Origin of the sequence: Pseudomonas sp. AU12215 (assembly GCF_001675465.2) — a bacterium.
Taxonomy (GTDB): domain Bacteria; phylum Pseudomonadota; class Gammaproteobacteria; order Pseudomonadales; family Pseudomonadaceae; genus Pseudomonas; species Pseudomonas nitroreducens.
This window is the reverse complement of sequence record NZ_MACM02000137.1, coordinates 167,352-223,502: the sequence shown is the minus strand read 5'-3', so window position 1 is coordinate 223,502 and position 56,151 is coordinate 167,352. Positions and strand designations below refer to the sequence as shown.

53 protein-coding genes (2 of these 53 running past the window's edge) are annotated in these 56,151 nt (G+C 64.9%); 28 read left to right on the top strand and 25 right to left on the bottom strand.

All coding sequences use genetic code 11. The features are described from left to right. Together A9513_RS18815 and A9513_RS18810 are read right to left on the bottom strand one after the other, a co-directional pair. Window positions 1-813 carry the 5' portion of an asparaginase gene (locus A9513_RS18815; protein ID WP_065085251.1) on the bottom strand. It extends 183 nt beyond the left edge of the window, so the window shows 813 of its 996 coding nt (coding positions 1-813); the start codon lies at window positions 811-813; its stop codon lies beyond the left edge, outside the window. Window positions 814-898: 85 nt separating this feature from the next. Next, window positions 899-2,341 carry a sodium:alanine symporter family protein gene (locus A9513_RS18810; protein ID WP_024767264.1) on the bottom strand — a complete coding sequence of 481 codons (1,443 nt, stop codon included), beginning with the start codon at window positions 2,339-2,341 and terminating at the stop codon, window positions 899-901. Between the two features lie 168 nt (window positions 2,342-2,509). Here A9513_RS18810 and A9513_RS18805 point away from each other — a divergent pair, with 168 nt between their 5' ends. Next, window positions 2,510-3,328 (top strand): helix-turn-helix transcriptional regulator, encoded by an 819-nt coding sequence (locus A9513_RS18805; RefSeq protein WP_024767265.1) that lies wholly within the window; start codon window positions 2,510-2,512, stop codon window positions 3,326-3,328. Between the two features lie 116 nt (window positions 3,329-3,444). Here the strand turns inward: A9513_RS18805 and A9513_RS18800 are convergent, their stop codons facing one another. Next, a complete protein-coding gene (locus A9513_RS18800) occupies window positions 3,445-4,329 on the bottom strand; it encodes a DMT family transporter (protein ID WP_024767266.1) in 885 nt (294 codons plus the stop codon). 520 nt (window positions 4,330-4,849) lie between these two features. On the opposite strand from A9513_RS18800, the gene A9513_RS18795 reads away from it, so the two are divergent. Further along, window positions 4,850-6,100, top strand: a complete 1,251-nt coding sequence (locus A9513_RS18795) for an OprD family porin (protein WP_065085250.1) — start codon at window positions 4,850-4,852, stop codon at window positions 6,098-6,100. A 105-nt stretch (window positions 6,101-6,205) separates the two neighbouring features. Here A9513_RS18795 and A9513_RS18790 read toward each other — a convergent pair whose 3' ends face one another. Beyond that, a complete protein-coding gene (locus tag A9513_RS18790; RefSeq protein WP_024767267.1) occupies window positions 6,206-7,435 on the bottom strand; it encodes a PilT/PilU family type 4a pilus ATPase in 1,230 nt (409 codons plus the stop codon). 186 nt (window positions 7,436-7,621) lie between these two features. Between A9513_RS18790 and A9513_RS18785 the strand changes: the two genes are divergently transcribed. From A9513_RS18785 to A9513_RS18765, 5 genes are all read left to right on the top strand, one after another. Continuing rightward, window positions 7,622-7,900 carry a peptidylprolyl isomerase gene (locus A9513_RS18785; protein WP_024767268.1) on the top strand — a complete coding sequence of 93 codons (279 nt, stop codon included), beginning with the start codon at window positions 7,622-7,624 and terminating at the stop codon, window positions 7,898-7,900. Between the two features lie 12 nt (window positions 7,901-7,912). Next, window positions 7,913-8,275 carry an MmcQ/YjbR family DNA-binding protein gene (locus A9513_RS18780; RefSeq protein ID WP_065085249.1) on the top strand — a complete coding sequence of 121 codons (363 nt, stop codon included), beginning with the start codon at window positions 7,913-7,915 and terminating at the stop codon, window positions 8,273-8,275. Further along, window positions 8,275-8,829 (top strand): putative glycolipid-binding domain-containing protein, encoded by a 555-nt coding sequence (locus tag A9513_RS18775; RefSeq protein WP_065085248.1) that lies wholly within the window; start codon window positions 8,275-8,277, stop codon window positions 8,827-8,829. Before A9513_RS18780 ends, A9513_RS18775 begins: the two co-directional genes overlap by 1 nt. Before the next feature lie 136 nt (window positions 8,830-8,965). Then, window positions 8,966-10,147: an MFS transporter gene (locus A9513_RS18770; RefSeq protein ID WP_065085309.1), complete on the top strand. Its 1,182-nt coding sequence runs from the start codon at window positions 8,966-8,968 to the stop codon at window positions 10,145-10,147. Window positions 10,148-10,430: 283 nt separating this feature from the next. After that, complete coding sequence (locus A9513_RS18765) at window positions 10,431-11,708, top strand: OprD family porin (RefSeq protein ID WP_065085247.1); 1,278 nt, start codon at window positions 10,431-10,433, stop codon at window positions 11,706-11,708. Between the two features lie 72 nt (window positions 11,709-11,780). Here A9513_RS18765 and A9513_RS18760 read toward each other — a convergent pair whose 3' ends face one another. After that, window positions 11,781-12,062 (bottom strand): hypothetical protein, encoded by a 282-nt coding sequence (locus A9513_RS18760; RefSeq protein WP_065085246.1) that lies wholly within the window; start codon window positions 12,060-12,062, stop codon window positions 11,781-11,783. A gap of 158 nt (window positions 12,063-12,220) precedes the next feature. Beyond that, window positions 12,221-13,171 (bottom strand): phospholipase D family protein, encoded by a 951-nt coding sequence (locus A9513_RS18755; protein WP_024764474.1) that lies wholly within the window; start codon window positions 13,169-13,171, stop codon window positions 12,221-12,223. A 246-nt stretch (window positions 13,172-13,417) separates the two neighbouring features. Between A9513_RS18755 and A9513_RS18750 the strand changes: the two genes are divergently transcribed. Further along, entirely contained in the window at window positions 13,418-15,007 is a 1,590-nt protein-coding gene (locus A9513_RS18750) for an ABC-F family ATPase (RefSeq protein WP_038803663.1), read from the top strand. Window positions 15,008-15,086: 79 nt separating this feature from the next. On the opposite strand, the gene A9513_RS18745 is transcribed toward A9513_RS18750, so the two are convergent. Both A9513_RS18745 and A9513_RS18740 read right to left on the bottom strand, forming a co-directional pair. Beyond that, window positions 15,087-16,112, bottom strand: coding sequence for an alpha/beta fold hydrolase (locus A9513_RS18745; RefSeq protein ID WP_065085245.1), 1,026 nt, complete (start codon window positions 16,110-16,112; stop codon window positions 15,087-15,089). 185 nt (window positions 16,113-16,297) lie between these two features. Next, entirely contained in the window at window positions 16,298-16,906 is a 609-nt protein-coding gene (locus A9513_RS18740; RefSeq protein ID WP_038803664.1) for an FMN-dependent NADH-azoreductase, read from the bottom strand. A 131-nt stretch (window positions 16,907-17,037) separates the two neighbouring features. On the opposite strand from A9513_RS18740, the gene A9513_RS18735 reads away from it, so the two are divergent. Then, entirely contained in the window at window positions 17,038-17,943 is a 906-nt protein-coding gene (locus A9513_RS18735) for a LysR substrate-binding domain-containing protein (protein WP_024764472.1), read from the top strand. Window positions 17,944-17,952: 9 nt separating this feature from the next. Here the strand turns inward: A9513_RS18735 and A9513_RS18730 are convergent, their stop codons facing one another. Next, a complete protein-coding gene (locus tag A9513_RS18730; protein ID WP_083196167.1) occupies window positions 17,953-18,669 on the bottom strand; it encodes a DUF1294 domain-containing protein in 717 nt (238 codons plus the stop codon). 11 nt (window positions 18,670-18,680) lie between these two features. After that, window positions 18,681-19,511: an undecaprenyl-diphosphate phosphatase gene (locus tag A9513_RS18725; RefSeq protein ID WP_024764470.1), complete on the bottom strand. Its 831-nt coding sequence runs from the start codon at window positions 19,509-19,511 to the stop codon at window positions 18,681-18,683. Between the two features lie 625 nt (window positions 19,512-20,136). Between A9513_RS18725 and A9513_RS18720 the strand changes: the two genes are divergently transcribed. The 6 genes from A9513_RS18720 to A9513_RS18695 all read left to right on the top strand — a co-directional run bounded on the left by A9513_RS18720 (window position 20,137) and on the right by A9513_RS18695 (window position 25,232). Beyond that, a complete protein-coding gene (locus tag A9513_RS18720; protein WP_024764469.1) occupies window positions 20,137-20,625 on the top strand; it encodes a hypothetical protein in 489 nt (162 codons plus the stop codon). A gap of 1 nt (window position 20,626) precedes the next feature. After that, window positions 20,627-21,214 (top strand): hypothetical protein, encoded by a 588-nt coding sequence (locus A9513_RS18715; RefSeq protein WP_037007072.1) that lies wholly within the window; start codon window positions 20,627-20,629, stop codon window positions 21,212-21,214. Between the two features lie 50 nt (window positions 21,215-21,264). After that, on the top strand, window positions 21,265-22,308 hold the full coding sequence (locus tag A9513_RS18710) for a hypothetical protein (protein WP_024764467.1): 1,044 nt from the start codon (window positions 21,265-21,267) through the stop codon (window positions 22,306-22,308). 59 nt (window positions 22,309-22,367) lie between these two features. Then, window positions 22,368-23,048, top strand: coding sequence for a C39 family peptidase (locus tag A9513_RS18705; RefSeq protein WP_065085244.1), 681 nt, complete (start codon window positions 22,368-22,370; stop codon window positions 23,046-23,048). A 35-nt stretch (window positions 23,049-23,083) separates the two neighbouring features. Further along, window positions 23,084-23,842: a hypothetical protein gene (locus tag A9513_RS18700; RefSeq protein WP_065085243.1), complete on the top strand. Its 759-nt coding sequence runs from the start codon at window positions 23,084-23,086 to the stop codon at window positions 23,840-23,842. A gap of 91 nt (window positions 23,843-23,933) precedes the next feature. Continuing rightward, window positions 23,934-25,232, top strand: a complete 1,299-nt coding sequence (locus tag A9513_RS18695) for a transporter (RefSeq protein WP_024764465.1) — start codon at window positions 23,934-23,936, stop codon at window positions 25,230-25,232. Window positions 25,233-25,288: 56 nt separating this feature from the next. On the opposite strand, the gene A9513_RS18690 is transcribed toward A9513_RS18695, so the two are convergent. Continuing rightward, on the bottom strand, window positions 25,289-26,623 hold the full coding sequence (locus A9513_RS18690) for a sigma-54 dependent transcriptional regulator (RefSeq protein WP_024764464.1): 1,335 nt from the start codon (window positions 26,621-26,623) through the stop codon (window positions 25,289-25,291). A 131-nt stretch (window positions 26,624-26,754) separates the two neighbouring features. Continuing rightward, a complete protein-coding gene (locus tag A9513_RS18685; protein WP_024764463.1) occupies window positions 26,755-28,245 on the bottom strand; it encodes a RimK family protein in 1,491 nt (496 codons plus the stop codon). Between the two features lie 139 nt (window positions 28,246-28,384). Between A9513_RS18685 and A9513_RS18680 the strand changes: the two genes are divergently transcribed. Then, window positions 28,385-29,479 (top strand): GNAT family N-acetyltransferase/peptidase C39 family protein, encoded by a 1,095-nt coding sequence (locus A9513_RS18680; protein WP_065085242.1) that lies wholly within the window; start codon window positions 28,385-28,387, stop codon window positions 29,477-29,479. Between the two features lie 2 nt (window positions 29,480-29,481). On the opposite strand, the gene A9513_RS18675 is transcribed toward A9513_RS18680, so the two are convergent. From A9513_RS18675 to A9513_RS36150, 3 genes are read right to left on the bottom strand one after another with little or no spacing between them, the layout of a single operon-like run. Continuing rightward, a complete protein-coding gene (locus A9513_RS18675; protein ID WP_024764461.1) occupies window positions 29,482-30,138 on the bottom strand; it encodes a response regulator transcription factor in 657 nt (218 codons plus the stop codon). Beyond that, window positions 30,135-31,403, bottom strand: coding sequence for a sensor histidine kinase (locus tag A9513_RS18670; protein ID WP_065085241.1), 1,269 nt, complete (start codon window positions 31,401-31,403; stop codon window positions 30,135-30,137). The genes A9513_RS18675 and A9513_RS18670 overlap by 4 nt, the downstream gene beginning before the upstream one ends. Beyond that, window positions 31,404-31,562, bottom strand: a complete 159-nt coding sequence (locus A9513_RS36150; protein ID WP_164488258.1) for a hypothetical protein — start codon at window positions 31,560-31,562, stop codon at window positions 31,404-31,406. It lies immediately after the preceding gene. Between the two features lie 168 nt (window positions 31,563-31,730). On the opposite strand from A9513_RS36150, the gene A9513_RS18665 reads away from it, so the two are divergent. The 7 genes from A9513_RS18665 (at window position 31,731) to A9513_RS18635 (ending at window position 37,762) form a co-directional block, all read left to right on the top strand. Next, the gene (locus A9513_RS18665) at window positions 31,731-32,933 is read left to right on the top strand and encodes an ABC transporter substrate-binding protein (RefSeq protein WP_065085240.1); all 1,203 of its coding nucleotides are present in this window, start codon (window positions 31,731-31,733) and stop codon (window positions 32,931-32,933) included. Between the two features lie 27 nt (window positions 32,934-32,960). Further along, on the top strand, window positions 32,961-33,929 hold the full coding sequence (locus A9513_RS18660; protein WP_024764458.1) for a YVTN family beta-propeller repeat protein: 969 nt from the start codon (window positions 32,961-32,963) through the stop codon (window positions 33,927-33,929). Then, complete coding sequence (locus A9513_RS18655) at window positions 33,926-34,657, top strand: ABC transporter ATP-binding protein (RefSeq protein WP_024764457.1); 732 nt, start codon at window positions 33,926-33,928, stop codon at window positions 34,655-34,657. The genes A9513_RS18660 and A9513_RS18655 overlap by 4 nt, the downstream gene beginning before the upstream one ends. Further along, on the top strand, window positions 34,654-35,472 hold the full coding sequence (locus tag A9513_RS18650) for an ABC transporter permease (RefSeq protein WP_024764456.1): 819 nt from the start codon (window positions 34,654-34,656) through the stop codon (window positions 35,470-35,472). Before A9513_RS18655 ends, A9513_RS18650 begins: the two co-directional genes overlap by 4 nt. Before the next feature lie 106 nt (window positions 35,473-35,578). Beyond that, the gene (locus tag A9513_RS18645; protein ID WP_083196166.1) at window positions 35,579-36,148 is read left to right on the top strand and encodes a PQQ-dependent catabolism-associated CXXCW motif protein; all 570 of its coding nucleotides are present in this window, start codon (window positions 35,579-35,581) and stop codon (window positions 36,146-36,148) included. A gap of 42 nt (window positions 36,149-36,190) precedes the next feature. Further along, window positions 36,191-36,856 carry a response regulator AgmR gene (gene agmR, locus A9513_RS18640; protein ID WP_024764454.1) on the top strand — a complete coding sequence of 222 codons (666 nt, stop codon included), beginning with the start codon at window positions 36,191-36,193 and terminating at the stop codon, window positions 36,854-36,856. A 45-nt stretch (window positions 36,857-36,901) separates the two neighbouring features. After that, a complete protein-coding gene (locus A9513_RS18635) occupies window positions 36,902-37,762 on the top strand; it encodes a DMT family transporter (RefSeq protein WP_024764453.1) in 861 nt (286 codons plus the stop codon). Window positions 37,763-38,021: 259 nt separating this feature from the next. On the opposite strand, the gene nahK is transcribed toward A9513_RS18635, so the two are convergent. The 5 genes from nahK to pqqF form a co-directional block, all read right to left on the bottom strand. Further along, window positions 38,022-40,649, bottom strand: a complete 2,628-nt coding sequence (gene nahK, locus A9513_RS18630; RefSeq protein WP_081754004.1) for a hybrid sensor histidine kinase/response regulator NahK/ErcS' — start codon at window positions 40,647-40,649, stop codon at window positions 38,022-38,024. Continuing rightward, window positions 40,579-41,736 carry a nitric oxide-sensing protein NosP gene (gene nosP / locus A9513_RS18625; RefSeq protein ID WP_065085239.1) on the bottom strand — a complete coding sequence of 386 codons (1,158 nt, stop codon included), beginning with the start codon at window positions 41,734-41,736 and terminating at the stop codon, window positions 40,579-40,581. Before nosP ends, nahK begins: the two co-directional genes overlap by 71 nt. A 452-nt stretch (window positions 41,737-42,188) precedes the next feature. Beyond that, window positions 42,189-42,581 carry a hypothetical protein gene (locus A9513_RS18620; protein ID WP_024764450.1) on the bottom strand — a complete coding sequence of 131 codons (393 nt, stop codon included), beginning with the start codon at window positions 42,579-42,581 and terminating at the stop codon, window positions 42,189-42,191. 83 nt (window positions 42,582-42,664) lie between these two features. Continuing rightward, window positions 42,665-43,867 carry a porin gene (locus A9513_RS18615; RefSeq protein ID WP_024764449.1) on the bottom strand — a complete coding sequence of 401 codons (1,203 nt, stop codon included), beginning with the start codon at window positions 43,865-43,867 and terminating at the stop codon, window positions 42,665-42,667. A gap of 304 nt (window positions 43,868-44,171) precedes the next feature. Further along, window positions 44,172-46,463: a pyrroloquinoline quinone biosynthesis protein PqqF gene (gene pqqF / locus A9513_RS18610; RefSeq protein WP_083196169.1), complete on the bottom strand. Its 2,292-nt coding sequence runs from the start codon at window positions 46,461-46,463 to the stop codon at window positions 44,172-44,174. Between the two features lie 150 nt (window positions 46,464-46,613). Here pqqF and A9513_RS18605 point away from each other — a divergent pair, with 150 nt between their 5' ends. Further along, window positions 46,614-47,141: a cysteine hydrolase family protein gene (locus tag A9513_RS18605; RefSeq protein WP_065085238.1), complete on the top strand. Its 528-nt coding sequence runs from the start codon at window positions 46,614-46,616 to the stop codon at window positions 47,139-47,141. Between the two features lie 19 nt (window positions 47,142-47,160). Further along, window positions 47,161-48,081 carry a LysR family transcriptional regulator gene (locus tag A9513_RS18600; protein ID WP_024764447.1) on the top strand — a complete coding sequence of 307 codons (921 nt, stop codon included), beginning with the start codon at window positions 47,161-47,163 and terminating at the stop codon, window positions 48,079-48,081. Between the two features lie 63 nt (window positions 48,082-48,144). Here A9513_RS18600 and A9513_RS18595 read toward each other — a convergent pair whose 3' ends face one another. The 4 genes from A9513_RS18595 to A9513_RS18580 all read right to left on the bottom strand — a co-directional run bounded on the left by A9513_RS18595 (window position 48,145) and on the right by A9513_RS18580 (window position 52,498). Beyond that, the gene (locus A9513_RS18595) at window positions 48,145-49,584 is read right to left on the bottom strand and encodes a short-chain fatty acid transporter (RefSeq protein WP_054907001.1); all 1,440 of its coding nucleotides are present in this window, start codon (window positions 49,582-49,584) and stop codon (window positions 48,145-48,147) included. A 255-nt stretch (window positions 49,585-49,839) separates the two neighbouring features. Continuing rightward, complete coding sequence (locus A9513_RS18590) at window positions 49,840-51,021, bottom strand: acetyl-CoA C-acetyltransferase (RefSeq protein WP_065085237.1); 1,182 nt, start codon at window positions 51,019-51,021, stop codon at window positions 49,840-49,842. Between the two features lie 95 nt (window positions 51,022-51,116). Next, a complete protein-coding gene (locus A9513_RS18585) occupies window positions 51,117-51,773 on the bottom strand; it encodes a CoA transferase subunit B (RefSeq protein WP_065085236.1) in 657 nt (218 codons plus the stop codon). A gap of 26 nt (window positions 51,774-51,799) precedes the next feature. Then, on the bottom strand, window positions 51,800-52,498 hold the full coding sequence (locus tag A9513_RS18580; RefSeq protein ID WP_065085235.1) for a CoA transferase subunit A: 699 nt from the start codon (window positions 52,496-52,498) through the stop codon (window positions 51,800-51,802). A gap of 122 nt (window positions 52,499-52,620) precedes the next feature. On the opposite strand from A9513_RS18580, the gene A9513_RS18575 reads away from it, so the two are divergent. Next, window positions 52,621-53,523 carry a LysR family transcriptional regulator gene (locus tag A9513_RS18575; RefSeq protein WP_024764443.1) on the top strand — a complete coding sequence of 301 codons (903 nt, stop codon included), beginning with the start codon at window positions 52,621-52,623 and terminating at the stop codon, window positions 53,521-53,523. A gap of 139 nt (window positions 53,524-53,662) precedes the next feature. Here A9513_RS18575 and A9513_RS18570 read toward each other — a convergent pair whose 3' ends face one another. Next, window positions 53,663-54,394 carry an IclR family transcriptional regulator gene (locus A9513_RS18570; protein WP_065085305.1) on the bottom strand — a complete coding sequence of 244 codons (732 nt, stop codon included), beginning with the start codon at window positions 54,392-54,394 and terminating at the stop codon, window positions 53,663-53,665. 99 nt (window positions 54,395-54,493) lie between these two features. Here A9513_RS18570 and hmgA point away from each other — a divergent pair, with 99 nt between their 5' ends. Then, window positions 54,494-55,786 (top strand): homogentisate 1,2-dioxygenase, encoded by a 1,293-nt coding sequence (hmgA, locus tag A9513_RS18565; protein ID WP_065085234.1) that lies wholly within the window; start codon window positions 54,494-54,496, stop codon window positions 55,784-55,786. A 1-nt stretch (window position 55,787) separates the two neighbouring features. Next, window positions 55,788-56,151, top strand: partial view of a fumarylacetoacetase gene (gene fahA / locus A9513_RS18560; RefSeq protein ID WP_065085233.1) — the 5' end (the start) only. 941 nt of this gene lie beyond the right edge of the window; only the first 364 of its 1,305 coding nucleotides appear in the window; it begins with the start codon at window positions 55,788-55,790; its stop codon lies beyond the right edge, outside the window.

Genomic DNA, 56,151 nt, shown 5'->3' with positions numbered 1-56,151 from the left:
CACGTGCCCCTGCGGGCATTGGCTGATCGCAGCCAACACCACGCCGCGAGTATGAGCCTCGCGCAATACCGCCAGCAGCTCCTCGTTATCCGACGGACCGGTGCCGCTCCCGTAGCACTCCAGCAGCAACGCCTGTACCCCACTGCCGAGCAGCGCACGCAGGTGCTCGGCACGCAGGCCGGGGAACAGCGGCAGCACGGCGAGGTTCACCGGTTGGCGCGGCTGGCGGTAGCTCAGTTCGGCAGGAAGCGATTCCGCGCGTTCACCTTTGCGCTCACGCGGCAACACGGCAAAGGCATCGAACGCCTCGCTGCGCAGCTTGGTGACGCGGGCGCCGTGCATCATCTCGCCATTGAAAAACAACCAGACACCCGGCTCGACACCGGCATCCAGTGCATTCAGCGCGCCCAGCAGGTTCGCCGGCGCATCGCTGCCCGGCGCGCCCATCGGCTGCATGGAGCCGGTGAACACCACGGGCACGTCCAGCCCCAGGAGCAGGAAGAACAGCGCCGCAGCGCTGTAAGCCAGGGTGTCGGTGCCGTGCAGGACCAGCACGCCGTCATGGTCGCACTGCTCCACCGCACCGACGATGGCGTCGCGCATGGCCAGCCAGTTGGCCTGGGTCATGTTGGCACTGTCGAGCAGCGGTTGCAGTTCGCTGAAGGACCAGTCGAGGTGAATCTCGCCGTGGCCTTGCAGTTGTTCGCGCATGCGCGCTTCGAAACCGCCAGCCGGCGCCAGGCCTTCGGCAGTCTGCAGCATGCCGATGGTGCCGCCGGTATAGAGGACGAAGAGGTTCTTCACGCGACGCATGCCAGTGCTCTTGTAGGAAAGTCACAGGATAAACCGCAAGGCCGGGAGAAGTCCCGGCCTTGCGTATCAGACCAAAGTCAGCGGATCAGCCCTGGGCGGGCAGGCTGCCGTGGGCCGGAGCGGTCGAATTGATCTTGTGCGCGTCGCGCCAGGCGTCGTGGTCGATGTCCAGGTCGGCGAACTTGCTGGCGTCGAACACCGGGCGCTCGATACCGGAGCGGCGCTGCTCGTCGTAGTCGCGCATCACGCGCAGGCCGGTCTTGATCAGCATCGCCAGGGCCACCAGGTTGACGAAGGCCAGGCAGGTCATGGTGATGTCGGCGAAGGCGAACACGGTGCCCAGGTTCTGCATCGAGCCCCAGAGGATCAGGCCCAGCACCAGTACGCGGAAGGCGATCAGCGCGGTGCGGCTGCGGCCGACGATGAACTGCAGGGCGTTCTCGCCGAGGTAATAGTTGTAGGTGATGCAGGTGAACACGAACAACGACAGCGCGACGCTGACGAAGATCCGGCCCCAGTCACCGACCACGGCGGCCAGCGAGTTCTGGGTCAGGGTGATGCCGTCGCCTTCGAAGCCCGGGGTGTAGAAGCCCGAGAGCAGGATCAGCAGCGCGGTGCAGGTGCAGATGACGAAGGTGTCGAGGAACACGCTGAACGCCTGGACCACGCCCTGGGACGCCGGATGGCGCACGGCGGCGACTGCGGCCACGTTCGGCGCACTGCCCAGGCCCGCTTCGTTGGCGAACACGCCACGCTTCACGCCCATCACGATGGCGCTGCCCAGCAGGCCGGCAAAGGCCGGTTCCAGGCCGAAGGCGCTCTTCACGATGGTGGTCAGCATGCCCGGCACCAACTCGATCTGGGTGACGATCACGTACAGGGTCACGGCGATGTAGGCCAGGGTCTTGACCGGCACCAGCAGGTCGGAGACCGCGGCGATGCGCTGGATGCCACCGAAGAACACGATGGCCAGCAGCACGGCCAGGGCGATGCCCGAGTACAGGACCGGGATGTCGAAGGCATTCTGCAGCGAATGGGTCACGGTGAAGGCTTGCAGGCCGTTGAAGGCGAAACCGTAGGTCACCAGCAGCAGGACCGCGAAGGTCATGGCCATCCAGCGTAGCTTCAAGCCGTGCTGGATGTAGTAGGCCGGGCCGCCGCGGTACAGGCCGTTGCCGTCGCTACGCTTGTAGACCTGGGCCAGGGTGCACTCGAAGAAGCTGCTGGACATGCCCACCAGCGCGGTGACCCACATCCAGAACACAGCGCCGGGGCCACCGAGGGTCACGGCGATGCCGACACCCGCGATATTGCCGGCACCCACGCGGCCGGCGAGGCTCAGCATCAGTGCCTGGAACGAGCTCAGCTGGCCGGATTGGCCACGGATCGACTCCTTGAACACGCCGAACATGTGGCCGAAGTGGCGGAACTGGACGAAACGGGAGCGGATGGTGAAGTACGCGCCGAGTCCTACGATGAGGACGATGAGGACTTTCCCGGAGAGGAAATCGTTGATCGCGTCGAGCATGTGCTGGGGCCTCGATTGTTATTGTGGGAGCACGGACCTGGGGCTGGTCCGCTCACTGGGGGCGCATGGTTGCGCCCGAAGCCTTCCGAAACAATTTCGCGGCTTGCTACGAATTGATGCTACCTGACGCTATAATTGCGCCAGTCGCATCACCTGGACCTGGCACGAATGTCCGAAAACCTCGGCCCCAATCTCAAGCTGCTCTGCGCGCACTACCGCTCTATCTCGGAGGTTTGCCGCAAGCTTTCGATCAACCGCGCACAGTTCAATAAGTATCTCGGCGGGCAGAGCCAGCCCACCGCGTACAACCTCAAGCGGATTGGCGACTTCTTCGGCGTCGAGGACTACGAGCTGCAATTGCCGCCCGAGCAATTCGCCCGGCTGATCGGTGCGCGCGGCACCTCGCAGGCCAACGTGCAACGCGACGATCCATTGCTGGAAATGCTCCGCCCGCTGCGCGACCACGCAGGCAACCTGTCGCGTTACTGCGGCTACTACTTCGAGTATTCCAACTGCATGTCGGTCCCCGGCTCGATCCTGCTCTCGCTGGTGCATCTGTACGAAGAGGACGGCAATTTCCTCTTCGAGCGCCAGGAGCGCCAGGAGCGTTCCAGCAGCACCGACGTGCAGGCCGAGGACTGGGTGCGTTGCCGCTACCTGGGCGCAGCGTTCCAGTTGCAGGACCGGGTGTTCCTGATGGACTACGAGTCGCTCACGGTCAACGAGATGAGCCAGACCATCCTCATCCCCAGCTTCAAGAGCCGCATCACGCGCCTGAACGGCCTGAAGACCGGCGTCTCCAGCGGCGACCGGCGTACCCCGGCCTGCACTCGAGTGGTCTGGGAGTACCTGGGGCCGGAGATCAACCGCATCAGCGCCTATCGCCAGGTGAAGCTGTACCAGCCGGACGACCCGCGCATCGACGACGACGTGCGCCAGCGCCTGCAGGTCGGGCCGATCCGCCACGGGCTGTTCGAGATCGAGTAAGCCTGCTCGGCGCTATTGCTTTCTGTAGGAGCGAGCTTGCTCGCGAACGGATTCACCGGTTGCTCCGACGCTGGGCTGTTCGCGAGCAAGCTCGCTCCAACAGCAACGGTGTCGCCCTACCCCTTGCGACTCTGCAGCCAGGCCGCCGCCAGCCCGCTGCCGCAGATCACCGCGATCCCCAGCAGCGCCGACGGCTCCGGCGTATGGCCGAAGATCACGAACCCCAGCAGCCCGGCGAAGACGATCTGGCAATAGCTGAACGGTGCCAGCAGAGCCGGCGCGGCATGCTTGAAAGCCTGGGTCAGGAACAGGTGCGCGGTCATCCCGCAGGTGCCCAGGGCCAGCATCATCAGCCCATGGACCAGTCCCGGCCATTGCCAGAAGAACGGCACCAGCGCGCTGACGATCAGGGTGTTGCACAACCCGGCGAAGAAATTGCTGGTGGTCGGACTGTCCACCTGGCTGAGCTTGCGAGTCAGCAACTGGTAGAAGCTGAAACACAGCGCCGAACCGAAGGGCAGCAGGACTGCCGGGGTAAACAGGTCACCGCCGGGGTGGACGATGACCAGCACGCCGGCGAATCCCACCAGCACTGCGGCCCACTGGCCGAAACTGACCCGCTCGCCCAGCAGCGGTACCGACAATGCCGTCACCAGCAGCGGCGCGAGGAAGTTCACCGAGGTCGCCTCGGCCAGCGGGATGTACTGCAGCCCCGTGGTGAACAGGAAGCTGGTACCCAGCAGGCACAGCGCCCGTAGCGTCTGCAGGAACGGATGGCGGGTCCGCAGCACTGCGAGGCCGGCGCGCGGCAGGAAGATGCCCGCCATCAGCAGCGTGTGCACCACATAGCGCGCCCACACCACCATGACGATGGGATAGATGCTCGCCAGGTACTTGGACAGCGCGTCGTGGCTGGAGAACAGGAAGGTCGCCAGGACGATGAGCAGGATGCCCTTGAAGGGCTGGTGGACGCCGGACAACGGCGATTGGCTGGTACTCATCGACTCACGGATTCACTAGGCAGATGCGGCCGGCACGGGGGCCAACATGGAGAGCAGGACAGCCTAGCAGGAGGCTCTGCAGAAAGAATCCGCCGCGCCGCTACCCGAGCACCCCGCGGGTCCGCTGAAAGGCCGGGCGATACGAGTCCTGCTCGGCGTTGTGCCAGGCATCCTACGCGCAATGCCGGCGGAAGAATGTTCCATTTGGTTAATTCATGTTCGAACAGCGAACGCTTACGCCTCTGGCGAATTGCGGCCCGCCGGCGCGGAGCACCACTATGGACCCAGCCGCCGCCTCGATGCGGCGCCAACAACTATAAGAAAGGTCCGTTCACATGCTCATGCTCACCCTGGCACGCCTGCGCGCGTGCATCGCTCGTACCGCCCCTCCGCACATTCCTGTCGCGCCTGGCTGATCCGCGTCCTGACCGCCTTAGTCCTCCATCCGCCGCCCTCCGAAAGGGCCGCGCGGAGGTCTCCGCTCGCCTCAACAATGACAAGAATGCCGAGGGAATACCCCATGCTCCGCCACCTGCCGCATCTCACCATCAGCGTCTGCCTGTTACCCACCCTGCCCGTCCTGGCCAGTGCCGACGAAGGCGGCTTTCTCGATGACGCCAAGGCCAGCCTGCTGCTGCGCAACTTCTACATGAACCGCAATTACGTCGGCGAAGCCCGCCAGGACAAGGCGGAGGAATGGACCCAGAGCTTCATCCTCGACGCCCGCTCCGGCTACACCCAGGGCACCGTCGGGCTCGGCCTGGACGTACTCGGGCTGTACAGCCTGAAGCTCGATGGCGGCAAGGGCACGGCCGGCACCCAGTTGCTACCGACCCACGACGACGGTCGCCCAGCCGACGATTTCGGCCGCCTGGCGGTGGCCGGCAAGGCCAAGGTGTCGAACACCGAATTCAAGGCCGGTGAATGGATGGTGGTGTTGCCGATCCTGCGCTCGGACGACGGCCGCTCGCTGCCGCAGACCTTCCAGGGCGCCCAGGTCACCTCGAAGGAAATCGACGGCCTGACGCTCTACGGCGGCCAGCTCCGCCAGAACAGCCCGCGCAACGACGCCAGCATGCAAGACATGTCACTGTTCAACCGCCCCGCCTACACCTCGGACCGCTTCAACTTCGCCGGTGGCGAATACCGCTTCAACGGCGACCGCACGCTGGTCGGCCTGTGGAACGCGCAGCTGAAGGACATCTACCAGCAGCAATACCTGCAGCTGCAGCACAGCCAGCCGCTGGGCAATTGGGTACTCGGTGCGAATATCGGCTACTTCTGGGGCAAGGAGGATGGCAGTGCCAAGGTCGGAGACCTCGACAACCGGACATTTTCAGGGATGTTTTCGGCCAAGTACGGTGCAAGCACCTTCTACCTCGGCCTGCAGAAGGTCATGGGCGATGACGAATGGTTCCGCGTCAATGGCACCAGTGGTGGCACCCTCGCCAACGACAGCTACAACGCCAGCTACGAGAGCGCGAAGGAGCGCTCCTGGCAACTGCGTCATGACTACGACTTCGCCGCCTTCGGCATTCCCGGCCTGACCCTGATGAACCGCTACATCCACGGCGACAACGTGCACAACGCCAGCACCACCGACGGCAGCGAATGGGGCCGCGAGAGTGAACTGGCGTACACAGTGCAGAGCGGCACCTTCAGGACGCTGAACGTGAAGTGGCGCAACTCGACCATGCGCCGCGACTGGGGCAGCACCAACAGCTTCGACGAGAATCGGCTGATCATCAGCTATCCGCTGTCATTACTCTGATGCGCTTTGGGCGCCGAACTCACCGACGCGCGAAGGAACGCGCTGATTCCGCTCCCATGAAAAAGCCCCGGCGTGCCGGGGCTTTTCCTTCGTTCAACTGGCGGTTTACTGTCCGGCCGGCTTCTCGGCGTCTTCCGCCTCGATCTCTTCCAGTGCCAGTTCCAGCCCCCAACTCGAAGCCTCGACAGGCTGGGTGGCCGGCGGCGGTGCAACCGGCGCAGGGGCAGCTGGCTTGGCAGCCGCAGGTGTGGCAGTGCTGCCGACGCTGCCCGGGTTGTCCTTGTACAGCTTGAGCTTCAGCCGCAGGTTGTTCGCCGAGTCGGCGTTCTTCACCGCCTCTTCCTCGGTGATCGCCCCTTCCACCGCCAGGTCGAACAGCGCCTGGTCGAAGGTCTGCATGCCCAGGGCACGGGACTTGTCCATGATCTCCTTGATCGAACTGAAGTCGCCACGCTTGATGATGTCGCTGATGGTCGCCGTGCCCAGCAGCACTTCCACTGCTGCACGGCGCTTGCCGTCCTGGGTGCGTACCAGGCGCTGGGAAACGAAGGCCTTGAGGTTGTTGCCCAGGTCGTTGAGCAGCTGCGGCCGGCGCTCCTCGGGGAAGAAGTTGATGATGCGGTCCAGCGCCTGGTTGGCGTTGTTCGCGTGCAGCGTGGAGATCGCCAGGTGGCCGGTGTCGGCGAAGGCCAGGGCGTGCTCCATGGTCTCGCGGTCACGGATCTCGCCGATCAGGATCACGTCCGGCGCCTGGCGCAGGGTGTTTTTCAGTGCGGCATGGAAGCTGCGGGTGTCCACGCCCACTTCGCGCTGGTTGATGATCGACTTGCGGTGCCGGTGCACGTATTCGATGGGGTCTTCGATGGTGATGATGTGGCCGCCGCTGTTGCGGTTGCGGTGGTCGATCAGCGCCGCCAGGGAAGTGGACTTGCCCGAGCCGGTGCCGCCGACGAAGAGCACCAGGCCGCGCTTCTCCATGACCACCTTGAGCAGCACGTCGGGCAGCTTCAAGTCATCGAACAGCGGAATGTCCAGCTTGATGTTGCGCGCCACGATGGACACTTCATTGCGCTGTTTGAACAGGTTGATCCGGAAACGCCCTACACCGGGAACTGAAATCGCCAGGTTCATCTCCAGCTCGCGGTCGAACTCCGCACGCTGCTCCTCGTCCATCAGCCCATAGCCGATGCGGGCGACATCGCCTGCCTTCATCGGCTCGTTGGACAGGGGTTTGAGCACCCCGTTGAACTTGGCGCAGGGCGGCGCGCCGGTGGAGAGGTAAAGATCCGAACCATCCTGGGTGGCCAGGATCTTGAGCATCGCTTGGATATCCATTGAACTGCATCCGTACGCAAGGTGGCGGCGGACGCCGTCTGTAAGCGGCGCCCCATAAATAAGAATTTGCTTATTGACTCTATGGAGCGCCCCCAGGCCAGACAATGCAACCCATCGCGAAATGCGACCTGCATCACTGCTGCCGTACAATCGCGCCCAGACGCTTTCATCTAAGGACACGAAACAATGCCCGTTGCCATGGCCCGCCACATCCTGGTCAAGACCGCCGCCGAAGCCGAGCAGATCAAGCAGCGCCTGGCCAAGGGCGAGGATTTCGCCGCCCTGGCGCGCAAGCACTCCACCTGCGCTTCCGGCAAGCGCGGCGGTGATCTGGGCGAGGTGCGCCCCGGCCAGATGGTGAAGTCCATCGACCAGGTAATCTTCAAGAAGCCGGTTGGCGTGGTCCACGGCCCGGTGAAAAGCCAGTTCGGCTACCATCTGGTCGAGGTCTATTTCCGGGACTGAGGGAACCGAGTCATGACGCCGCAACAGATCGCCCGCTTCTGCCTGGAACTGCCCGGCGCCCGCGAAGACATCAAGTGGGGCAGCAACCGAGTGTTTTCGGTGGCGGGCAACAAGATGTTCGCCATCCTCGATTTCCTCGACAGCGGCAATGGCGGCCTGGCGTTCAAGGTCGGCCCGGAGCTGTTCCTGGGCTATGTCGACCGCCCCAGCATCCGCCCTGCACCCTACCTGGCGCGGGCCTTCTGGATTTCCATGCAGCGCCCCTACCCCATGGGCGATGCCGAACTGCGCGAAGCCCTGACCCGTTCGCACCAACTGGTGGTCGCCCGCCTGCCCAAGCGGCAGCGCCTGGGCCTCGTGCTGGAGGCGCCCTGATGCGCACGCTGAATTGGGAAGGCCTGTGGCACGCGCCGAGCTCCAGCTGGGAGTCCCTGCAATTGGGCGACGGCCGCGCGGAAAGCCAACTGCGCGCCATCGACGAGGCGGGCGGGCCGCCCTATCAGTTGGAGTATCAACTGGAGTGGGACAGCCAATGGCGCCTGCGCGAGGCGCATTTCTCCGTCGAGAGCGAGCGCGGTGCGCATCAGCTTCACCTGCTGACCGATGGCGAAGGCCATTGGCGAAGCGGCAGCGGCGAGTTGCTGAGCGAGCTGGAAGGATGCCTGGACATCGACCTCTGGCCGTCGCCCTTCACCAACACCTTCCCGATCCGCCGCCTGCAACTGGCCGACGGCGATCGCCGCGAACTGGCAGTGGTGTATCTGGAAGCGCCGAAGCTCACGCCGATGCGGATGCGCCAGGGCTATACACGCATCGACGCCACTCACTACCTGTACGAAAACCTGGAGGGCACGGACTTTCAGGCGTTGCTGTCAGTGGATGCCGAAGGCCTGGTGATCGATTACCCGACACTCTTCCGCCGGGTGTGACAGGCTCGCCCCTGCGGATGACACCCCTGGCTGGCGCCTACGCAAAACCATATCCAGGTAGTTCGTTAGCTAGCTTTCCTACATGGCCACTGCGGTCCATCATGTAGCACCCACCTGCCGTACCGAACTGCTGCACATGCCTGCCCAGAACCGCTCCACCGCGTCCACCCTGCAAGTGGTGTCCGTCGTCCTGTTCACCTTCATCGCCTACCTGACCATCGGTATCCCGCTGGCCGTGCTCCCCGGCTATGTGCACACCGACCTGGGTTTCGGCTCGGTCATGGCGGGCCTGGTCATCAGCATCCAGTACCTGGCCACGCTGCTGACTCGTCCCTACGCCGGCAAGGTCATCGATACTCTCGGCCCCAAGCGCGCCGTGCTCTACGGCATGCTCGGCTGCGCCGGCAGTGGCGTGCTGATGCTCGGTTCCTGGGCGATGCAGGGCCTGCCGTGGCTCAGCCTCGGCCTGCTGATGGCTGCACGCCTGGTACTGGGCACCTCGGAAAGCCTGGTCGGCAGTGCCTCGATCGCCTGGGGCATCGACCGCGTCGGCGCGGCGAACACCGCCAAGGTGATTTCCTGGAATGGCATCGCCAGCTACGGCGCCCTGGCCATTGGCGCGCCGTTGGGTGTGCTGATGGTCGGCCAACTCGGCCTGGCCAGCCTGGGAAGCAGCGTAGTCCTGTTGGCGGCGCTCGGCTTCGCCCTGGCCTGGCCCAAGCGCGCCGCGGCATTGGTGCATGGCGAGCGTATGCCCTTCCACCACGTACTCGGCCGGGTATTCCCCCACGGCATGGGCCTGGCACTGGGCGGTATCGGATTCGGCACCATCGCCACGTTCATCACGCTTTACTACGCCAGCCTCGGCTGGAAAGACGCCGTCTACTGTCTGACCGCTTTCGGTGGCTGCTTCATCGGCGCGCGACTGCTGTTCGCCAACGCCATCAACCGCCACGGCGGTTTCCGCGTAGCCATCGCCTGCCTGTCGGTGGAAAGCCTCGGCCTGCTCCTGCTGTGGAGCGCCCCGACGCCATGGATCGCCCTCGCCGGCGCGGCGCTGACCGGCTTCGGCTTCTCCCTGGTGTTCCCCGCGCTGGGCGTGGAAGCCGTCGGCCTGGTGCCTGCCTCCAATCGCGGCGCCGCGCTGGGCGCCTATTCGCTGTTCATCGACGTGTCGCTGGGGGTTACGGGGCCGCTGATGGGCGCCGTCGCCAACGGCTTCGGCTTTGGTTCGATCTTCCTCTGCGCCGCGCTCGCAGCATTCAGCGGGCTGATGCTCAGTTTGTGGCTCTATCAACATTCCTATCAGCAGCCCTGATTGACACGGCGCAGCTTTAGAACCGCAACAGCGCTGATTGCCTTCGAGCGCCCCTGATCCGGGAGCCATCGCCGTTGATCAGGTCATCATGACATCCGCATGACAGAGGCTGGACGAAAAAGTTCGATCCTCTGCTATTATCCGGCGGCGCCGGGGCGACCACGCCCCGAATACAACCAAAAGAACATGCCAGCACAGAACTCCACCTACCCCGTTCACGCACTTCGGGGCGGAGAGCTTTTTTCTTTCTGTTCGCTGGCGCTGCACCATTAAGGAAATCAAGATGCTGAACCACCGGATCAGTCTGCTCGCACTGGGGATCCTCGCGTCGACCGCCGCGATGGCCGAAGACCAGTCCACTGCCAAGGGCTTCGTCGAAGACAGCCACCTGGACCTGTTCTTCCGCAATGCCTACATGAATCGTGACTACAAGCACGGTCGCGACGACAAGGCCGAGTGGGGCCAGGCCGCTACCGCGACCTTCACCTCCGGCTTCACCCAGGGCACCGTGGGCTTCGGCGTTGACGCCTTCGGCATGTACGCCCTGCGTCTGGATGGCGGCCAAGGTAAGAGCGGCGCTGCCGGCATCGACTTCTTCAAGCAGGGCGACAGCGGCGAAGCCGCCAACGACCTGGCCCGCGCCGGCGGTGCAGTAAAAGCCCGCTTCTCCAACACCGTGATCAAGTACGGCGACCAGATGCCGGCCCTGCCGGTGCTGAGCTACGACAACTCCCGCCTGCTGCCGGAAAGCTTCACCGGCACCCTGATCACCTCCAAGGAGATCGAAGGCCTGGAGCTGAACGTCGGCCGCTTCACCTCGGAAACCCGCAAGAGCGCCGAAGGGCGTGACAGCGGCGGCCTGAAGCGCATCGACGTGTTCGGCGGCAGCTACAAGTTCACCGACAACTTCAGCGGCTCGCTGTACGGCTACGAGAGCGAAGACGTCGCTCGCAAGCAGTACATGAACCTGAACTACGTCATCCCGGTGGCCGACAAGCAGTCCCTGACCCTGGACTTCAACGGCTACCGTACCCGCCTGAACAAGGACTTCGCCGAAGAATTCAACTACGACGGCACCGACAACACCATCTGGAGCCTGTCGGCCGCCTACAACATCGGCGCCCACACCTTCATGGTCGCGCACCAGCGCAACAACGGCGACTCCGGCTACCAGTACGGCTGGTACCAGAACGAAGGTGGCCTGGGTGATGGCGGCACCACCATCTGGCTGGCCAACTCCTACTGGTCGGACTTCAACGGCGAGGACGAGCGTTCCTGGCAGGGCAGCTACAGCCTGGACTTCGCCGAGTACGGCGTTCCCGGCCTGAGCTACACCGTGGCCTACGTCTACGGCGACAACATCAAGACCGCCGAGACCAGCAACGGCAAAGAGCGTGAAATCTTCAACCAGTTGAAGTACGTCGTACCGAGCGGCCCGGCCAAGGACCTGTCGGTCAAGCTGCGCGGTTCCTGGCTGCGCGTGTCCAACGACGCCCGCTCCTACAACGACGACGGCAACGAAGTGCGCGTCTTCGTCGAGTACCCGGTCAACATCTTCTGATGATCTGATCAGGCTCCAAGGAAAACGCCCCGTGGCAGCGATGCCACGGGGCGTTTTTCATTCCGGCCTCTTCTACTCCAGAGTGCGCCGCCTGGGTAGCCACGGCATCGGCGGCAGCGCCATGCGCAGGATGTGGAGGCACAGCAAGAGGATCAACCCACCGGCCACGAAGGAGCCCAGGCGCTGCGCCGGTTCGAGCGTGTCGTTGAGCACATTGAGCAGCAGCATCGCACTGCCCCCCAGCATGCAGGCGAGCAGGAATACCGCAAGGATGTAGATCTTCAGCGTCAACAGCCGCCAGTGCCAGCGCATGCGGCGGCGAACGGGGACTTCATCGGGGGGAAGTTGCGGCACGATCCTTTGCCTCCTGACAGGTTTCTGACGGGCTCACGCAACAGCAGCATGCGACGTCGAGATACTGGCAGGATGCTAGTCCGCACGGCGGGAAATGCCAAGGCGCGCAGGGTGCGACCCATCGACAGGCCGGCTGCGCGCCGATGAATGGCCGGGCGTCAGCGCACCACGCTGTTGATGTCGTGGCGATTGAGGGAGGTGCGCATTTCCTCGTACCACTCCGGAATCACGTCCTTCAGGCGCTCCTTGGCGTCCTCCAGCTTGAACGGCTGGGTATAGCGCTTCTTGCGATAGGAATAGATGAAGTAGGTGCCGTTGCGGTAAAGGATGCGGTCGAAGGTGTAGAAACCGATATGCGTGCCATTGCAGCGCGCAGTCAACACCATGTCGCCCTCTTCGTACGGCAGCACACCCTCGGCACATTCGTAGGTGAAGAACTCGCGCACGTCGTCCCAGTCCACACCATCGCTGCTGGCGTGCAGGAAGGCTTCGGCCTGCTCCTCGGATTCGTCGGAGTGGTCGCTGTACCAGATGAACAGCGGGATACTCTGGTTGGTCTCGTCACCCAGCCAGCTCTCGCCGTCCAGGTACTGCGCGCTGCGTGCGAGGCTCGCCTGCACGCGGCGGTGGCTCTGGCGGTACTCTTCCAGTTGCTCGTCGAACGCAGGAATGTCCTCGCCCAGCACCACGCCGTCCATGCCCTTGATCTCGGCCACGCGCGCCAGGTAATCGGCATACAGCGCCGCATCCTGGATCACGGTGCAGGTATCGCGGGTCAGGCTCAGGCCGATCTCGGTGAAGTTGGCACTGCCGAGGATCACCACGTCCGGCTCGATGAGCACCAGCTTCCAGTGCACGCTGTTCTGTGCACGAAAATCCACGTGCAGGGTCACGCTCTTGCCGGCGTCGCGGACGCAGAAGTCGATGAAGTCCGGCGAGGTGAAGGAATTGATGGTGCCCACCAGCAGGTCCAGGCGATTGCCCTTCTCCACCAGGGTTTCGATCAGTGCCTCGGTTTCACTGGCGGAGGCCGAGACGACCGTGATCAGCTTGCCGCTGACCTGCTCCAGGTACTGCTTGAGCGAATGTTGAGCGTTTAGGATTTTCATACAGCCCCCACCAGAATTCTGAACACCGAATTCTGATGCAGGACAATGGGGGGTTTCAACTGTCGGATGCCGACCTATGCCCGCAAATCGGGCGCTGCAGCGGCAAAGCATGCAGCCCGTGCCTGGTCATGGCATAATGAGCGGCTTTGCCAGGCGCCTGTCGGTCTCGTTCGACGACCGCGCCTTCCCTGCCCGCCCGCGCCGTCAGCGCCCGGCGCGCACCATGTCCAGCCAAGGGTCAGTCAGTTGATTTCCACCGCCAATATCACCATGCAGTTTGGCGCCAAGCCGCTGTTCGAAAACGTTTCCGTCAAGTTCGGCAACGGCAACCGCTACGGCCTGATCGGCGCCAACGGTTGCGGCAAGTCCACCTTCATGAAGATCCTTGGCGGCGAACTGGAGCCCTCGAGTGGCCAGGTCATGCTGGAAAACGGCGTGCGCCTGGGCAAACTGCGCCAGGACCAGTTCGCCTATGAAGACTTCAGCGTGATCGACACCGTGATCATGGGCCACGAGGAACTGTGGAAGGTCAAGGCCGAGCGTGATCGCATCTACTCCCTGCCGGAGATGAGCGAGGAAGACGGCATGGCCGTGGCCGAGCTGGAAGTCCAGTTCGCCGAGTTCGACGGCTACACCGCCGAATCCCGCGCCGGCGAGCTGCTGCTGGGCCTGGGCATTCCGCTGGACCAGCACTTCGGCCCGATGAGCGCCGTCGCTCCGGGCTGGAAGCTGCGCGTGCTGCTGGCCCAGGCGCTGTTCTCCGATCCGGACCTGCTGCTGCTCGACGAGCCGACCAACCACCTGGACATCAACACCATCCGCTGGCTGGAAAACATCATCACGGCGCGTAACAGCACCATGATCATCATTTCCCACGACCGTCACTTCCTCAACAGCGTCTGCACCCACATGGCGGACCTGGACTACGGCGAGCTGCGCCTGTTCCCGGGCAACTACGACGAGTACATGACCGCGGCCGAACAGGCCCGCGAGCGCCTCCTGTCGGACAACGCCAAGAAGAAAGCGCAGATCGCCGAGCTGCAGACCTTCGTCAGCCGCTTCTCGGCCAACGCCTCCAAGGCCAAGCAGGCCACCAGCCGTGCGCGCCAGATCGACAAGATCCAGCTGGAAGAGGTCAAGCCCTCCAGCCGCGTCAGCCCGTTCATCCGCTTCGAGCAGCACAAAAAGCTGCACCGCCAGGCGGTCACGCTGGAAAAGGTCAGCCAGGGCTTCGACGGCACCGCGCTGTTCAAGAACCTGAGCATGCAGGTGGAAGCCGGCGAGCGCATCGCCATCATCGGCCCCAACGGTATCGGCAAGACCACCCTGCTGCGCACCCTGGTCGGCGAAATGGCGCCGACTGCCGGCGAAGTGAAGTGGACCGACAGCGCGGACGTGGGCTACTTCGCCCAGGACCACGCCGAGGACTTCGAGGACGATTACAACCTGTTCGACTGGATGGCCCAGTGGACCCAGGGCGGCGAGCAACTGGTGCGCGGCACCCTCGGCCGCATGCTGTTCTCCAACGACGACATCAAGAAGTCGGTGAAGGTCATCTCCGGTGGCGAACAGGGCCGCATGCTGTTCGGCAAGCTGATCCTCAAGCGCCCCAACGTGCTGGTGATGGACGAACCGACCAACCACCTGGACATGGAGTCGATCGAGTCGCTCAACCTGGCGCTGGAAAACTATCCGGGCACCCTGATCTTCGTCAGCCATGACCGTGAGTTCGTCTCCTCTCTGGCGACCCGCATCATCGAACTGTCGGAAAATGGCGTGACCGACTTCAGCGGTACCTACGACGACTACCTGCGCAGCCAGGGCGTGATCGTCTGATCACTCCCCTGCCCGGATGAAAAAGCCCCGCTCTGTGCGGGGCTTTTTCTTGGGCGCATTCTGGTCGGGATTCCTTGCATCAGCGTCCCGACGTCTGCATCGTTGCGCTACCCAGGCTGACGTCGAAGAACTCCGCCGCCGAAGCGGCCAGGTCACGGTGGATGGCCTCGCGATCGAGTCCCTGGGTGTCAGTGCACAGGTCCGGCGTGGCTTCTTTTTCTTCTTCCGAACAGGGCGACATGAACACGAAGTGCCCTGCCCCATCCAGCACCCGCAGGTCCGCCTGCTGTGGCAGCTTGCGAGCCAGTGCGGCGGCATTCTTCTTCCAGTCGAGGATATGGTCGTCATTGCCGGTGTAGAGCAGTACCGGCACCTGCACGTCTTCCAGCTCATGGGCGCCATACATCAGGCTCAGCGGCGCGAGCAGGAGCAAGGCGCCAACGCGCGGGTCGGCCATGGGCACCAGGTCGCTGCGGTCGGCGCGCACTTCCCCCTTCTCGCTGCAGGCATCACGGTCGTCCGGGCGCTGTTGGCAGTACTTGATCAGCCGCTCCAGGCGCGGCTGAGCGCCGGCCAGGATCAGGGCGGTCTCACCGCCGGCGGAGTAGCCGATCACACCGACCTTGCGCGGGTCGACAATGGCCGCGATCTGCGGATCGAGCAGCGCGGCGCTGATGGTTTCGGAAACCTGCAGCGGCCGCCCGTAGAGATTGCTCAGCGCGCCCAGGCGGCTGTGGTCATGCAGGTTGTCGCCGGGATGCAGCAGCGTCACCACCACGAAGCCCTTGCGCACCAGCGCCTCGATCAGGTCGCGATGGGCCAGCGGCGTGCCGTAGTTGCCGTGGGACATCACCAGCAGCGGAAAGCGCCCGTTGGCGGTCTTGCCTTCATAGGCGACGTCGAGGATGAAATTGCCCAGGTGCAGGGGCTGCTCGGCGGCTCGCGTCGGGTAGAAGGCGATGGCCTTCATCGGCTGCTGATCCAGCGGGTCGCTCACCTGAAGGCGATGGAATCCGACGCCCCAACCGGAAGAGGCCCAGCTGGAGGTACTGACCGCGGTACCGAAAGTAACGAGCAGAAGAACCCAGAGCAGGCGCCTCGCCATGGTGCACACCGTCCCGTAACGACTCCAGATCAGGCGCCACGGGGCATGTCGTAGGAAAAAAAGCCGCCGGGCACCGCCAAACGGAAATATCTGCATAGTACGCGCCAGTTTTCAGCGCCCTGAAACGGCAGACGGACGGCAAAAGAAAAAGCCCCGCAATGCGGGGCTTTTTTCAGCGGCGTTACTCAGGCAGCGGCGAACTGGCTGGCAATGCTCGCCTGGGCGCCGGCAATGGCGTTGCGGCGCGGCTCGTCACCGTAGGCCAGACCTTCGGCACGCACGACCTCGATGTCAGTGATACCGAGGAAGTTCAGCACCAGCTCGAGGTAGTTCTCGTGGGCGACACCGCTGGGTTGGCCGGCATGGATGCCGCCGGCGGTGGAGACGATGATGACTTTCTTGCCGCCAGCCAGGCCTTCCGGGCCGCTCTCGGTGTAGCGGAAGGTCTTGCCGGCAACGGCGATGCGATCGATCCAGGCCTTCAGCTGGCTGGGGATCGAGAAGTTGTACATCGGCGCGCCAATGACGATGGCGTCGGCAGCCAGGAATTCTTCGATGCTTTGCTCGCCCAGGGCGGCTTCGTGCTTCTGCGCGGCGTCGCGCAGTTCTGCCGGAGTGCCGGCGGCAACCAGGCTGGCGGCGGACAGGTGGCTGATGGCGTCAGCAGCGAGATCGCGATAGGTGACGTCGACGCCCTGCTCGGCGGCGGCCCAGGCAGCGACCAGTTCGGCGCTCAGTTGGCGGGAAGCGGAGTTGTCGCCGAGGATGCTCGAATCGATGTGCAGCAGTTTCATGTGTGTTCTCCAGAGAAGGTGCCAGGGGAATTGGCGGAGGAATTCGTCGTTGAAGGCAAGACTACGCATGTAGCCAATCTTCGATAAGTCGGCAAAAATGCAATGATTCGTCTCACCAGCAGGACACTCCCATGCAGGACCTCAATGACCTTTTCTATTTCGCCAAGGTGGTGGAGGCTGGTGGATTCGCCGCCGCCGGACGCCTGTTGGGCTTGCCGAAGTCGCGCCTGTCGCGGCGAGTAGCAGAGCTGGAAGCGCGCTTGAATGTGCGCCTGCTGCAACGCACTACCCGCAAACTGGCACTCACCGACCTGGGCGAGCGCTATTACCGGCACTGCCAGGCGATGCTGGTGGAAGCCGAGATGGCGGACGAGGTGGCCGCACAACTCAGTGCGGAACCACGCGGACGGGTGAGGCTGTCGTGCCCAGTGGCGCTGGCGGAAACCTCGCTGAACGAGATGCTGCCGGGCTTTCTCGCCGCCTATCCGCAGGTGAACCTGGAGCTGATGCTGACCAACCGCCGCGTCGACCTGCTCAACGAAAGCATCGATGTCGCCCTGCGGGTGCGGGCGCCGGGAGACGAGGACCTGTCGCTGATCTCGCGGCGCCTGCGCCTGGCGAAGACCGCGCTGGTGGCGGCGCCGTCACTGCTCAAGGGCGTCAAGTTGCGCACGCCGGAAGACCTGGCCACCCTGCCCGTCCTTGGCGCCATCGACAATGACCGCCGCGTGCACATGAAACTGACCGGCCCCGAGGGAGAAGTGAAGGAAGTGGCGCTGGAAGCGCGTCTGGCGGTGGAGGACTTCAACCTGCGCAAGAACGTCGCGCTGGCGGGGCTGGGGGTGACCCTGCTGCCATTGCACTACTGCACCGAGGAACTGGAGGACGGTCGCCTGGTGCGCGTGCTGCCCGCCTGGAGCGAGCCGGAGGCCTACCTGCAGGCGGTTTATCCGCACCGGCGCGGCATTCTCCCGGCGGTTCGGGCGCTGCTCGATTACCTGGAAGAAGGCTTCTCCAAGGACGATTGGCCGGTCTGACGACTGCGCTTAGGCGGGATTCGCACCCAGCCCCATCAATGCGCCGACCCAACCCAGCAGACGGCCGCCGCTGAGCCAGTCAATCCAGAACAACTGGTGCAGCAGCACGATGGCCCAGAACACCAGCTGGAACGACAGCTTACGGGTCTTGTGACGGAATACCTGCTGGGCGAGGAAGGCGCCGGGCCAGCCGCCGAGCAGCTCCAGCAGGTGCAGGCTCTGTTCGGGGGTGCGCCAGCCGTTGCGTTCGGCGCTGCGTTTGTCGCGCCAGTAGGCAAGGAAAGCCAGCGCGCTGAAGGCGGGATAGAGCAGCAGGAACCAGATGAAGTAGCCGTCCTTCAGCCAGAGCAGCGAGCCGATGACGGGTAGCGCCAGCAGCACCGCGAGAACCGCCAGCGACCGCCCCAGCGAGCGCTTCGGCACACTCGGGAAAGCCACTTCGCGACCGCTGCGGACGCGCTCGCGGGTGGCGGCGGGAGCAGGATTGCGGCGTATGGCCGGGGTATCGATGGCCAACCCGGCCAGCCTGGCGTGATCGGCGCGGGGGCGGCCGTCCTTGCCTGCGCCTTCGATGTAACACACCTGGTCGCCCGCTTCCGGACGGCGGTCGCCGCGGAAGTCGGAAATGTGCAGGAAGACTTCCCTGCCGCCGGCCTGGGGACGGATGAAGCCGAAGCCCTTGTCATCGTCCCAGCGGCTGATGATGCCGTTCTTTTCCACGTTCACTCGCTATCGGATCAGGGTTTGACGCTGCTCCAGTCGATCAGGGCGAACTGCCAGGTTGCCAGGATCAGCAGGCCGAACACGATACGGTACCAGGCGAAAGCCGCATAGCTGTGGTTGGCGATGAACTTGAGCAGGCCGCGCACGGCGATCATCGCGAAGATGAACGAGGTGACGAAGCCCACCGCGAACACCGGTAGATCCGCCGGCTGGAAGACATCGCGGTACTTGTAGCCGGAATAGACCGCGGCGCCGACCATGGTGGGCATGGCGAGGAAGAAGGAGAACTCGGTGGCGGCCTTGCGCGACAGGCCGAACAGCAGGCCGCCGATGATGGTGGCGCCGGAGCGCGAGGTGCCAGGGATCAGCGCCAGGCACTGGCAGAAACCGACCTTCAGGGCTTCCTTCCAGGTCATGTCGTCGACGGTTTCGGCGTGGATCACGTGCTGGCGCTTCTCCGCCCAGAGCATGATCACGCCGCCCACTACCAGGGCCACGGCCACGGTGATCGGGTTGAACAGGTAATGGTGGATGTAGTCGGCGAAAGCCATACCCAGCACTACGGCGGGGAAGAAGGCGATCAGCAGGTTGAGGGTGAAGCGTTGCGCCCTGGGCTGGCTGGGCAGGCCAAAGATGATGTCGAGGATCTTGCGGCGGAACTCCCAGACCACCGCAAGGATGGCGGCGAGCTGGATGATGATGTTGAAGGCGTCGGCACGTTCGCCGCCAAAGCCGATGAGATCCGCCACGATGATCTGGTGGCCGGTGCTGGAGATCGGCAGGAACTCGGTAAGCCCCTCGACCACGCCAAGAATGAAGGCCTGAAAGGCGCTCCACAGATCCATACTACTTCCCCCGCGAGGCACGCTGGCTCGCACGTTTCTAATGGTTTTGTTCCGCTGCCTGCTCCAGGCGCGCAAGCGCCGCAACGGCGTCGCATGCTAATGCATTGGCCGTCTGGCGCTATGAAATTCACAAAAATTTCTCTTGCACAGCTCCGGCAGAGGAAGCGTTGGCAATTTCGCAAGGAATCTCTTCCCACCGTCGCCAGGAAGATGCAGACAACCACGATCCGGGCCGGTTCGCGCCATCATGCAAAATGCCTAATTCGTTGAAAATTCTCAGTACATTCGTACCAGAAAGCCTAGGAAATACCCTGATGTGTTAGTCCGACGAAACACTCGGCGCGCCGCAAACGCAGGCCCGCTGCAGCTTGACCCTCCCCGCCCAAAGTTGTGTATCAGGGATGCAACAGAATCCGCTTCATTGGTGATCCGCGCCCCGTGCTAGGGCCCGCGCAGGAGTTTCGTACGGCCGTTCTGTATCACCCGCGTGACACGTGCATCTCGATGGCTCGCAGGGGTGAACGCTATCTCATTGATTAGCAATGGGTGTTCAAAAGCGGCACGCCCCCTGCTCCACCTTGGTACCGCTGGTTAGGGCTCAGCGCACCAAGAAGGAACCGCCATCATGTTGGGGAGCATCGCAAGGAGAGTCGCATCCTGCTCGCTGCTGGCCGCAGGTTTCGTCGCCTCAATCGCCATGCAGCCATTCGATCAGGCGCAGGCAGACAACGGCGTCATCGTGCTGCAACGCACGGTACAACCCAGGGTCGCCACGCGGCCGACCATGACGCCCGATCCGAATCCGATCACCGTCAACACCAACATCTCTTCCCAGGTCAACGCCACCGTTGGCGGCACGCTCGGCTCGAGTGAAGTGGGCGACGCGGAATTCGCCTCGGTCACCAGCGGCTCGGGTATCAACGCGATGATCCTGCCGGGCGGCAACCTGCCTGCCATGACGACCACCCAGGCCAACATCAGCAACACCGTCGGCAATGTCAACGCCGGCCACTCTTCGGGCGGCGGTGGTGCGGGTGCCGGATTGTCCAACCAGATCAATGGCGCCATCGGTCGTGGCCTGGCTCCGTTGCAGATGCTCGGTGGAGGACGCTGACATGCGCACCATCGTGTTCTGCGCCAGTGTCCTGCTGCCGCTGCTGGCCCATGCCGCCAGCCAGACCGAGCAGGACAATGCGGTAATCGACGGCAGCGGCCGCGACTTCGTGGGCAACCTCTCGATCAACCAGGCTGCGGGCAACCAGCAACAGCAGAGCAACGCTCGCGCACTCGCCAACGGCACCAACGCCCACGCCTCAACCCATCAGAACCAACAGCTGCAACTGATCGACCCCGATGCCTCGTTGGATGCCAGCGCCAGCATCAGGGGCAACTCGTTCCAGGGCAGCGGTGTCGTCGGCGTCAACCAGGGCGCAGGCCTTGGCAACCAACAGATAAACGCCTTGCGGATCAGCGCGGCAAACACCGCGAACCATCCGGAAAGCCTCGATGACAGCACCCTCGCGCAAAGCGTAGCGGTGACCAGAAACTCGGGTTCCCCCGTAGCCATGCCCGGCCAGCGGATCGTCAATACCGACGATCAGGCATTCGCCGGCAGCGTGGGTGTGGTGCAGGTGAACCAGAGCGCTGGGGTTGGAAACCAGTCGTACAACAACCTCAGCATCAGAGTCGCGGGAGGACTCTGAACAACCAACCTAGCCCAACACTAGATGCACAATAAGCAAGGAGTAAGGCCATGAAAGCAAAACTGGTACTGACCCCGTTAGCAATGGCAATGGCAGCAGTGCTCTCCGTCGCGGCTTACGCCGACCAGGGCGGAGAAGGCAAAGGCAAGGACGATCACCACCATCAACAGCACCACCAGCAGCCCAGCATTCCTGACTGGCTCAAAGGTGGCGCAACTGCCACCGTGACCGATGCCCAGTACAACCACGGCAACCAGGTCACCAACAAAGGTACCCAGAACAATGCCAGCGCCAACGGCTCCATCGGCGGCGTATCGGGCAACGTAGGGGCCAACGTGGCGGCGGGCGACAACAACCAGCAGGCCAACGCCGTGGCACTGGCAACCGCCGACGAGAGCTTCGTCTTCGGCTATGCCAACGCTTCGACGTCTGTAACCCAACAGGCATACAACAACAAGCTGGACAATTACTCGACCGCCAACAACGCCAGCCTCAACAACTCGTTGCAAGGCATTTCGGGCAACTTCGGCGTCAACGTGGCCGCGGGCAACTATAACCAACAGAAAAACGACATGGCGGCTGCCGTTTCCAACGGCCAGTACACCAGTGCAGCTGGCAGCGCAACGCAAACCAGCAATGGCAACGTCACCACCAACAACTCCACTGTCAAGACCGAGTACGTACAGGTCGGCATGGGCTTCGTCGCAGGCGGCGGCTACAAGGGGATCTCCGACCAGCACGGCGATACCTACCTGGATACCTGGTCGGGCGAAACCCACCCGGGTGGTTCCAATACGGGCCACATCGACGTGGATAGCCAGGCTCAAGGGGCTTCAGACCGCCTGAACAACGGCGGCGCGCTGTCCTTCGACGAAGTGGGCACCATCGGCCTGGCCGGCTTCGCTACCGGCTACATTCCGGTGGTATCCGGCTTCAACAAGGCCGTCGTGAACAACGCCTCGTTGAACGGCTCGATCATTGGCGTCTCCGGCAACGTCGGCGTCAACGTGGCAGCCGGTGGCGGCAACCAGCAGACCAACTCGCTGTCCATCGGCGCCGGTTGCTCTGCCTGTGCCGGCAAGTCGACCTTCTGAGTGGCCGTATCGGGTCCCGGCTTCGGCCGGGGCCCCTTCCAATGACGGGACCTGCCGCCATGCGCTCTCTCTTTGCCCTGACGTTGCTATTGCTGACCGGAATCGCCGACGCGGCGTACCTGCCGTTCGCTGCGTTGCCTGGCGGCAACCTCGCTTATAAGGAGGTCCAGAGCATTCGTGAGCGCCGCTTCGCCGATCTGGTGGAACAGAAAACCGACTTCAGCTGCGGCGCTGCCGCCCTGGCAACCATCCTCGAGAAGGCCTACAACGCCCCGCTGGATGAGCAGACCGTGATCCAGGGCATGCTGACCTATGCCGACGCCGAGCAGGTGCGCAAACAAGGCTTCTCCATGCTGGATATGAAGCGCTACGTCGAGAGCATGGGCATGCGCGCCCGCGGTTATCGCATCCAGGCCGATCAGCTCGAGCAATTGAAGATTCCGGTGATCGTCCTGATGGAAATCCGTGGCTACAAGCACTTCGTGGTGCTGCAGCGGACGCAGGACAACTGGGTCTACGTCGGCGACCCCGCATTGGGCCACAAGAGGTACACCCGCGACGATTTCAACAAAGGCTGGAACGGCATCGTGTTCGCGGTGATCGGTCATGGCTATGACCGAAACAACCCTTTGCTGAGCCCGCCCGAACCCCTGACCGCGAGAGACCGACTGGACCACTTTCGCCCCGTCAGGGATGCCGATCTGATGGACTTTGGCTTCATTCACAGCGACTTCTTCTGAGAATGAGCGGAGCAGGACAGCTCCTGGAGAACGCCATGAAACGACAACTCCTGCTTGCCGCGAGCTGCCTTGCCGCAAGTTTCCAGTTACCGGCGGCCACCCTGTTGCAGCCCGTGGAACTGAGCGATCTCGAACTATCCCAACTGCGCGGCCGGTTTGTCCTTCCGGACCGTATCATCAGCTTCGGGGTGACCATGTCCAGCATCTGGCAGAACGCCAACGGACAGAGCCTGGGAGCCCAGGTCAACATGCAGGTGCAGAACACCATGAACCTGCAGACGAAAATGCCGGTGGCAACTCCCGTCTTCAACGTCACCCTGCTCAACGGCCAGCAGAACAACCAGATCGCCACGCCCCCCGCCGGCACTGGCCAGGTCAATGGCGGCGCCGGCTTGAATCAGGTACAGGGCATTGCCCAAAGCGTACGCACCGCGGGTGACTACAACCAGGCCGGCAACGACATGACCATCGACGTCAAGCAGGCCGACACCGCCGGGCCGCTGCCCAGCGGCACCAGCAACCTGAACCAGAGCGTCACTACCGACGCCGGCACCGTCGCCGTGGCGGCCGCCAACAACGGTCTGCAACTGTCGGTCCAGGCCAACGGACAGGGCACCGCCCTGCAAACCATCGGCGCCAGTGGCGTCGCTCAGGCCATCGCGCTCAGCGGCATCGCCAATCTGGTACAGAACCTGGCCAACTTGAGCGTGGTAATGAAGAACAATCCAACGGCACTGAACAACATCAACTGCGCCCTCGACCAGCTCCGCGCGTTACGTCCCACAGGGTACTAGGACACGTCCTACAGTTTATTGAAAGTTGAACTAGGCTGAGATCACCACGCGTATTTCTCAACCAAACCAATAACGACCAGGGACGCCGGAAATGCGTAAATCCAGCTGTTTGCAGGCAGTGGTGTGTGCAACGTCCATCGTGACTTCGCTGACCGCACAGGCAGCCAGCGAAGCCGAGGTGGAGGCCCTGAAGAAGGAGCTTCTGGAGCTTCGCCAGCGTTATCAGGAGCAACAGAACGCCCTATCGGTGCTCGAACAGCGGGTACGCCAGGTCGAGAGCCAGCCCGCCCAGGCTCAGGGTATCGTCAAACCCATTCAGGCACCTTACCAGGCCAAGGCCGCCGCCCAGCAACAGCAGGTGGCTGCCGCTCAGGGCGCCCCGCGCAACAGCTCCGGCAGTACCTACGGCGAGTCCCTCAAGGACAACTCGCAACCCGCGCAAAGCGTGGAGAACATCTACCAGGACGCCAGCGGCTTCTTCGGCAATGGGGCATTCAGCGTCGAGACCGGCCTGACCTACAGCCGCTACGATACCCGCCAGCTGTTCCTCAACGGCTTCTTGGCGCTCGACTCGATCTTCCTCGGCAACATCGGCGTTGACCAGATCGAGGCCGATATCTGGACCCTGGACCTCACCGCCCGCTACAACTGGCGCAATCGCTGGCAGTTCGACGTGAACGTGCCAGTGGTGTATCGCGAGTCCACCTACGAGTCGGCCGGCGCTGGCGGCAGCACCAACCAGATTTCCTCGGAATCGGTCACCGGCGACCCGCGCATCGGCGACGTCAACGTCGGCATCTCCTACAAGTTCATGGACGAGAGCGACAGCCGTCCGGACATGGTCGCCAGCTTCCGGGTCAAGGCGCCCACCGGCAAGGACCCGTATGGCATCAAGATCCACCAGGTGCCGGGCAACAATAACCTCAACGTCCCCGACGACCTGCCCACCGGCAACGGCGTCTGGTCGATCACCCCGGGCATCTCGATCGTCAAGACCGTCGACCCGGCGGTACTGTTCGGCAGCCTCTCCTATACCTACAACTTCGAAGAGTCATTCGACGACATCGACCCCTCCCAAGGCGTGAAGACCGGCGGCAAGGTCGACCTCGGCAACTGGTTCCAGATCGGCGCGGGCGTCGCCTTCGCGCTCAACGAGAAAATGAGCATGTCGTTCTCCTTCTCCGACCTGGTCAGCCAGAAGAGCAAGATCAAGCCCGACGGCGACAGCTGGCAGACCATCCAGGGCAGCGATGCCAACGCCGGCTACTTCAACTGGGGCCTGACCTACGCGGTCAGCCCGAAGCTGACCATCGTGCCGAACCTCTCCATCGGCATCACCCCGGACGCTCCCGACTTCACCTTCAGCGTAAAATTCCCCTACTACTTCTGACCGCAGAAACACGGAAGGCCCCTTTCGGGGCCTTCCTTTTTTAAAGCTCTAACCTTTCAGCGCAACTGATGCTTGTGCAACAAGCGATAGAAGGTTGGCCGCGAAATACCCAGCATCCGCGCCGCCACGCTGAGGTTATCGCCGTGCCGGGCCAGCGCATCGCACATGGCCTGTCGTTCGGCACCCAGCTTGTATTCCTCGAGCGTCACCAGCGGCAGATGGACCGAGCGTCCCTTCTCCCGCTCCAGCCCCAGATCACGAGCCTCGATCTGTCGCCCTTCGGCCAGCACCAGCCCGCGCCTTACCCGATTGGCCAGCTCGCGCACATTGCCGGGCCAGCCATGCTCGGCCATTGCGGCCAGCGCGTCGTCCGAGAAACGCCGCGGCCGGCGGCCGGTCTCGACGCTGTAAAGGTGAGCGAAGTGATTGGCGAGCAGCGCGAGGTCGCCGTTGCGCTCGCGCAGCGGCGACGTGGATACCTGGAGGACATTGAGCCGGTAGTACAGGTCTTCGCGAAACCGCCCGGCGCGGATGGCCTGCTCCAGGTCGACATGGGTCGCCGCCAGCACCCGCACATCGACATCGATGGGCTGGCTGCCGCCAACGCGCTCGATCTGCTTCTCCTGCAGCACACGCAACAGGTTGGCCTGCAGCTCCATCGGCAGATCGCCCACCTCGTCGAGGAACAGCGTGCCGCCATTGGCCTGTTCGAAGCGACCAATCTTGCGCTGATGCGCCCCGGTAAAGGAACCCTTCTCGTGGCCGAACAGCTCCGACTGGATCAGCGCTTCGGGCATTGCACCGCAGTTGATCGCCACGAAGGGGCGGATCGCCCTTCGCGACTGGCGGTGCAGCGTGCGCGCCACCAGCTCCTTGCCGGTGCCACTTTCGCCGCGAATCAGCACGGGGGACTCGGTGGGAGCGAACTTCGCCAGCAGTTTGCGCAGTTCGCGCACGTCCCGGCTTTCGCCCAACAGCTCATGTTCGCGCTCATCGCTGTGCACACTGCCGCGCCCGCGCAGGCGCGCCATGCCAAAGGCGCGGCCGAGGGTGACCTGCACCCGCGCCACATCAAACGGCAAGGTATGAAAATCGAAGAACCATTCGCTGACGAAATCGCCCACTTCGTTCAGGGGCAAAACGTCAGGGCTGAGCACGGCTATCCACTCCGTGCCACTGCGGCTGATGAGTTCCTTGACGGACTCCCGGCGTTCGAGATGCCGGGGTTGCAAACGCAGCAGGCCGACGTCACAGCCGCGATTGCTGGCGTTATCCAGCTCGCAACTGTCTACCTCCCACCCTGCTGCCCGTAGTCCGGGTAATAACCTGCGGCAGTCGTCGCATGGATCAACCACCAGCAGGCGACGAAGATTCGCGGCTGCCTCGAGCATGCTCCCTTCCTTGGCGCCATTATTTTGAAAAACTTTAAAAAACAGTTGGTTGGCGCTCCAGTTTGTAAAGCTAGCAATATCTTGACGCCGCACATCGACCGTTTTCCTATAAGGTCAATGCCGAATCGATCTCACCATCCCAGCCCTCGCCGCTTGACTTCCAGCCGACGGACGAACTCCTCCAGCACCAGCTTGTAGAGATCGTCGCCCAGGTACACATCCTCCACGCCGCAGTCGATGTTCGGGTTGTCGTTCACCTCGATCACCACCACCCGCTCCCCCGACTGTTTCAGGTCCACGCCGTAGAGCCCGTCGCCGATCAGGTTCGCGGTTTTCACCGCCAGTTCCACCACTTTGCGCGGTGCCTCGTGGACGGCCATGGTGCGGAAATCGCCGCTCACTTCCTGCGCGCCAGGGCTGTGGTCGTAGATCTGCCAGTGCCCCTTGGACATGAAGTACTGACAGGCGAATATCGGTTTCTGGTTCAAGACGCCGATCCGCCAGTCGTATTCGGTATAGAAGAACTCCTGGGCCAGCAGCAGTACCGAGCGCTCGAACAATTCGGCGCTGGCCTTGAGCAGCTCCTCCTGGTTGCTGACCTTGATCACCCCACGGGAGAAGCTGCCGTCGGGGATCTTCAGCACCAGCGGGAATCCCAGGCGCTCGCCGACCTTTTCCAGCTCCTGCGGGTTGTCCTTGTAGAGGATTTCGGTGGCCGGCATGCCCAGCTTGTGGCTGCGCAGCAGGTCGGCCAGATAGACCTTGTTGGTGCAGCGCAGGATCGATACTGGGTCGTCCATCACCACCATGCCCTCGCTCTCGGCCTTCTTGGCGAAGCGATAGGTATGGTCGCTGACGCTGGTGGTCTCGCGGATCAGCAGCGCGTCGTATTCGGCCAGGCGCGAGTAGTCCTTCTTCTCGATCAGTTCGACGTCGATGCCCAGGGTCTTTCCGACGCGGATGAAATTCTTCAGCGCCTTGCGATCGGACGGCGGGAAGGCCTCCTCCGGATCGTGCAGGATCGCCAGGTCATAGCGGTACTGCTTGCGCGAGCGCGGCTTGCGCCATATCTGCCGGCTGAAGCCATCCAGGGCATTGGCGAATTGCTCCTCCTGGTCCTCGCGCAGCTTGTGGATGTTCCCCGGTTTCACGCCTTCGATATGCCAGCCCCGGTTCTTGCGGAACTCCACCAGCAGCATCGGGCACGGCAGCGCCTCGAACAGCTGGCGCGCCAGGTCCTGCAGCGGCTCGATGTCGGTGCGGCCGAAGTACAGCGTCAGGGTGAAACCGTCGGTGCTGCCGTAGGGATGATCGGCCAGCGCCTTGTCGAGGGTTTTCTCCAGGTCCTCCAGGGCCAGGCTGTAGAGCGACTTCTTCGCCAGCTCGCTGATGCTGCGCACCGACGGAATCACCTTGTGCCCGCGCGCCTCGGCCAGCAGCGAGCAGTAATAGCCATGGCCCAGGTACTTGTAGTTGCGGCACAGGTTGATCACCTGCACACGCTTGCCGTTGTCGTCGTCGATGGGCATCTCCAGGTATTCCTGGGCGCTGACCACATCTTCACTGGGATAGTAGGAGGCCCAGTCTTCCTTGCGCTCCACGATGATGAACAGCTTGCTCACGACACCTCCGAAGTTGCCCCGCGCTTGCCGCGCCGATAGGCCAGGACAATACTGGTTGCTGCTTCGACCGCACTGAACCGCGCCCGTTCGCAGCCAGCACCGACACGGTGCGCCCCGCAGATTAACGAATGCTTACCCTATGAAACTCCAGTTCCGCGCCGCCTCCGCCGACGACCTGCACGCCCTGGTCGAGATGGAAAACCGCTGTTTCGAACACGACCGTCTGTCCCGCCGCAACTTCCAGTGGATGATCACCCGCGCCCACGCCAGCCTCACCGTCGCCGAATCCGACGGCGTTCTGCTCGGCTACGCGCTGGTGCTGTTCCACCAGGGCACGTCACTGGCGCGCCTGTACTCCATTGCCGTGGACGAGCGTGCGCGCGGTATCGGCCTGGGCCAGAAGCTGCTGGACCGCGCCGAGGCCGCGGCGCTGGAGAACGACTGCGCCTACCTGCGCCTGGAAGTACGGCCGGACAACCGCGGCGCCATCGCTCTCTATGAGCGTAACGGCTACCGTCCGTTTGCCACGGTGCGCGACTACTACGAAGACCACAGCGAAGCGCTGCGCTTCGAAAAGCGTATCCGCCAGATCAACGAACGCACGCACCGTCACGTGCCTTACTACCGGCAAACCACCGAGTTCACCTGCGGCCCCTCGGCGCTGCTGATGGCCATGGGCGCGCTGGAACCCCAGCGCCGTCTGGAGCGCAGCGAGGAACTGCGCCTGTGGCGCGAGGCGACCACCATCTACATGACCGCCGGCCACGGCGGCTGCAGCCCGCAGGGCCTGGCGCTGGCGGCGCACCGACGGGGATTCCGGGTGCAATTGCAGCTATCAGAAGATGGCCCGTTGTTCCTCGATGGCGTGCGCAGCGAGGAAAAGCGCGAGGTGATGCGCCTGGTCCACGAGGACTTTGCCGCCGAACTGGCTCGCAGCGACGTGGAGCAACTGCTGCTCAACCAGTTGGATATCGACAGCGCGCTGGAGGCAGGCGGTCAGCCGATGGTGCTGATCAGCAGCTACCGTCTGACCCGCTCCAAGGCGCCGCACTGGGTGACGGTCACCGACTGCGACGAGGACTTCGTCTACCTGCACGACCCCGACGTCGACCACAGCCAGCACCGCGAGCCGCTGGACTGCCAGCACATCCCGGTGAGCCACGCGGAGTTCGAGCAGATGAGCCGCTTCGGCCGCAGCAAGCTGCGCGCGGCGGTGATCCTCTACCAGCGCTGACGCTAGCCGGCGATGGCTTCGCCACCGACCCGCAGCACGCCGGTATCGATCGCCAGGTGCACCAGTTCAGCGTGGGACACCACCTGCAGCTTCTGCTTGAGCAGGGTGACGTGGTTCGACACCGTCTTGGCGCTGATGCACAGGTGTTCCGCCACCTGCCGCACCGGCAGGCCGCGGGCGAGCATCACGAAGATCTCGAACTCGCGCTGGGTCATGCCCTGCAGGCGCGGATCCTGGCCATCGGCGCCCGCGGGCTGGCGCGCCAGCTGGGTGGCCAGCGGCTGCTCGATGTACGCATGCCCCGCCAATATTCGCCTGACCGCCTCCACCAGCACCGCCGGCGAGGCGCCCTTGGTGATATAGCCCGCCGCGCCGGCGTCCAGCGCCTGGCGTACCAGCGGCAGCTCGTCGTGCATGCTGAAGAACAGCACGCGCAGTTGTGGCAGGCGCTGGCGCAACCGCCGGGTGACTTCCAGGCCACTGATGCCGGGCAGGCCGATATCCAGGATCACCAGGCTCGGCACGCTGCGCTGCACCGCCTCCAGGGCGGACTCGCCATCGATGGCCTCGCTCACCTCGACCTCGGGGATCAGCCCGCGCAGCAGTGCGGCGACGCCGTCGCGGACCACGAAATGATCGTCCACCAGCAGGATCTTCACGCCCTCTCTCCTTCCATCACACCGGTTGCCAACGGCATCCACAAGCGCAGGGCCAGGCCGCCACCCGGTCGACGGCGCAGGTGCAGTTCGCCGCCCAGGCAACGGGCCCGCTCGTGCATGGAACGCATGCCGATGCCTGTTCGTGGCCGCCCGTTGCAGCCTCGCCCATCATCACGCACCCACAGGTAGAGCCGCCCGCAATGGCGTCGCAGGATCACCCGAACCCTCCGCGCGTCGGCATGTCGCGCCACGTTGGTCAGCGCCTCCTGTAGCAGGCGGTACAGGTGCGCCTTCGCCACTGTCGGCAGCGCCGGCAGTGGCTCCAGGTGCAGGCTGCACCTCACCCCCTGGCTGGCCTGCCATTGCCCGACGTGCAGCCGCAGCGCCTCTTCCAGGCTGACCCGCTCCAGCACCACCGGGTAAAGGTCGCGCACCAGCGCACGAAAACTCTCGTTTAGGCCCTGGCAATGCTGCTCCAGACGGTCGAGGGTGACGCATCCGATACCGTCCTGGCCTTCCAGGCTGCGCAGCAGGAATACCTGCGCGCGGATGCCGGCGAGGTACTGGCCGATGTCATCGTGCAGCGCCTGGGCCAACTGCTGGCGCTCACGCTCCTGCACCGCGAGCAGCGCGCGGGTCAGCTCGGCATTTTCCACGCAGGCACGTTCCAGCTCGCCGACCATGCCGTTGAAGCCACTGGCCAGGCGCTGCGCCTCGGGCAGGGCATGGTCTGGCAGGCGTACCTGGAACTGGCCACGGGAGACATTCTCCAGGGCACCATGCAGTTGCTCCACCACCCGCAAGCCCCCCTGCACGGCCCAGCGGATCGCCAGCAGACTGGCCAGCAGCGATACGCCGAACAGCACCAGCAGTTGCACCAGCGAATCGCGCACCTCGTCGATCTCGTCGCGCGGGTCCAGGCTCAATTGCACGCGTCGGCCATCGGCCAGCGTGAGCAGGGTCGGCGCCGGCAGGTCGGGATACAGGCGGGTCACCAGCCAGTCATCCAGGCCGGTGTGCGGTGCGGGCGCCCCCGAGTCCAGCCAGTGCACGCGCACATGGCGCAGGCCGGCGGTGAGGTCGGGGTCCAGGCTGGCCGGGTCGCGCTGCGCTGCCTCACGCAGGTACTCGATCACGCCCCGCGCGGCATCCATCTCACGGCGCACATCGTCGTTGCCCTGATGCACCAGCACCGCCAGGCAAACCCCCGCGAGCAGCGCGAAGAACAACCCGACCAGCAGGTTGATCCGCCACAGCGCGGACATCTAGTGCGCGCCGCGACAGGTCGTGATGCAGCCCACCGGCGCCACGGGCGCACGCAGCTCCGCCGCCGGCAGGTAACCGTTGCGCGTGTAGAGGAAATCGAAACCGAACAGGCTGAGCATCAGCAGGATCGGCAGGACGAGAGTGACGGCGATACGCATGGCGACGCTCCTCTTCTGGTTCTTGTAGCGCCATCCTAGGTCGCGGGCGCGGCGCGCAACCTACTACCTTGGTACTGCCCCACCGGTACTTTCTGCATATTTGCCGCGCCGTGGGCGATTCCTATGCTGGCCGCACAACAACAAGCCGGCCCACCCAGGGAGTCGCCCATGCGTCAGTTCGCCCTTCATGGCGTCGCCTATCTGCTCGCGGTTGCCTGCGCCGCTGCCTTCAGCCTCGGGGCTCGTGCCGAGGAAGCTCCTGGGCTGGAAATCCGCATCGGCTACCTGGGCTACACGCCCGATCCGGGCCCACTGCTGTCCAACGTCATCCCCGAACCCACCGACGCTGGCCTGCGCGGCGCCGAATTGGCGATCACCGACAGCAACAGCACCGGGCGCTTCCTCAAGCACCGCTACAGCCTGGAAGCCGCCAGTTCCGATACCCCGGAAAAGCTGCTGGCCGAAGCCGGGCGCCTGCACGCCGCTGGACTGCGCCTGTTCGTGGTCAACGCCCCGGCAGACACGCTGCGCCAACTGGCCGCCGCGCTTCCGGACAGCCTGCTGTTCAACGCCGGCGCTGCCGATGACGAACTGCGCGCCAGCCAGTGCGCGGCAAACGTGCTGCATACGCTGCCCAGCCGGCTGATGCTGACCGACGCCCTCACCCAGTTCCTGGTGCTGCGCAAGTGGACGCGCTGGCTGCTGATCGTCGGCCAGCGCCCGGAAGACGCCCTGTACGCCAACGCCCTGCGCCGCTCGGCCAAGCGCTTCGGCGCGAAGATAGTCGAAGAAAAACCCTTCACCTTCGATAACGATCAGCGCCGCAGCGCCCAGGCCGACATGGCGCTGTTCACCCAGTCCGGCGAGGACTACGACGCCGTGCTGGTAGCCGACGAGCACGGCGACTTCGGCGAGTACGTGCCCTACAACACCTGGCTGCCGCGGCCCGTCGCCGGCACCCAGGGGCTGGTCGCCACCGGCTGGCACAAGACGGTGGAAACCTACGGCGCCGCGCAGCTGCAGAAGCGCTTCGAGGAACGCGCCGGGCGCTGGATGAACGACCGCGACTTTGCCGCCTGGATCGCCGTGCGCAGCATCGCCAGCGCCGTTACCCGCCTGCGCGACGCCGACCCCATGGCGATCCGCACGCTGTCGCTCTCCCCCGACCTGCCGCTGGACGGCTTCAAGGGCTACAAGCTCGGCTTCCGCCCGTGGGATGGCCAGCTGCGCCAGCCGATCCCGCTGGTACAGCCACGCGCGCTGGTCAGCACCTCCCCGCAGGAAGGCTTCCTGCACCCCGCCAGCGAACTCGACAGCCTCGGCCTGGACGCACCGGAAAGCCAGTGCCACCTCGCCGACACACAGCCATAAGAAGAACGTCCCATGAGGAACCTGCCCATGCCCCGCCTGCTTGCCCTCTCCTGCCTGAGCCTCGCGCTCGGCCTGGTACCCACGGCCTTTGCCGCCACCGCCTACGTGTCCAACGAGAAGGACAACAACCTCAGCGTCATCGACCTGGATACCCTGGCCGTCACCGGCACCATCGACACCGGCAAGCGCCCGCGCGGCCTGGCGCTGTCCCACGACAACAAGCTGCTGTACGTCTGCGCCAGCGATTCGGACACCGTGCAGGTGATCGACCTGGCCACCCGCAAGATCATCAAGCAACTGCCCTCGGGTGCCGACCCCGAGCAATTCGCCCTGCACCCCAACGACCGCTGGCTGTATGTCTCCAACGAGGACGATGCGCTGGTCACGGTGGTCGATACCCAGACCGCCCAGGTGCTCGGGCAGATCGACGTCGGCGTCGAGCCAGAAGGCATGGCGGTGAGCCCGGATGGCAAGTGGGCGGTGAACACCAGCGAGACCACCAACATGCTGCACTGGATCGACACCGCGACCCAGAAGCTGGTGGACAGCACCCTGGTGGACCAGCGCCCGCGCCACGCCGAGTTCACCCACGACGGCTCGCAGGTCTGGGTCTCGGCGGAGATCGGCGGCACCGTCAGCGTGGTCGACACCGCCAGCCGCCAGATCCTCAAGACCCTGCGCTTCGCCATCCAGGGCGTGCACCCGGACAAGGTGCAGCCGGTGGGCGTGCAACTGACCCGCGATGGCAAATACGCCTTCGTCGCCCTCGGCCCGGCCAACCATGTAGCGGTAGTGGATGCGAAGACGTTCGAGGTGCTCGACTACCTGCTGGTGGGCCGCCGCGTCTGGCACCTGGCGTTCACCCCGGACGAGAAGACCCTGCTGGCCACCAATGGCGTCAGCGGCGATGTCTCGGTGATCGATGTCGCCTCGCGCAAGGTCACCAAGTCGATCAAGGTGGGCCGCTATCCGTGGGGCGTGGTGGTGACGCCATGAATGCGCTGACGGTCCGCGACCTCGGCTTCTCCTACGGCCCGCGCCGCGCCCTCGACGGCCTGGAGTTCGAGCTCCCCGCCGGGCGCTTCACCGCCCTGCTGGGGCCCAACGGTGCCGGCAAGTCCACCCTGGTTGCCCTGCTCACCCGGCTCTACGACCTGCAGCAGGGCGAGATCGACGTGCTCGGCTACAGCCTGCGCCAGCAGCCGCGCCTGGCCCTGCGCCAGCTCGGCGTGGTGTTCCAGCAGAGCACCCTGGACCTGGACCTGAGCGTGGAGCAGAACCTGCGCTACCACGCCGCCCTGCATGGCCTGCCGCGCAGCGTGGCGCACGAACGGATCGACGCCGAACTGGCCCGCCAGCACTTGCAGGAGCGCCGTCGCGACAAGGTCCGCGCGCTCAATGGCGGCCATCGCCGCCGCGTGGAGATCGCCCGCGCGCTGCTGCATCGGCCACGCCTGCTGCTGCTCGACGAGGCCAGCGTCGGGCTCGACCCGGCGGCGCGCCAGGCGCTCAACAACCATGTGCGCCGGCTGTGCCGCGAGGATGGCCTGGCGGTGCTCTGGACCACCCACCTGCTGGATGAGGTGCGCGACGAGGATGCGCTGCTGGTGCTCGATCGCGGCCGCCTGGTCGCCCGTGGCGAGGCGCGGGACATCTGCGCGGCGGACGCCGGCAACCTGGAGCGCACCTTTCACCGCCTGACCCGCCTGGAGGCCTGCGCATGAGTACCCTGGAGAGCCCGCGGCTCGGTCCTGCCGCCTACTGGCAATGCCTGTGCGGCATCGTCAGGCGCGAATGGCTGCGCTTCGTCCTGCAACGCTCGCGTTTCCTCAGCGCGCTGGTGCGGCCGCTGCTCTGGCTGCTGGTGTTCGCCGCCGGCTTCCGCGCCGCGCTGGGCATTTCGATCATCGAGCCGTACGACACCTACGTCACCTACGAGACCTACATCGTGCCGGGGCTGTGCTGCATGATCCTGCTGTTCAACGGCATGCAGGGCTCGCTGTCGATGGTCTACGACCGGGAGATGGGCAGCATGCGCGTGCTGCTGACCAGCCCGCTACCGCGTGCCTTCCTGCTCGCCAGCAAGCTGTTGGCCACCGCGCTGGTGTCGCTGTTGCAGGTCTACGCCTTCCTGCTCATCGCCTGGCTGTATGGCGTGCAGCCGCCGCCGATGGGGCTGGTTGCCGCGCTACCGGCATTGCTGCTGGCCGCCCTGCTGCTGGGCGCGCTGGGGTTGCTGCTGTCCAACGGCATCCGCCAGCTGGAGAACTTTGCCGGGGTGATGAATTTCGTCATCTTCCCTCTGTTCTTCCTCTCCTCCGCGCTCTACCCGTTGTGGAAGATGCGCGAGGCCAGCCAGTGGTTGTACTGGCTGTGCGCGCTGAACCCGTTCAGCCACGCCGTGGAACTGCTGCGCTTCGCCCTGTACGAGCGCTTCAATCCACTGGCCAGTGGCGTCTGCCTGGGCCTGACGCTGCTCTTCGCCGGCCTTGCCGTGCTGACCTTCAACCCGCAGCACGCCGCCCTGCGCAAGGGGTGAAATCTCCTACTTTGGTACTGGTTTGCCCCTCCGGACGTCGAATTTCCAAAGCGGCAGCGCCGGCATCTAATGGCCACTACAAGAAGAACTCATCAGAGATACCGCCATGCCTCGCCTTGCCACTGCCCTGTACGGCCACGTGAGCGGCTGCCTCGCCGCGTGCCTGCTCAGCCTGACGCTTCCGGCCGCGCAGGCCGACGACACGCCGCTGTTCTCCGCAGACGGCTATCGCCAGGCCCAGTACCGCAGCCCGACGCCGCCTTCCGCCGACCACGCCGTCACCCTCGACACCCCCGCCCTGCAGGCGCTGCTCAAGCGCGAGCCGAAGGCCCGGCTGGTGGACGTTTACCGCCGCACCTTCTTGAACGGCCAGTTCGTCGAAAATGAAAAGCACCGCAACCTGCCCGGCAGCCTGTGGCTGGCCAACGTCGGCACCGGCATCCTGGAACCGCAGTGGCAGGCCTACTTCGAACACAATCTCGCCCAACTCACCGAGGGCGATGCCAAGCGGCCGCTGGTGTTCTACTGCCGCTCCGACTGCTGGATGAGCTGGAACGCCATCCGCCGCGCGCATGCGCTGGGCTATGCCAGCCTCTACTGGTACCGTGACGGTATCGACGCCTGGGAGCAGGCGGGACTGCCCTTGCAGGACGCCCAGCCGCAACCCCTGAAGTAACTTGCAATCACCGCCCATAACGACAACAACGAGGTGCAGGCCATGTACAAGATCCTGATCGCCGACGATCACCCGCTGTTCCGCGAGGCGATCCACAACGTCATCGCCGACGGCTTCCCCGGCAGCGAAGTGATGGAGACCGCCGACCTCGACAGCGCCCTGGGCCTGACCCAGGAACACGACGATCTCGACCTGATCCTGCTCGACCTGAACATGCCCGGCATGCATGGCCTGAATGGCCTGATGAGCCTGCGCAACGAGGCGCCGACCATTCCCGTGGTGATCGTCTCCGCCGAGCAGGACAAACAGGTCGTCCTGCAGGCCATCACCTACGGCGCCGTAGGCTTCATCACCAAGTCCTCACCGCGCGTGCAGATGACCGAGGCCATCGAACAGATCCTCAACGGCAACGTCTACCTGCCGTCGGACATCATCCGCACCCAGAAGTCCTCGCCACGCCGCAGCGGCCAGGAAGACCACAGCATCCCGCCAGAACTGCTGCAGGCACTGACCCGCAAGCAACTGCTGGTGCTGGAGCGGATGACCAAGGGCGAGTCGAACAAGCAGATCGCCTACAACCTGGAGATCGCCGAAACCACGGTGAAGGCCCACGTCTCCGCCATCCTGCGCAAGCTGAAGGTTCACAACCGCGTGCAGGCGATTCTCTGCGCGGGTGACATCGACTTCGCCGCCTACCTGCGTCGCTGAAACTTTCATCAGCGTGCCGCTGAGACCGCTACCGGGAACCACTCGATGCCCTCCACCCGCACCCTGAGCCTCACCGGCCTGGCGATGCTTGCCTTCGCCGGCAACTCCATCCTCTGCCGCCTGGCGCTCAAGGCCGCCAGCATCGACGCGGTGAGCTTCACCGGCATCCGCATCCTCTCCGGCGCGCTGATGCTTGCCGTGCTGCTCAGACTGCGCCGCCGCGCCGCCAGCGAAGGGGGCAACTGGCGCGCAGCAGCGGCGCTGTTCGTCTACGCCGCGGCCTTCTCCTACGCCTACGTGCAGCTGGATGCGGGTACCGGCGCCCTGCTGCTGTTCGGCGCGGTGCAGGTGACCATGATCCTGGTCGGCCTGCTGCGCGGCGAACGCCTGCACGGCCAGGCGCTGCTCGGCTTCCTGCTGGCTCTCGGCGGGCTGCTCGCCCAGCTGCTGCCCAGCGCCAGCGCGCCGCCGTTGGCCGGCGCGCTGCTGATGCTGCTGTCGGGTGTGGCCTGGGGGCTGTATTCGTTGCTGGGGCGCCAGGGCAGCGATCCGCTGGCGATCACCACCGGCAATTTCGCGCGCGCCATTGCCTTTGCGGCCTTGCTGGCGGCTTGCTTCCACGCCGATCTGCGGGTGGATGCGATGGGTGTCGTCTATGCCGTGCTGTCCGGCGCGGTGGCGTCGGGCATCGGCTACGCGATCTGGTACAGCGCACTACCGGGTCTGTCGGCGATCCAGGGCGCTTCGGTGCAGTTGAGCGTACCCATTCTCGCCGCCCTTTCCGGCGCCGTGCTGCTCGGCGAGGCGATCAGCCTGCGCCTGGCGTTGGTGTCGCTGGCGGTACTGGGCGGGATTGCGCTGATCCTGCTGGCCAAGGTGCGCGCTCCGGCCGCCCAGCGGGCCTGATTCAATCTGTTTTTTGCAGGAGCGAGCTTGCTCGCGAACGATGTTTCCGCGTTGAGCGGTTCGCGAGCAAGCTCGCTCCTACAATTCGTGGGCCTGGAAAGGTCCGTGCAAGCTATTACCCTCTCCCAGAGGATGGGGGCGTATGGTGCAGGATGTAACCACAATTTCAGCCGGTACGAACTGCCCCCTCTCCCCTTGGGAGAGGGCTGGGGTGAGGGCCGGCCCGAGCGCCGAAACTACCCGCACACCAGCGCTCAAATCAGTGGGCGCTATCGATCAGATGGCACAGCGCGGTCTTCAGCTTCATCGGCCGCACCGGCTTGTGCATCAGCGTGTGCCCCAGCTCGCGGATTTGCTGCTTCAACTCGTTGCTGTAGTTGGCGGTGATCATCAGCGCCGGTAGCGGCGTGCCGCGTCGGGCGTTGATCGAGGCGACGGCATCGACGCCGTTCAGCCCCTCGTCCAGGTGGTAATCGACGATCAACAGGTCCGACTCGGCATGGAAATTATCGACCTGCCGCGCCAGGTCCTCCTCCGACAGCGCGGTCACCACCTGGCAACCCCAGGTTTCCAGCAGCGTGCGCATGCCGGCGCAGATCGCGGCATCGTTATCCAGCACCCAGACGCGCGACCCGCGCAGGCGCTCCACCAGGTCGTCGGCGGTACGCTCCGGTTCCGGTTCGGTGCGCGCCACGCGGCGAGCCAAGGGGACTTCGATGGAAAAACGCGACCCCTTGCCCAGCGCCGACTCCACCTGGATACGATGGCCCAGCATGCGTGCGATCTTCTCGACGATCGCCAGCCCCAGCCCCAGCCCGCGGTCCTGGTGAAAGCGCTGCACGTCACCGCGTTTGAACTCCTGGAATATCTCGCCGAGCTTGTCCGCGGCGATGCCCACGCCGGTGTCCCAGACCTCGATCCACAGGCTGTGCCGGCGCCGCCGGCAGCCCAGCAGCACGCGCCCCGAAGGCGTGTAGCGGATGGCGTTGGTCAGCAGGTTGCGCAGGATCCGCGCCAGCAGTTGGATATCGCTGCGCACCTGGGCGCCGCACGGCACGAAATCCAGCACCAGGCCTTCGCTGGCGGCGACCTGGCGGTACTCGGCTGCGAGGTTGCCGAGCAGTTCGCTGACGTCGAACGAGGCGATGTCCGGCTTGATCACCCCGGCATCCAGCTTGGAGATGTCCACCAGAGTACCGAGCAGGGTTTCAACATCCTCCAGCGACTGGCTGATGTTGCGTACCAGCACCTCACCGCTGCGCTCCTGCAGCGCGCTGGTGAACAGCCGCGCGGCGTTCAGCGGCTGCAACAGGTCATGGCTGACGGCGGCGAGGAACTTGGTCTTCGACAGGTTGGCCTGCTCCGCCTCGCGCTTGGCCTCGCGCAGCCGGCCCTCGACCTGGCTGCGTTCGTCGATCTCGCGCTTGAGCTGGTCGTTGAGGCTGGTCAGCTCGGCGGTGCGCTCACGCACCCGCTGCTCCAGGTTCTGGTAGGCCTGGTGCAGCGCCTCGGCGGTGCGGCGGCGCTCGGTGATGTCGCGGATCAGCACGAACAACCCGCTCACCGTGCCGTCGGCCTGTCGGTTGGGCACGTAGGAGCGCTGCATGTAGCGCTCCTGCCCGGCCAGGTTGGTCTCGGCAATCTCGAAGGTGACGCTTTCACCCGACAGCGCGCGCTCGAAGTACGGCTCCAGCCGCTGGCAGTGTTCGGCGCTGTGCACCTCGCGCAGGTTGCGCCCGAGCATCGAGCCGCTGGGCCAGCGGTACCACTCCTCGTAGACCTTGTTGGTGAAGTCGTAGTCGAGGTCGGCGGTGAGGTAGGCGATCAGCGCCGGTACCTGGTCGGTGATCAGGCGAATCCAGCGCTCGCTCTCACGCAGCGCTTCAGCGTGACGATAGCGCTCGGTGATGTCGGTGAAGGTGTTGACGAAGCCACCGGTAGGCAGCGCGTGGGTGCGAATCTCGAGCATGCGGCCGTCGAACAGTCTCTGCTCGATCACCCCTTCCGCCTCCCCCTTGCGCGGCCGGCTGCGTGGAGTCAGCAGCGGCAGCTCGCTGTCGGCCATGACCTCGGCAAAGGGTCGGTGTGCCCCGATCGGCGCCAGCCCACAAAGTTCCAGGAAGCGCCGGTTCCACAGTTCCAGCGCGCCATCGGCGCCGACCATGGCCACACCCTGGGACAGGTTATCCACGGCGCGCTGCAGCAGATGCGACTTCTGCGCCACCGCCTGTTCGCGGCGGGCCATCTCATTCTGCTTGATCTCGGTGATGTCGCTGTAGAGCACGACCAGGCCACCGTCGCGGGTCGGCCGCTCGGTGACGCGCACCCAGCGGTCGTTGCGCAGGCGATAGAGGGTGTGTTCGTCGTCGCTGCTGCGCTGTTCCTCGACGATCAACCCGCTGCTCTGTGCCAGACGGCGCACTTCGGCAAGCCGCGTCCCTGCACCGACACGGGCGCGGGTCTGCGCCCAGAACGCCCGGAAACGCTCGTTGTAGAGGACGATGCGCTGCTGCGGGTCGAACAGCACGAAGGCGTCGGAGATGCTCTCGATGGCGTCGAGCAGGTGCTGGTGCGCGGTCTCGGCGCGCAGGCGGGCATCGCTGAGCAACTGGTTGCTGGACTTCAGCTCGACCATCGCCTCGCTCAGCGCGTCGGTGCGCTCGCGCACCTGCTCGGCCAGTACCACCGAATGCTGGAAGGCGCCGTACGCGTTGTCGCCGCGCGACGTGGCCGACTCGACACGCTCGATCAGCGCTGCATTGATCCGCTGCAGCTTGTGGTTGTCGCGCTCCAGCTCGTCGATCCGCGCGTGCAGCTCAGCCTCCGGCGTTGCCCCGAGGACGGCCAATGGCGACACCGGTGAAGGTCTGGTTGATATGCATGCCATTGAATTGTTCCCCGTAGGTGTTGAAGCCGATCACCTGCTGGCTGCGGAGGAACTCGGCGGTGGGCTCGGTATCGCCGGCCACCTCCAGCTCCAGCCTCCGCAGGAAGCAGTCGCAGCCGATCGTCAGCAGTGGCGGGCCGAGGCGCTCGTGCAGGCGCTGGAACTGCGCCTGGAGCCCCGGCAGCAGCGGGCCGGTGCTCATGGCGGTGAGGACGATGCCGTTCTCCACTGCGCAGTAGAAGGTCAGGCTGAGGTCATCGTTGATCTGCTGGATCGAACGCACGTAGTACTGGTCGCGCACCCGCACCGCCAGCGGGTGCGCCGGGAACAGCGAGAAGTCCAGTTGCTCCAGCGGCACCCCGACCAGGCGGGCGAATTCCAGCGCTGCCGGTTCCGCGTTGAGCTCCAGCACGCGGCGGCTGTCGCTGTCGGCGCGGGTGACCACCAGCTTCTCCTCGCTCGGCAGCACGTGGTGGGTGGTGAACACCTCGAAGTCGAGCCAGGTGTTGAACAGCACCACCACCGCCGCGCCCGTGTGGAACTGGCCCTGGTAGAAGACGTGGGTGTGGGTCAGGTGATTATCGTCACCGGCCGAGCCGCCGAAATGCGGGATGGCACCGAGCGCAGCACTGAGCGCGGCGAGCACCACTTCCTCACGGCTGGAGAGACCGTCGAGCAGGGTCAGGGCGAAACTGTGGTCCTTGATCGGCGCCAGCCCGGCGCTGCGACAGTCCGCCACCAGCGACTCGACCATCTGCTGCGCGTCGATCAGGCTGAAGCGCTCCATCTCGTCCACCAGCGCAAAGGAGATGGCGAAGCTGCGCAGGTCGAAGCCCACGGCGGTGACGCAGCCACGCCCATAGCCCTGCGGGGTGATCTCGCCGGCGGTGGTGCAGCCGGCCAGGTCGATACCGCCGAAGTACTGCTCCAGCGCGGCGGCCAGCGCTGGCAGGTCGTATTCGGCGGAACAGAAGAACAGCACGAAGCCGAGGTTTGGATGGATCAGCTGGCGCGCCAGGTCCTGGGCGACCGCCTCGACGTCGCGGGCATCGGACATGCCGCGAACGACTCCTTGTGTTTCGTGCATGGCGTACGCCCAGTCAGGATATCGACGCTGGCATTCTACGAAGCGGCCGGGGCGCGCCCCATGCTACTTGTGTCGCGGCGGGTCTATCCGAAAGTAGCGGGGTCGGCTGTAGGAGCGAACTCCGTCCGCGATGCTTTTGAGATCGGTGTTTGTGCGCCGCTTCGGCGTGCTCGCGGACATTTTGTTTCGCCCCCTCGGGCGAGTTCCTTTTGTCAAACGTCGGCTAGCCGCCCTCACAAAAGGAACCAAAAGGTCTTGCCCCTGCATCCGGTTTTTCGCTTGGGGCGAAAAATACCCTCGTTGAATCGCAGTTTCAGGGGCACGCCGCGAAGGGGCACTCCAGAGCATGCGGGTATTCCACTGAAGACCTCACAGTCCAGAGCCAGAGCCATTCCGTAGGGCGCATGACCCGGAACGGGGTATCCGCCGATTGTCACAACGGAATGGCTGCATCAGGCAGCCGGCCAGAACAGCAACGTCAGTACCAGCATCCCGGCGTAGAACCCCGTCTCCACCGTCTCCGTCCACGGCTGAATCCTGCGCAGCGCGCCGTAGATGTGCACCACCACCATGAATCCCGCCACCGCCGCCAGCACCTCGAAAGTGGTCAGCAGCGCCTCGCCGGTCAGCGCCGCGCGCAGCATCAAGGCTTCAACGATGAGGATGAACGCCCCCAGGCAGCGCCCGAAATACACCGCAAGATCGGTGTGTTCCGGCAACTGCCACTGCATCACCCGCGCCCACAGCAGCGGCACCAGGAAGATGGGCAAGGCGAACACCAGGGTGGTGGCGATGGACAGAACCAGCAGGTAAGTCTGCGCGTGCGCGCTCCACGATCCGATCATGACGAGCCTTCCTTGAAGTGAAGAAAAAAGGCGGGCGACACGCTGTGCCGACCCGCCGAAATGCAGCCAAAGGAGTTGGGGGATTACCAGTTGAGGACGGCGCCCACCGCGAAGGTGTCGGTGTCCTCGCTGACGGTGGAGCCCTTGCGGCCGTCGATTTCGTAGACGTTGTACTCGGCTACCAGCTTCAGGTTGTCGTTGATGGTGCGGAAGTAGGCGATGCCCTTGGTGGAGTAGTCCGCCGCGCTGCCCAGGCCGTTGCCGTCGTCGCGGGTCTCGCCGGTGGACAGCGCTACACGGTTCTTGCCCCAGCTGTAGGAGCCCTGCAGCAGCACGCCGCGGCTGTCCACTTCGCGCAGCGCGGCTTCGCCGGCGTTGTTGGTGAAGAACGGGTTGATGCCCTTGGCGGTGAAGCCCGAGCCGGTCAGCGAGAGGCCGCCCATCTTCGCCTGGATGCCGTAGCCCAGGCCCTTGGAGGTCACGCTGTCGACTTCGTCGTTGGTGTTCTTCGAGGTCTGGTAGGCGCCGTTGACCCAGCTGTAGATCTGCGCGCCGCCGACATCGAACTGGTAACTGATCTCGCTCTCGTAGCGCGGGTTGTCCTGGTAGGCCTTGTCGTCGAGGCCGTCGCTGGCGTCCTTGTCGATCTGGTTGGTGTCGATCGGGTCCATGATGCCGACGGCGACGCGTAGACCATCCACCAGGTTGTTGTTGCGGTAGGTGATCTGCGAGGTCGGGAACGGGTACGGGTAGCCGGTGCCGATGTTGCCGAAGGACACGCCCTTGCCATCCACCAGGCCGAGGGTGTCGCTGGCGTTGCCGAAGCCGGCGAGCAGTTCGTCGAGGAAGATGTTGGAGCGCGAGAACAGGCCGAAGTCCTTGCCGATCAGCACCTCGCCCCAGTCGCCGGCGACATTGCCGTAGAACTGCCGGACGTCGATGGCGGTGTCGGTGCCGTCCTGCTCGCTGTCGTTGATGGTCACCCAGAACGACGAGCGCCCGGTGAGGGTCAGGCCGTCGATCTTCTTGCCGAAGTTGAAGCCGATGTAGTTGGGCAGGAAGCCCATCTTCACCCGCGACTGGCGGCGGTCGTAGGTGTCGCCGTTGCGGTCGACGTCGCTGTTCACATAGAAGGCGTTGAAGTAGCCGTCGGTGGAAAAGGTGGTGTCATCCTTGTCGTACAGCAGGATGTCGGCGCGAGCCCCGCTCGACGCTGAAGACAGGGCCAGGGTGGCCAGTGCCAGCGGCAGAAGCTGGCGGCGGACGGCGATGTTGTTCTTGTTCATGGCGCTCTCCGGGTGAATGGAACGACTGCGGTTTCAGTCGTGGCGGAGGCGATTATCGAAATGGCGAAAGCCGCGGCATACGCTGCTTTGGCGCCGTTTCACCGGGCCCTTCGGGCGTTCTGCGAGAGCGCTGCGCAAGGCTCTGCGACCGCCACTACCTCAGGCTCGCGGCGATGGTCGCGCAGGGTCGCGACCGCCGGGCCACTACCTGGGACCCGACCCAGGGAGCAGGTCGCGGGGCGTAAGGCAGAAGTCGACCGGGCGACCGCCTTGCGGACGGTACCCTCGGTCGAAAGTACGAGTCTCAGGCGCGGCTGAGCAGCAGCCAGTGGCCGCCCTGGGCAGAGGTCAGCGCGGAATGCGCGGCGCGTAGCTCGGTGCCGCAAAGGCTCTCCAGGGCCTCGGCCATGAGTGCCCGGTGAGGCGGCAGGACACCCGCCAACTGGTCATGCCAGGCCTGCTGCAGACGCTCGGCGAAATCGCCCGGCGCGCGGGCCAGTTCGGCAGCCAGCGAAGCACGCAGGCTGTCGACACGCTGCGGGTCGATGCGCAGCAGGGCCTCGCCCTGCTGGTAGAGGAAGCTGTCCACCTCGGCCTGCAATTCAACAGCCGAGAGCAACGGCGACTGCACTGCGAAGAGGATGCCGCGCCGCATGCCTATCTGGCGGAAACCACAGTACAGCGCATAAGCCAGCTGCCGTTCACCGCGCAGCCAATGGAAGAAAGCCGGTTCCAGCACACGCGCCAGCAGGCGCCACGCGGCTTCGTCCGCCACCGAGCGGGACACCAGTGGGCTGAACAGCAGCAACGCTGCTTCGCCCGGCATCTCCAGCACCTGGCGGTGACGGCCGGGCGGCCCGCTGCGCGGTGGCAGCGGGCTGGCGCTCGAGTGATCGGCCAGGGTATCCGGCAACTCGATACCCAGGGCCAGGGCGTCCCAGTGAGCAGCCGACCAGTCCGGCAGCGCTTCGCTGTCCCCCGCCAGCACCTGCGGCAGCAGGTCGATCAATTGACGGATGGGCATTTCGCCTTCGCGGCGACGGCGTTCGGCCGCCAGCAGGCGCGCGCCCTGCCCCAGTACTGCGGCTGGAGGATGCTGGAGGGCATTGATAGCGCACTCGGCCAGGTCGGCGAGCTGGTTTCTGGCGCCGGAAAGCAGCAGCGCCCAGTCACTTTCCAGGGCTTCCAGGCGCAGCGTGACACCTTCGTGCCGCGCCGCGCCAGCCAACGGGCGCAACACCTGCCGGGCACTGAGGAAGGCCTGTCGACCCGGCGCCTGCGGGAAGCGCCAGCGCAGGTGCAGGGCCGCGGGCTCGCTGTCGGCCGGAAGCTGCATCGGTGTAAAGGACCAGGGCTCGGCACGCAGCGGTTCGGCGGCGCGCTTCGCGCAGCGCACGACGTCGAGAATGAAGCCGGCCGAGGTCAGGGATTCGCCGATCACCGACTCCGAGGCCAACAGGCGGATCATTCGCGACGCCACCAATTGGCCGAGCCAGACCGATGACGCGTCGCTGCGCGCTCTGCGCTGCAACTGCGCCAATGAGCCCGTTGCCCCATCGGCAGGCGCAGCAGCGAGCACATCCGCCGGCAACTTGCGCAGCGCCTCCAGCCAGGAGAGAAAGGCCGACTCCACGAGATCGGCCGTGGACGCTTCGGCCAGTTCGAAATCGAAACGCAGCAACGCCTGGCCATCGGCGAAGCGGCTCAGGCGCGCACGAGCACTGTCGGCCAGCCCGTTCTGCCCCAGGCAGGCCAGCAGCGAGCCGGGCGCCTCGTCGGCCAGCCAGCCCTGCAGTTGCTCCAGCAGCGCGCCGCCCTCGCCCGCCATGCCATCCAGGGCGAATGCCAGGACCAGCCGTGGCGCACCCGGCAGGCGCAGTTTCAGCTCCTCACCGCTGAGCGGCAGAAGGGATTCCCGGCCAGTGCTTGCAACGGCCGCGCCCAGGGGAAACACACTCCCTTCACGCTCCGCCAGTATCGCCAGCTCTTCCAGTGTTTGCGGGCCCTGCAACCAGAGTTCCAGCGCACCGCCGACCTGGCAGGAGCGGATGAAATCACGCAGCGCCTGCTGGAACTCGGCGCTTTCCACCTTCAAGGTGTCGCGCCGGCCGGCCACGAAGCGCCCCAGCGCGTGCCCCGGCGCCACCGCCAAGGCCAAGGCGGCGTCGATCAGGGTATCGGGATCGCGGCCGCGGGCAAGAAACTCGGCCTCCAGCACTTCGCGTTCGGCCACCTGCACGGCTTCATCCAGGCGCGGTCGCGCGAGCATGTCCAGCAGGCGTGCCAATCCGTCCCCCAGTGCATCGGCCGGCACCTCGAAGAAGTAGTCGGTCTGCCGCGCGCGGGTGCTGGCGTTGACCCGCCCTCCGCGCGCCTGCACCCAGGGCATCAGTCGCTCACCCTCGACGAAGCGCTCGCCGCAAAGGAACAGCAGGTGTTCGGTGAAATGCGCAAGGCCGGGAAAGGCTTCGGGCTCGTCGTGGCTGCCCCGGGCAATGCGCAGCAGCGCAGCGGCGTGGCTGGCGCCGGGAGCATGAATGACAGTGGCACGCAGGCCGTTGGCGAGAATCAGGGTCTTGGCGGGGAGATTGTTCATCGACATCCGGTCCGGTTCATGGCCGACACCATCGCCCAAGCCGGGGCAAAGGGAAATACGGCTTTGGCAGCAAATGTCCGCCGGCATTGGCCCGCCGCACTCGGGCGGCTACCATTCCCAGCTTCACCGCCCCTTCGGAATTTTCCCGCCATGAGCACCGCCCTGCTGATCATCGACGTCCAGTCCGACCTGTGCACCGGCGACTTCGCCTGTTTCGACATCGACAACGTGCTGCAGCGCATCAACAGCCTGAGCCACTCGGCGCGCGAGGCCGGCGTGCCGGTGGTGCTGGTGCAGCACGAGGATGACGATCTGCAGTATGGCAGCGCCGGCTGGCAGCTGGAACCGCGCCTGCTCACCCATCACTCCGACCTGAAGGTGCGCAAGACCACCCCGGACTCCTTCCTGCGCACCGACCTGGGCGAACACCTGCATTCACGTGGCATCGATCACCTGGTGATCTGCGGCCTGCAGAGCGACTACTGCGTCGATACCACCACCCGCCGCGCCCTGGCCCAGGGCTATGCGGTGACGCTGGTGGGCGATGCCCATTCCACCGTCGACAACGCCGTGCTCAGCGCCGCGCAGATCACCGCGCACCACAATGCGGTGCTGGGCAGCATCAGCAGTTTCGGCCCGCGCGCCAAGGTCGTGGCAACTGCCGACGTGCACTTCTGAAGCCCGCCACGAGATAGCCATGAACTTCGACTGGAACGACATTCCGATCCTCCTCGCCCTCGCCCGCCACGGCAGCATGAGCGCCGCCGGCCGCGCCCTGGGCGTCGATCCCTCGACCATGAGCCGGCGCCTGGTGGCGGCGGAAGCCGCGCTGCAGACGCGGCTGTTCATTCGCGACAACGCCGGCTACAAGGCCACCGACGCCGGCGAGGCCTTCCTCAGCCATGCCGAGCGCATCCTCGGCGATGTGCAGAGCATGCTGCTGGAGACCCGCGACGAAGCCAGCGCCATCAGCGGCAGCGTGCGCATCACGGCGGTGGACTTCCTCTTCAGCCACTGGCTGGTGCAGCACATGCCCCACCTGGCGCGCACCTACCCGAGCCTGCAGTTGCAGCTGATCCCGGCGAACCGTTCGTTGTCCTTCACCCGTCGCGAGGCTGACTTCGCGCTACGCCTGGCACGCCCGGCGGAAGACGCCGCACTGGTGATGCGCAAGGTCGCCGACATCGGTTTTGCCGTGTACGCGGCCACGTCCTTTTCCCGCGTGCCGGTGGAGCTGTGGCCACAGCAGGCCTGGCTGGGCTACGGCGAGGAACTCGACGATACGCCGGAGATGGCCTGGGTGCGGCGCTTCGCCCCCGGCGCCGGCTTCGCCCTGCGCGCCAGCAGCGTAACCACGCTGATCCATGCCTGCCAGAGCGGCCTGGGCATGGCCCTGCTGCCGTGCATCCTCGGTGATCGCGAAGGGTTGGTGCGGCTGTCCGGGCCGGTGGTCATGCGGGAAATCTGGCTGCTCAGCCACCGCGACGCCGGCCGCATCGGCCGCTTCCAGGCCGTCAGCGACTGGCTGCGCGAAGTGTTCGACCAGGATGCCGCGCAGCTCAGCGGCGAGCACCTGGACGCCCGCGTGCTGGGCCCAGTGGAAATCAGCCGCGGCTGACCATGAAAAAGCCCGGATGTCTTGCGACATCCGGGCTTGCTGCTGCCGGAACCGAATGCGTGGTTACGGCTGGACCGGCGGCAGGTACTGCAGGGTGGTGCCCAGCGCCCAGAGCAGGAACAGCACCAGCGGGATGTGCACCAGCAACTGGACGAAGCTGAAGCCGATCAGGTCGCGGGCCTTCAGGCCCAGCACCCCCAGCAGCGGCAGCATGTAGAACGGGTTGATCAGGTTCGGCAGCGCCTCGGCGGCGTTGTAGATCTGCACCGCCCAGCCCAGGTGGTATTGCAGCTCATTGGCCACCTGCATCACGTAGGGCGCCTCGATGATCCACTTGCCACCGCCGGACGGGATGAAGAAGCCCAGCACCGCCGAGTACACGCCCATGAGCAGCGCATAGGTGTCGTGGGAGGCGATCTGCACGAAGAATGTGGAGATATGGTGGGCGATGGTCGAGCCGTCGCCGCCCTTCACCGTGGTCAGGATCGCAGCGATAGAGCCATACAACGGGAACTGGATCAGCACACCGGTGGTGGTCGGCACGGCGCGGGCGACAGCATCAAGGAAGTTGCGCGGGCGCCAGTGCAGCAGCGCGCCGGCCATGATGAACAGCAGGTTGTAGGTATTCAGCCCGGAGATCGCGGTGATCGCCGGCTTGGTGCTGAACTCGTGGACCAGCCAGCCACCGGCCAGGGCCACCAGCATCAGGATCAGCAGCGGGCTGTGCTCCAGCCACTCACCCGGGCGGGTCGCCTTCGGCGCGCTGGGCGGGGTGAAGCTGACGTCTACGCCGCAGGCCTTGGCATCGCGGGCGCTGCCGGCGCCGGGTGCGGTCATGTAGGCGATCACCAGCGACACCAGCACCAGGGCCAGCAGCATCACGCCGGATTGCCAGAGAAAGATGGTCTCGGTGAACGGGATGACGCCGGTGATCGCCAGAATCGACGGCGGCAGGCTGGCCGGGTTGGCCTGCAACTGCGCGGCGGACGACGACAGGCCCAGCGCCCATACCGCGCCCAGGCCCAGGTAGGCGGCTGCACCAGCGGCGCGGTAGTCCATCTTCAGGTCTTCGCGGCGAGCCAGTGCGCGCACCAGCAGGCCGCCGAACACCAGGGACAGGCCCCAGTTGAGCAGCGAAGCGACCATGGAGATCAGCGCGACCCAGGCCACCGCCGAGCGGCCGTTCTTCGGCACGCGGGCGAACAGGTCGATGAGCCTGGAAGCCGGGCCGGAGCTGGCAACCACGTAACCGCCGATGACCACGAAGGCCATCTGCATGGTGAAGGGAATCAGGCTCCAGAAGCCGTCACCAAAGGCCTTGGCGGTCTCCGTGGCCGGCGCGCCGATGGCCAGCGCGGCGACGGTGACGATCAGCACCGCCAGTGCGGCGAAGACCCAGGAGTCGGGGAACCAGCGTTCGGCCCAGTTGGAACAGGCCATGGCGAAGCGCGCAGAGCGGCTGTCCTGCAAGGCAGTGCCGGGGGTGTGCACGTGGGAAGTCATAATGGTCTACCTCATTGTTCTTGTCATGGCTCAATTCGGATGAGCTCGTTGTGGCAATGGTGCGGTGTTCAGAAACAGAAAAACCGCCCGGCCTGCGTGGGGCCGAGCGGTGACGCAAGGGTTTGCCGGCACCGGGGGACGCCGAAAACCGCGGCGGGATGTCGTCTGTCGGTGTGCCCACCTCCCATCCCGCCTGCCTGAGCAGCATTGCTACATGCCGCCCGGCGCTCGCCAATAGGTCGTTAGTCGCGCGCCTCAGTCCCGGACGAGGGCCATGGCGACACCCTGGCCACCGCCGATGCACAGGGTCGCCAGGCCCTTCTTCGCATCGCGGCGGAGCATTTCGTGGAGCAAGGTCACCAATACGCGAGCGCCGGAAGCACCGATTGGGTGGCCAAGGGCGACGGCGCCGCCGTTGACGTTGACCTTCTCGGCGTTCCAGCCCAGCTCCTTGCCGACCGACAGGGCCTGCGCAGCGAAAGCTTCGTTGGCCTCGATAAGCTCGACTTCGTCGAGACTCCAGCCGGCCTTTTCCAGGCAGCTGCGGGTCGCGGTCACCGGGGCGATACCCATGATCGACGGGTCGACGCCGCTGCTGGCATAGGCTTGGATACGCGCCAGAACCGGCAGGTTCAGGCTGCGTGCGCGCTCGGCGCTCATCAGCAGCACGGCGGCGGCGCCATCGTTGAGGGTGGAGGCGTTGCCGGCGGTGACGGTGCCGTCCTTCTTGAAGGCCGGCTTGAGCTTGGCCAGGGACTCGGCAGTGGTGCCGGCGCGCGGCTGCTCGTCGGTGTCGAAGGACAGCGGCTCGCCCTTGCGCTGGGGAATCAGCACCGGGGTGATCTCGTCCTTGAAGCGCCCGGCTTCAATGGCCGAGGCGGCCTTGAGCTGGGACTGCGCGGCGAAGGCGTCCTGGGCTTCACGGCTGATGCCGAACTTCTCCGCCAGGTTCTCGGCGGTGATGCCCATGTGGTAGTCGTTGAAGGCATCGATCAGGCCATCGCGCAGCAAGGTGTCCTGCAGTTCTGCGTGCCCCATGCGCAGGCCGGTACGGGCCTTGGGCAGTACATAGGGCGCCAGGCTCATGCTTTCCTGGCCGCCGGCGATCACCACGTCGGCGTCGCCACAGCGGATCGCCTGGACGCCGAGGAACAGCGATTTCAGGCCCGAACCGCAGAGCTTGTTGATGGTCATCGCGGGTACTTCAACCGGCAGACCAGCACCGATGGACGCCTGGCGCGCGGGGTTCTGTCCGGCGCCGGCGGTGAGTACCTGGCCGAGGATCACTTCATCGATCTGGTCCGGCTTCACGCCGCTGCGTTCGAGCAGCGAGCGGATGACCAGGCTGCCCAGTTCATGGGCGGGAATATTCGCCAGGCTGCCCTGGAAGGCGCCGATGGCGGTGCGGGTGGCGGCGACTATCACTACGTCTTGCATGAATCATTCTCCGGAAGGCTTGGGCTGCCCTCTCCCCCTCTCCCTTCGGAGCGGGGCGCGTAGCCAGGGTTGGGGAGCGGGAAGCGCGGGATAACTCAGAAGGTCATTTCCTTCACATCGTCCGGCACGATCAGGCGGCCGGCGGTCTTCTCGGCGATCTCGGCAACGCTCACGCCCGGCGCGGTCTCGCGCAGGATGAAGGCGCCGTCCTCGATCTCCAGGTAGGCCAGATCGGTGAGCACCTTGCGGATGCAGCCGGCGCCGGTCAGCGGCAGCGAGCAGCGTTCCAGCAGCTTGGACTCACCGTCCTTGGAGGCGTGGGTCATGGTGACGATGATGTTGTCCGCACCGGCCACCAGGTCCATGGCGCCGCCCATGCCTTTCACCAGCTTGCCGGGAATCATCCAGGAGGCGATGTTGCCCTGTACGTCCACCTCGAAAGCGCCCAGCACGGTGAGGTCGACGTGGCCGCCACGGATCATCGCGAAGGATTGCGCGGAGTCGAAGATCGACGCGCCCTTCACGGCGGTCACGGTCTGCTTGCCGGCGTTGATCATGTCGGCGTCGACGCTGTCCTCGGTGGGGAACGCGCCCATGCCGAGCAGGCCGTTCTCCGATTGCAGCATCACTTCCATGCCCTCGGGCACGTAGTTGGCGACCAGGGTCGGGATGCCGATGCCCAGGTTCACGTAGAAGCCATCCTGCAGCTCGCGCGCCACGCGCTGAGCCATTTGTTCGCGGGTCAATGCCATCTTCTTGTCTCTCTTGTCCGGTGGGCTCAGGAACGCACGGTGCGTTTTTCGATGCGCTTTTCGAAGGTTCCCTGAATGATGCGGTCGACGTAGATGCCGGGGGTGTGGATCTGGGTCGGGTCCAGTTCGCCCGGTTCGACGATTTCTTCCACTTCGACGACGGTGATGCGGCCCGCGGTGGCGACGATGGGATTGAAGTTCTGCGCAGTGTGGCGATAGATGACGTTGCCATAGTGGTCGGCCTTCCAGCCCTTGACGATGGCGAAGTCACCGGTGATGGCGCGTTCCATCACGTAGTGGCGGCCCTCGAACTCGCGCACTTCCTTGCCATCGGCGACCGGGGTGCCGTAGCCGGTGGCGGTGAAGAAGGCCGGGATGCCGGCGCCGCCGGCACGGAGTTTTTCCGCCAGGGTGCCCTGCGGGGTCAGCTCGACCTCCAGTTCACCGGACAGCAGTTGCTGCTCGAACAACGAATTTTCGCCAACGTAGGAGGCAATCATCTTGCGGATCTGCCGATCCTCCAGCAGCACGCCGAGACCGAAACCGTCGATGCCGCAGTTGTTGGAGACCACAGTCAGGCCCTTCACGCCCAGCTTGCGGATCTGCGCGATGAGGTTCTCCGGGATGCCGCACAGGCCAAAACCGCCGGCCAGTACCGTCATGTCGTCGGTGAGCCCGGCGAGGGCTTCCTCGTAACTGCCTACACGCTTGTCGAGTCCTGCCATGTTGCTGCCTCTTTCTTATTTGGAATGTCCGACCCATCGGTCAGAGAGCGAATGCAGCTTCACCGGCAAAGACTGATTTGTTAAGTTTGTTTTTCCAATCGATTGATTTGGCGTATTTATAAATGACCGTAAAGCAACTGCGCGCCTTCCTCGCCGTGGCCCAGAGCTTGAGCTTCGCCCAGGCCTGCGAGCGCCTGCACCTGTCGCAACCGGCGCTGAGCCTGGCGATCAAGAGCCTGGAGGAATCCCTGGGCGGCCAGTTGCTGGTGCGCACTACGCGCAGCGTGGCATTGACACCCGAAGGCGAGACGTTGCTGCCGGTGGCCCGGCGCCTGTTGGCGGACTGGGACAACGCCGAAGAACTGATGCACCAGCACTTCACCTTGCAGCTGGGCAAGGTTTCCATCGCCGCCATGCCCTCCTTCGCCGGCAACCTGCTGCCTGCCGTGCTGCGCACCTTCCGTGATCGCCACCCGAAGGTGAATGTGGCGGTACACGACGTGATCAACGAGCAGGTGCTGGAAATGGTCCGCAACCGCCGTGTGGAACTGGGCATCGCACTGGAACCGGACAGTCTCGACGGGCTGACCTTCACGCCCTTCTATACCGACCGTTTCGTCGCGGTGCTGCCGGCGGATTCACTGCTGGCGAATGAGGCGCGAATTACCTGGGAGCAGTTGCTGGAAGATCACTTCATCACCCTGCAGCGCCCGTCAGCCGTGCGCTTGTTGCTGGAAGACCAGTTGGCGGCACGGCACGGTCGACTGCCGGTGGCGTTCGAAAGCCACCAGTTGGTGACGGTGGGCCGGATGGTCGCCGAGGGGCTGGGCGTCAGCGCCGTACCGCGTCTGTGCCGGCAGCAGATGGAGGAGTTGGGCGCGCGCTGCGTGGTGCTTGAGGAACCGCGCATCGAGCGCCGCGTTGGCCTGTTCTGCCTGGCGGAGCACCAGTTGTCCAGCGCCGCGCAGGCGCTGAGCGATGTGCTGGTGCACGGGACAGATTGGGCGGGGATGGAGCGGGAGTGATCGCGCCACGGGCCCAACAGCCCCTCCCAGAGGGAGCACTTCGAGAGCGCCGGCTGACTCAGAATTTCTCCTCGCACCGAACGTTCCCCTCTCGCTTTAGGGGAGGGTTAGAGTGAGCGAGATCCATGGTTGCGGAATCTCAGATCTTCCCCCCCATCCGCAAACTGATCTCCCGTGCCACTTCCAGCAGCGCCCGCGCCGCCTCGCCGTGAACTTCGGCGGCAAAGCTCGCTTGTGAGCCAACCACGGTAATCACCCCGGCCAGTTCGCGGCCGGTCTTGAACAGCGGCACCGACAGCGCGTTCACTCCAGGCATCAGCAAACCGTGGACCGCATGCAGTCCTTCGCTGCGAATGCTCTCCAGTACTGACTGGTCCGCGCCCTCCTCCAGCCCAGCCTTGAACGCCGCGAACACCAGCCCGGTGGATGAACCGTGCAGCGGCAACACCGAGCCTACCTGCGTGACCAGCGTGACCATGCCCTGGGCCGGCTCGACCTGCACCACGGTGGGCCCGTGACTGCCCCAGATGGCGAGGAAGCAGGTCTGCCCCAGCGCGTCGCGCAGATCGGCCAGCGCCGGGCTGGCGACCTTCACCACATCCAGCCGGCGGATTGCGGCCAGGCCGACGTACAGCGCCTCACGCCCCAGGCCGTAATGGTTGGTCAGGGGATCCTGCTCGGCGAAGCCACTGGCGATCAATGCCTGCAGGTAGCGATGAACCTTGGCCGCCGGCATGTCCAGGTACTCGCCCAGGCGCTTGAGCGAGGTGCTCGGCGCGAGGTCCGCCAGAGCCTTGAGGATCTGCGTGCCGACCTCGGCGGACTGCACCTTGGCGCCCTTCGTCGGGACGGAGTCTTCTGCGTCGTTCATGGTCTTCAACTTAAAGGAACTCCCGGACGGGCTTGACGGCCCGTCGACACGAAATTACGTTAATCGTAATTCAATTACGATAAAAAGAGTAAAACCACCATGACCGCCTCTCCTGCCTACCAATCCGGGTTCGGCAACGAATTCGCCAGCGAGGCCCTGCCGGGTGCACTGCCCGTAGGCATGAACTCGCCGCAGCAGGTACCGTTCGGGCTCTACGCCGAGCAGTTCTCCGGCACCGCCTTTACCGTCCCGCGCAGCGAAGCCCGGCGCACCTGGCTGTATCGCATCCGCCCGTCCGCCGCGCACCCGCGCTTCGAGCGCCTGGAGCGGCAGATCACCGGCACGGCGCTTGGCCCGGTCACGCCCAATCGCCTGCGCTGGAACAGCTTTGAAATCCCGCAGGAGCCTACCGACTTCGTCGACGGCCTACTATGCATGGCCGCCAACGCCGAGGCAGAAACCTGCAGTGGCGTCAGCCTGTATGCCTACCGCGCCAATATCTCGATGCGCCGGGTATTCTTCAACGCCGACGGCGAACTGCTGATCGTGCCCCAGGCCGGCCGCCTGCGCCTGGTCACCGAACTCGGCATGCTGGAGGTCGAACCGCTGGAAATCGCCGTGATCCCGCGCGGCATGCGCTTGCGCGTCGAACTGCTCGACAGCCAGGCCGCCGGCTATATCGCCGAGAACCACGGCGCCGCCCTGCGCCTGCCCGACCTCGGTCCCATCGGCAGCAACGGCCTGGCCAATGCCCGCGACTTCCTCACCCCGGTGGCGCATTACGAAGACGTGGAAGGCCCGGTGCAACTGGTGCAGAAATTCCTCGGCGAACTCTGGGCCGCCCAGCTCAACCACTCGCCGCTGGACGTTGTCGCCTGGCACGGCAACAACGTGCCCTACAAATACGACCTGCGCCGCTTCAACACCATCGGCACGGTGAGCTACGACCACCCGGACCCGTCCATCTTCACCGTGCTCACCTCGCCCAGCGACACCCACGGCATGGCCAACATGGACTTCGTGATCTTCCCGCCGCGCTGGATGGTGGCAGAGAGCACCTTCCGCCCGCCGTGGTTCCACCGCAACCTGATGAACGAATTCATGGGCCTGATCCAGGGCGTGTACGACGCCAAGGCCGACGGCTTCGTCCCCGGCGGCGCCTCGCTGCACAACTGCATGAGCGCCCACGGCCCGGACAACGCCACCACCCGGCAAGCCATCGCCGCCGACCTCAAACCCCACAAGATCGACCAGACCATGGCCTTCATGTTCGAGACCGGCCGCGTGCTGCGCCCCAGCCGCTTCGCCCTCGACTGCCCGCAGCTGCAGCCTGACTACGACAGCTGCTGGAGCGGCATGCAGAAGACCTTCGACCCTTCCCAGGAGCAGTAACATGAGCGCCGCCCACAGCACACAAAGCTGGATCGAATCGGCCAACGGCCACCCGGATTTTCCCCTGCAGAACCTGCCGCTGGGCGTGTTCAGTCCGCCGGGTGACTCGCCCCGTGGCGGCGTGGCCATCGGCGACTACATCTTCGACCTGAAGACCGCTTGCGAAACCGGCCTCTTCCATGGCGCCGCGCACCAGGCCGCGCTGGTGGCCAGCGGCGACAGCCTGAACGCCTTCTTTGCCCTCGGGGGCACCGCACGGCGCACCCTGCGCGACGCGCTGATCTACCTGCTCAGCGAAGGTAGCGGCGAACAGAAGCGCATGGAGCACTTGGGCGCCGCGCTGCTCAAGCCCCAGGCCGCGTGCC

Excerpts from the sequence above, each read along its gene's own strand:
- A9513_RS18810 (WP_024767264.1), bottom strand. The coding sequence starts at position 2,341 with ATGCTCGACGCGATCAACGATTTCCTCTCCGGGAAAGTCCTCATCGTC.
- A9513_RS18805 (WP_024767265.1), top strand. The coding sequence starts at position 2,510 with ATGTCCGAAAACCTCGGCCCCAATCTCAAGCTGCTCTGCGCGCACTAC.
- A9513_RS18800 (WP_024767266.1), bottom strand. The coding sequence starts at position 4,329 with ATGAGTACCAGCCAATCGCCGTTGTCCGGCGTCCACCAGCCCTTCAAG.
- A9513_RS18795 (WP_065085250.1), top strand. The coding sequence starts at position 4,850 with ATGCTCCGCCACCTGCCGCATCTCACCATCAGCGTCTGCCTGTTACCC.
- A9513_RS18790 (WP_024767267.1), bottom strand. The coding sequence starts at position 7,435 with ATGGATATCCAAGCGATGCTCAAGATCCTGGCCACCCAGGATGGTTCG.
- A9513_RS18785 (WP_024767268.1), top strand. The coding sequence starts at position 7,622 with ATGCCCGTTGCCATGGCCCGCCACATCCTGGTCAAGACCGCCGCCGAA.
- A9513_RS18780 (WP_065085249.1), top strand. The coding sequence starts at position 7,913 with ATGACGCCGCAACAGATCGCCCGCTTCTGCCTGGAACTGCCCGGCGCC.
- A9513_RS18775 (WP_065085248.1), top strand. The coding sequence starts at position 8,275 with ATGCGCACGCTGAATTGGGAAGGCCTGTGGCACGCGCCGAGCTCCAGC.
- A9513_RS18770 (WP_065085309.1), top strand. The coding sequence starts at position 8,966 with ATGCCTGCCCAGAACCGCTCCACCGCGTCCACCCTGCAAGTGGTGTCC.
- A9513_RS18765 (WP_065085247.1), top strand. The coding sequence starts at position 10,431 with ATGCTGAACCACCGGATCAGTCTGCTCGCACTGGGGATCCTCGCGTCG.
- A9513_RS18755 (WP_024764474.1), bottom strand. The coding sequence starts at position 13,171 with ATGAAAATCCTAAACGCTCAACATTCGCTCAAGCAGTACCTGGAGCAG.
- A9513_RS18745 (WP_065085245.1), bottom strand. The coding sequence starts at position 16,112 with ATGGCGAGGCGCCTGCTCTGGGTTCTTCTGCTCGTTACTTTCGGTACC.
- A9513_RS18740 (WP_038803664.1), bottom strand. The coding sequence starts at position 16,906 with ATGAAACTGCTGCACATCGATTCGAGCATCCTCGGCGACAACTCCGCT.
- A9513_RS18735 (WP_024764472.1), top strand. The coding sequence starts at position 17,038 with ATGCAGGACCTCAATGACCTTTTCTATTTCGCCAAGGTGGTGGAGGCT.
- A9513_RS18725 (WP_024764470.1), bottom strand. The coding sequence starts at position 19,511 with ATGGATCTGTGGAGCGCCTTTCAGGCCTTCATTCTTGGCGTGGTCGAG.
- A9513_RS18720 (WP_024764469.1), top strand. The coding sequence starts at position 20,137 with ATGTTGGGGAGCATCGCAAGGAGAGTCGCATCCTGCTCGCTGCTGGCC.
- A9513_RS18715 (WP_037007072.1), top strand. The coding sequence starts at position 20,627 with ATGCGCACCATCGTGTTCTGCGCCAGTGTCCTGCTGCCGCTGCTGGCC.
- A9513_RS18710 (WP_024764467.1), top strand. The coding sequence starts at position 21,265 with ATGAAAGCAAAACTGGTACTGACCCCGTTAGCAATGGCAATGGCAGCA.
- A9513_RS18705 (WP_065085244.1), top strand. The coding sequence starts at position 22,368 with ATGCGCTCTCTCTTTGCCCTGACGTTGCTATTGCTGACCGGAATCGCC.
- A9513_RS18700 (WP_065085243.1), top strand. The coding sequence starts at position 23,084 with ATGAAACGACAACTCCTGCTTGCCGCGAGCTGCCTTGCCGCAAGTTTC.
- A9513_RS18695 (WP_024764465.1), top strand. The coding sequence starts at position 23,934 with ATGCGTAAATCCAGCTGTTTGCAGGCAGTGGTGTGTGCAACGTCCATC.
- A9513_RS18690 (WP_024764464.1), bottom strand. The coding sequence starts at position 26,623 with ATGCTCGAGGCAGCCGCGAATCTTCGTCGCCTGCTGGTGGTTGATCCA.
- A9513_RS18680 (WP_065085242.1), top strand. The coding sequence starts at position 28,385 with ATGAAACTCCAGTTCCGCGCCGCCTCCGCCGACGACCTGCACGCCCTG.
- A9513_RS18670 (WP_065085241.1), bottom strand. The coding sequence starts at position 31,403 with ATGTCCGCGCTGTGGCGGATCAACCTGCTGGTCGGGTTGTTCTTCGCG.
- A9513_RS36150 (WP_164488258.1), bottom strand. The coding sequence starts at position 31,562 with ATGCGTATCGCCGTCACTCTCGTCCTGCCGATCCTGCTGATGCTCAGC.
- A9513_RS18665 (WP_065085240.1), top strand. The coding sequence starts at position 31,731 with ATGCGTCAGTTCGCCCTTCATGGCGTCGCCTATCTGCTCGCGGTTGCC.
- A9513_RS18660 (WP_024764458.1), top strand. The coding sequence starts at position 32,961 with ATGCCCCGCCTGCTTGCCCTCTCCTGCCTGAGCCTCGCGCTCGGCCTG.
- A9513_RS18655 (WP_024764457.1), top strand. The coding sequence starts at position 33,926 with ATGAATGCGCTGACGGTCCGCGACCTCGGCTTCTCCTACGGCCCGCGC.
- A9513_RS18650 (WP_024764456.1), top strand. The coding sequence starts at position 34,654 with ATGAGTACCCTGGAGAGCCCGCGGCTCGGTCCTGCCGCCTACTGGCAA.
- A9513_RS18645 (WP_083196166.1), top strand. The coding sequence starts at position 35,579 with ATGCCTCGCCTTGCCACTGCCCTGTACGGCCACGTGAGCGGCTGCCTC.
- agmR (WP_024764454.1), top strand. The coding sequence starts at position 36,191 with ATGTACAAGATCCTGATCGCCGACGATCACCCGCTGTTCCGCGAGGCG.
- A9513_RS18635 (WP_024764453.1), top strand. The coding sequence starts at position 36,902 with ATGCCCTCCACCCGCACCCTGAGCCTCACCGGCCTGGCGATGCTTGCC.
- nahK (WP_081754004.1), bottom strand. The coding sequence starts at position 40,649 with ATGGCATGCATATCAACCAGACCTTCACCGGTGTCGCCATTGGCCGTC.
- nosP (WP_065085239.1), bottom strand. The coding sequence starts at position 41,736 with ATGCACGAAACACAAGGAGTCGTTCGCGGCATGTCCGATGCCCGCGAC.
- A9513_RS18620 (WP_024764450.1), bottom strand. The coding sequence starts at position 42,581 with ATGATCGGATCGTGGAGCGCGCACGCGCAGACTTACCTGCTGGTTCTG.
- A9513_RS18615 (WP_024764449.1), bottom strand. The coding sequence starts at position 43,867 with ATGAACAAGAACAACATCGCCGTCCGCCGCCAGCTTCTGCCGCTGGCA.
- pqqF (WP_083196169.1), bottom strand. The coding sequence starts at position 46,463 with ATGAACAATCTCCCCGCCAAGACCCTGATTCTCGCCAACGGCCTGCGT.
- A9513_RS18605 (WP_065085238.1), top strand. The coding sequence starts at position 46,614 with ATGAGCACCGCCCTGCTGATCATCGACGTCCAGTCCGACCTGTGCACC.
- A9513_RS18600 (WP_024764447.1), top strand. The coding sequence starts at position 47,161 with ATGAACTTCGACTGGAACGACATTCCGATCCTCCTCGCCCTCGCCCGC.
- A9513_RS18595 (WP_054907001.1), bottom strand. The coding sequence starts at position 49,584 with ATGACTTCCCACGTGCACACCCCCGGCACTGCCTTGCAGGACAGCCGC.
- A9513_RS18590 (WP_065085237.1), bottom strand. The coding sequence starts at position 51,021 with ATGCAAGACGTAGTGATAGTCGCCGCCACCCGCACCGCCATCGGCGCC.
- A9513_RS18585 (WP_065085236.1), bottom strand. The coding sequence starts at position 51,773 with ATGGCATTGACCCGCGAACAAATGGCTCAGCGCGTGGCGCGCGAGCTG.
- A9513_RS18580 (WP_065085235.1), bottom strand. The coding sequence starts at position 52,498 with ATGGCAGGACTCGACAAGCGTGTAGGCAGTTACGAGGAAGCCCTCGCC.
- A9513_RS18575 (WP_024764443.1), top strand. The coding sequence starts at position 52,621 with ATGACCGTAAAGCAACTGCGCGCCTTCCTCGCCGTGGCCCAGAGCTTG.
- A9513_RS18570 (WP_065085305.1), bottom strand. The coding sequence starts at position 54,394 with ATGAACGACGCAGAAGACTCCGTCCCGACGAAGGGCGCCAAGGTGCAG.
- hmgA (WP_065085234.1), top strand. The coding sequence starts at position 54,494 with ATGACCGCCTCTCCTGCCTACCAATCCGGGTTCGGCAACGAATTCGCC.